General features: G+C 60.5%; 51 protein-coding genes and 1 pseudogene (1 of these 52 running past the window's edge). 30 read left to right on the plus strand and 22 right to left on the minus strand.

Features of this window, described 5'->3' with window-relative positions:
• Nucleotides 1-241: 241 nt before the first annotated feature.
• The 3 genes from WAW39_RS20505 (at nt 242) to WAW39_RS20515 (ending at nt 2,550) form a co-directional block, all read left to right on the plus strand.
• Nucleotides 242-1,063, plus strand: a complete 822-nt coding sequence (locus tag WAW39_RS20505; RefSeq protein WP_422321028.1) for a TIGR00282 family metallophosphoesterase — start codon at nt 242-244, stop codon at nt 1,061-1,063.
• 4 nt (nt 1,064-1,067) lie between these two features.
• A complete protein-coding gene (locus WAW39_RS20510; protein ID WP_422321029.1) occupies nt 1,068-1,208 on the plus strand; it encodes a hypothetical protein in 141 nt (46 codons plus the stop codon).
• Between the two features lie 67 nt (nt 1,209-1,275).
• Nucleotides 1,276-2,550: an MFS transporter gene (locus WAW39_RS20515; RefSeq protein WP_422321030.1), complete on the plus strand. Its 1,275-nt coding sequence runs from the start codon at nt 1,276-1,278 to the stop codon at nt 2,548-2,550.
• A 6-nt stretch (nt 2,551-2,556) separates the two neighbouring features.
• Here WAW39_RS20515 and WAW39_RS20520 read toward each other — a convergent pair whose 3' ends face one another.
• The 4 genes from WAW39_RS20520 to WAW39_RS20535 are packed head-to-tail and all read right to left on the minus strand — an operon-like array spanning nt 2,557 to nt 6,832.
• Nucleotides 2,557-4,392: a tetratricopeptide repeat protein gene (locus WAW39_RS20520; RefSeq protein WP_422321031.1), complete on the minus strand. Its 1,836-nt coding sequence runs from the start codon at nt 4,390-4,392 to the stop codon at nt 2,557-2,559.
• A 17-nt stretch (nt 4,393-4,409) separates the two neighbouring features.
• Nucleotides 4,410-4,514 carry an AURKAIP1/COX24 domain-containing protein gene (locus WAW39_RS20525; RefSeq protein ID WP_133796641.1) on the minus strand — a complete coding sequence of 35 codons (105 nt, stop codon included), beginning with the start codon at nt 4,512-4,514 and terminating at the stop codon, nt 4,410-4,412.
• 31 nt (nt 4,515-4,545) lie between these two features.
• Nucleotides 4,546-5,430 carry an ATP phosphoribosyltransferase gene (hisG, locus tag WAW39_RS20530; RefSeq protein ID WP_397380217.1) on the minus strand — a complete coding sequence of 295 codons (885 nt, stop codon included), beginning with the start codon at nt 5,428-5,430 and terminating at the stop codon, nt 4,546-4,548.
• A 58-nt stretch (nt 5,431-5,488) separates the two neighbouring features.
• Nucleotides 5,489-6,832: a sulfatase-like hydrolase/transferase gene (locus WAW39_RS20535; RefSeq protein ID WP_422321032.1), complete on the minus strand. Its 1,344-nt coding sequence runs from the start codon at nt 6,830-6,832 to the stop codon at nt 5,489-5,491.
• Between the two features lie 294 nt (nt 6,833-7,126).
• On the opposite strand from WAW39_RS20535, the gene metK reads away from it, so the two are divergent.
• Together metK and galT are read left to right on the plus strand one after the other, a co-directional pair.
• Entirely contained in the window at nt 7,127-8,347 is a 1,221-nt protein-coding gene (gene metK, locus WAW39_RS20540; RefSeq protein ID WP_422321033.1) for a methionine adenosyltransferase, read from the plus strand.
• A 124-nt stretch (nt 8,348-8,471) separates the two neighbouring features.
• On the plus strand, nt 8,472-9,467 hold the full coding sequence (gene galT, locus WAW39_RS20545) for a galactose-1-phosphate uridylyltransferase (RefSeq protein WP_422321034.1): 996 nt from the start codon (nt 8,472-8,474) through the stop codon (nt 9,465-9,467).
• On the opposite strand, the gene WAW39_RS20550 is transcribed toward galT, so the two are convergent.
• Nucleotides 9,464-12,496 (minus strand): protein kinase domain-containing protein, encoded by a 3,033-nt coding sequence (locus WAW39_RS20550; RefSeq protein ID WP_422321035.1) that lies wholly within the window; start codon nt 12,494-12,496, stop codon nt 9,464-9,466. The genes galT and WAW39_RS20550 overlap by 4 nt on opposite strands.
• A gap of 63 nt (nt 12,497-12,559) precedes the next feature.
• Nucleotides 12,560-13,285, minus strand: coding sequence for an RNA polymerase sigma factor (locus WAW39_RS20555; protein WP_422321036.1), 726 nt, complete (start codon nt 13,283-13,285; stop codon nt 12,560-12,562).
• 282 nt (nt 13,286-13,567) lie between these two features.
• Between WAW39_RS20555 and WAW39_RS20560 the strand changes: the two genes are divergently transcribed.
• The 9 genes from WAW39_RS20560 (at nt 13,568) to WAW39_RS20600 (ending at nt 20,665) form a co-directional block, all read left to right on the plus strand.
• Nucleotides 13,568-14,746, plus strand: coding sequence for a hypothetical protein (locus tag WAW39_RS20560; RefSeq protein ID WP_422321037.1), 1,179 nt, complete (start codon nt 13,568-13,570; stop codon nt 14,744-14,746).
• A 90-nt stretch (nt 14,747-14,836) separates the two neighbouring features.
• Nucleotides 14,837-15,040 (plus strand): hypothetical protein, encoded by a 204-nt coding sequence (locus WAW39_RS20565; RefSeq protein WP_422321038.1) that lies wholly within the window; start codon nt 14,837-14,839, stop codon nt 15,038-15,040.
• Nucleotides 15,041-15,150: 110 nt separating this feature from the next.
• Nucleotides 15,151-15,951, plus strand: a complete 801-nt coding sequence (locus tag WAW39_RS20570) for a DUF1365 domain-containing protein (protein WP_422321039.1) — start codon at nt 15,151-15,153, stop codon at nt 15,949-15,951.
• Nucleotides 15,948-17,228 (plus strand): class I SAM-dependent methyltransferase, encoded by a 1,281-nt coding sequence (locus tag WAW39_RS20575; RefSeq protein WP_422321040.1) that lies wholly within the window; start codon nt 15,948-15,950, stop codon nt 17,226-17,228. The genes WAW39_RS20570 and WAW39_RS20575 overlap by 4 nt, the downstream gene beginning before the upstream one ends.
• A gap of 5 nt (nt 17,229-17,233) precedes the next feature.
• Nucleotides 17,234-17,566, plus strand: a complete 333-nt coding sequence (locus WAW39_RS20580; protein WP_422321041.1) for a DUF1475 domain-containing protein — start codon at nt 17,234-17,236, stop codon at nt 17,564-17,566.
• On the plus strand, nt 17,563-18,063 hold the full coding sequence (locus WAW39_RS20585; protein WP_422321042.1) for a DUF2062 domain-containing protein: 501 nt from the start codon (nt 17,563-17,565) through the stop codon (nt 18,061-18,063). Before WAW39_RS20580 ends, WAW39_RS20585 begins: the two co-directional genes overlap by 4 nt.
• Nucleotides 18,053-18,844: a DUF1295 domain-containing protein gene (locus tag WAW39_RS20590; protein WP_422321043.1), complete on the plus strand. Its 792-nt coding sequence runs from the start codon at nt 18,053-18,055 to the stop codon at nt 18,842-18,844. Before WAW39_RS20585 ends, WAW39_RS20590 begins: the two co-directional genes overlap by 11 nt.
• A 40-nt stretch (nt 18,845-18,884) precedes the next feature.
• Nucleotides 18,885-19,922, plus strand: coding sequence for an SAM-dependent methyltransferase (locus WAW39_RS20595; protein WP_422321044.1), 1,038 nt, complete (start codon nt 18,885-18,887; stop codon nt 19,920-19,922).
• A complete protein-coding gene (locus WAW39_RS20600; RefSeq protein ID WP_422321045.1) occupies nt 19,919-20,665 on the plus strand; it encodes a tetratricopeptide repeat protein in 747 nt (248 codons plus the stop codon). Before WAW39_RS20595 ends, WAW39_RS20600 begins: the two co-directional genes overlap by 4 nt.
• Nucleotides 20,666-20,679: 14 nt before the next feature.
• Here WAW39_RS20600 and WAW39_RS20605 read toward each other — a convergent pair whose 3' ends face one another.
• From WAW39_RS20605 to tkt, 3 genes are all read right to left on the minus strand, one after another.
• Nucleotides 20,680-21,930 (minus strand): MFS transporter, encoded by a 1,251-nt coding sequence (locus tag WAW39_RS20605; protein ID WP_422321046.1) that lies wholly within the window; start codon nt 21,928-21,930, stop codon nt 20,680-20,682.
• Between the two features lie 66 nt (nt 21,931-21,996).
• Nucleotides 21,997-22,896 carry an AraC family transcriptional regulator gene (locus WAW39_RS20610; protein WP_422321047.1) on the minus strand — a complete coding sequence of 300 codons (900 nt, stop codon included), beginning with the start codon at nt 22,894-22,896 and terminating at the stop codon, nt 21,997-21,999.
• A 115-nt stretch (nt 22,897-23,011) separates the two neighbouring features.
• Nucleotides 23,012-24,988: a transketolase gene (tkt, locus tag WAW39_RS20615; RefSeq protein ID WP_422321048.1), complete on the minus strand. Its 1,977-nt coding sequence runs from the start codon at nt 24,986-24,988 to the stop codon at nt 23,012-23,014.
• A gap of 163 nt (nt 24,989-25,151) precedes the next feature.
• Between tkt and WAW39_RS20620 the strand changes: the two genes are divergently transcribed.
• From WAW39_RS20620 to WAW39_RS20630, 3 genes are all read left to right on the plus strand, one after another.
• Nucleotides 25,152-25,550 carry a thioredoxin family protein gene (locus WAW39_RS20620; protein ID WP_422321049.1) on the plus strand — a complete coding sequence of 133 codons (399 nt, stop codon included), beginning with the start codon at nt 25,152-25,154 and terminating at the stop codon, nt 25,548-25,550.
• A 107-nt stretch (nt 25,551-25,657) separates the two neighbouring features.
• Complete coding sequence (locus tag WAW39_RS20625) at nt 25,658-26,044, plus strand: BlaI/MecI/CopY family transcriptional regulator (RefSeq protein ID WP_422321050.1); 387 nt, start codon at nt 25,658-25,660, stop codon at nt 26,042-26,044.
• Nucleotides 26,041-28,212, plus strand: coding sequence for a M56 family metallopeptidase (locus WAW39_RS20630; RefSeq protein WP_422321051.1), 2,172 nt, complete (start codon nt 26,041-26,043; stop codon nt 28,210-28,212). Before WAW39_RS20625 ends, WAW39_RS20630 begins: the two co-directional genes overlap by 4 nt.
• Nucleotides 28,213-28,290: 78 nt before the next feature.
• On the opposite strand, the gene WAW39_RS20635 is transcribed toward WAW39_RS20630, so the two are convergent.
• Nucleotides 28,291-30,198 (minus strand): sulfatase, encoded by a 1,908-nt coding sequence (locus WAW39_RS20635; RefSeq protein ID WP_422321052.1) that lies wholly within the window; start codon nt 30,196-30,198, stop codon nt 28,291-28,293.
• Between the two features lie 110 nt (nt 30,199-30,308).
• Here WAW39_RS20635 and WAW39_RS20640 point away from each other — a divergent pair, with 110 nt between their 5' ends.
• Together WAW39_RS20640 and WAW39_RS20645 are read left to right on the plus strand one after the other, a co-directional pair.
• Complete coding sequence (locus tag WAW39_RS20640) at nt 30,309-31,295, plus strand: hypothetical protein (RefSeq protein WP_422321053.1); 987 nt, start codon at nt 30,309-30,311, stop codon at nt 31,293-31,295.
• Nucleotides 31,296-31,399: 104 nt separating this feature from the next.
• Nucleotides 31,400-32,827, plus strand: a complete 1,428-nt coding sequence (locus tag WAW39_RS20645; RefSeq protein ID WP_422321054.1) for a DUF1501 domain-containing protein — start codon at nt 31,400-31,402, stop codon at nt 32,825-32,827.
• A 42-nt stretch (nt 32,828-32,869) separates the two neighbouring features.
• Here the strand turns inward: WAW39_RS20645 and WAW39_RS20650 are convergent, their stop codons facing one another.
• A complete protein-coding gene (locus tag WAW39_RS20650) occupies nt 32,870-34,210 on the minus strand; it encodes a Gfo/Idh/MocA family protein (RefSeq protein ID WP_422321055.1) in 1,341 nt (446 codons plus the stop codon).
• A gap of 67 nt (nt 34,211-34,277) precedes the next feature.
• Between WAW39_RS20650 and WAW39_RS20655 the strand changes: the two genes are divergently transcribed.
• Nucleotides 34,278-34,910, plus strand: a complete 633-nt coding sequence (locus tag WAW39_RS20655; RefSeq protein WP_422321056.1) for a cyclase family protein — start codon at nt 34,278-34,280, stop codon at nt 34,908-34,910.
• 9 nt (nt 34,911-34,919) lie between these two features.
• On the opposite strand, the gene WAW39_RS20660 is transcribed toward WAW39_RS20655, so the two are convergent.
• Genes WAW39_RS20660 through WAW39_RS20670 form a run of 3 tightly spaced genes read right to left on the minus strand, consistent with a single transcriptional unit; the run spans nt 34,920 to nt 37,880 of the window.
• Complete coding sequence (locus tag WAW39_RS20660) at nt 34,920-35,753, minus strand: phosphodiester glycosidase family protein (RefSeq protein ID WP_422321057.1); 834 nt, start codon at nt 35,751-35,753, stop codon at nt 34,920-34,922.
• 12 nt (nt 35,754-35,765) lie between these two features.
• On the minus strand, nt 35,766-36,569 hold the full coding sequence (locus tag WAW39_RS20665) for a rhomboid family intramembrane serine protease (protein ID WP_422321058.1): 804 nt from the start codon (nt 36,567-36,569) through the stop codon (nt 35,766-35,768).
• Between the two features lie 12 nt (nt 36,570-36,581).
• On the minus strand, nt 36,582-37,880 hold the full coding sequence (locus tag WAW39_RS20670; protein ID WP_422321059.1) for an ABC transporter permease: 1,299 nt from the start codon (nt 37,878-37,880) through the stop codon (nt 36,582-36,584).
• A 98-nt stretch (nt 37,881-37,978) separates the two neighbouring features.
• On the opposite strand from WAW39_RS20670, the gene WAW39_RS20675 reads away from it, so the two are divergent.
• A complete protein-coding gene (locus WAW39_RS20675; protein WP_422321060.1) occupies nt 37,979-38,623 on the plus strand; it encodes a DUF4412 domain-containing protein in 645 nt (214 codons plus the stop codon).
• Between the two features lies 1 nt (nt 38,624).
• Here WAW39_RS20675 and WAW39_RS20680 read toward each other — a convergent pair whose 3' ends face one another.
• Both WAW39_RS20680 and WAW39_RS20685 read right to left on the minus strand, forming a co-directional pair.
• On the minus strand, nt 38,625-39,650 hold the full coding sequence (locus WAW39_RS20680; protein WP_422321061.1) for a hypothetical protein: 1,026 nt from the start codon (nt 39,648-39,650) through the stop codon (nt 38,625-38,627).
• A complete protein-coding gene (locus tag WAW39_RS20685; protein WP_422321062.1) occupies nt 39,647-40,870 on the minus strand; it encodes a beta-ketoacyl-[acyl-carrier-protein] synthase family protein in 1,224 nt (407 codons plus the stop codon). Before WAW39_RS20685 ends, WAW39_RS20680 begins: the two co-directional genes overlap by 4 nt.
• Before the next feature lie 111 nt (nt 40,871-40,981).
• Between WAW39_RS20685 and WAW39_RS20690 the strand changes: the two genes are divergently transcribed.
• Both WAW39_RS20690 and WAW39_RS20695 read left to right on the plus strand, forming a co-directional pair.
• The gene (locus WAW39_RS20690) at nt 40,982-42,169 is read left to right on the plus strand and encodes an AMP-binding protein (protein ID WP_422321063.1); all 1,188 of its coding nucleotides are present in this window, start codon (nt 40,982-40,984) and stop codon (nt 42,167-42,169) included.
• Nucleotides 42,166-42,831: a class I SAM-dependent methyltransferase gene (locus WAW39_RS20695; RefSeq protein WP_422321064.1), complete on the plus strand. Its 666-nt coding sequence runs from the start codon at nt 42,166-42,168 to the stop codon at nt 42,829-42,831. Before WAW39_RS20690 ends, WAW39_RS20695 begins: the two co-directional genes overlap by 4 nt.
• Here WAW39_RS20695 and WAW39_RS20700 read toward each other — a convergent pair.
• Nucleotides 42,778-43,602, minus strand: coding sequence for a polysaccharide deacetylase family protein (locus tag WAW39_RS20700; RefSeq protein WP_422321065.1), 825 nt, complete (start codon nt 43,600-43,602; stop codon nt 42,778-42,780). The genes WAW39_RS20695 and WAW39_RS20700 overlap by 54 nt on opposite strands.
• A complete protein-coding gene (locus tag WAW39_RS20705; protein WP_422321066.1) occupies nt 43,599-44,477 on the minus strand; it encodes a hypothetical protein in 879 nt (292 codons plus the stop codon). The genes WAW39_RS20700 and WAW39_RS20705 overlap by 4 nt, the downstream gene beginning before the upstream one ends.
• Nucleotides 44,478-44,623: 146 nt before the next feature.
• Between WAW39_RS20705 and WAW39_RS20710 the strand changes: the two genes are divergently transcribed.
• The gene (locus tag WAW39_RS20710) at nt 44,624-46,177 is read left to right on the plus strand and encodes an NAD(P)/FAD-dependent oxidoreductase (RefSeq protein WP_422321067.1); all 1,554 of its coding nucleotides are present in this window, start codon (nt 44,624-44,626) and stop codon (nt 46,175-46,177) included.
• A gap of 3 nt (nt 46,178-46,180) precedes the next feature.
• On the opposite strand, the gene WAW39_RS20715 is transcribed toward WAW39_RS20710, so the two are convergent.
• Nucleotides 46,181-46,936, minus strand: a complete 756-nt coding sequence (locus WAW39_RS20715; protein ID WP_422321068.1) for a phosphodiester glycosidase family protein — start codon at nt 46,934-46,936, stop codon at nt 46,181-46,183.
• A gap of 111 nt (nt 46,937-47,047) precedes the next feature.
• On the opposite strand from WAW39_RS20715, the gene aroC reads away from it, so the two are divergent.
• A complete protein-coding gene (gene aroC / locus WAW39_RS20720) occupies nt 47,048-48,133 on the plus strand; it encodes a chorismate synthase (RefSeq protein WP_422321069.1) in 1,086 nt (361 codons plus the stop codon).
• 4 nt (nt 48,134-48,137) lie between these two features.
• Nucleotides 48,138-48,836, plus strand: coding sequence for a hypothetical protein (locus tag WAW39_RS20725; RefSeq protein ID WP_422321070.1), 699 nt, complete (start codon nt 48,138-48,140; stop codon nt 48,834-48,836).
• A gap of 129 nt (nt 48,837-48,965) precedes the next feature.
• Here WAW39_RS20725 and WAW39_RS20730 read toward each other — a convergent pair whose 3' ends face one another.
• Nucleotides 48,966-50,300 carry a glucose-1-phosphate adenylyltransferase gene (locus WAW39_RS20730; RefSeq protein WP_422321071.1) on the minus strand — a complete coding sequence of 445 codons (1,335 nt, stop codon included), beginning with the start codon at nt 50,298-50,300 and terminating at the stop codon, nt 48,966-48,968.
• Nucleotides 50,301-50,424: 124 nt separating this feature from the next.
• Between WAW39_RS20730 and WAW39_RS20735 the strand changes: the two genes are divergently transcribed.
• The 4 genes and pseudogenes from WAW39_RS20735 to WAW39_RS20750 all read left to right on the plus strand — a co-directional run bounded on the left by WAW39_RS20735 (nt 50,425) and on the right by WAW39_RS20750 (nt 55,113).
• On the plus strand, nt 50,425-51,390 hold the full coding sequence (locus WAW39_RS20735; RefSeq protein WP_422321072.1) for a c-type cytochrome domain-containing protein: 966 nt from the start codon (nt 50,425-50,427) through the stop codon (nt 51,388-51,390).
• Nucleotides 51,391-51,412: 22 nt separating this feature from the next.
• Complete coding sequence (locus tag WAW39_RS20740) at nt 51,413-51,943, plus strand: peroxiredoxin (protein ID WP_422321073.1); 531 nt, start codon at nt 51,413-51,415, stop codon at nt 51,941-51,943.
• A 120-nt stretch (nt 51,944-52,063) separates the two neighbouring features.
• Nucleotides 52,064-53,632, plus strand: a complete 1,569-nt coding sequence (locus tag WAW39_RS20745; RefSeq protein ID WP_422321074.1) for a hypothetical protein — start codon at nt 52,064-52,066, stop codon at nt 53,630-53,632.
• A gap of 54 nt (nt 53,633-53,686) precedes the next feature.
• Nucleotides 53,687-55,113, plus strand: a pseudogene (locus WAW39_RS20750) (class II fumarate hydratase).
• A 25-nt stretch (nt 55,114-55,138) separates the two neighbouring features.
• Here the strand turns inward: WAW39_RS20750 and WAW39_RS20755 are convergent.
• Complete coding sequence (locus WAW39_RS20755; protein ID WP_422321075.1) at nt 55,139-55,648, minus strand: universal stress protein; 510 nt, start codon at nt 55,646-55,648, stop codon at nt 55,139-55,141.
• A gap of 106 nt (nt 55,649-55,754) precedes the next feature.
• Nucleotides 55,755-55,844: the end of a hypothetical protein gene (locus tag WAW39_RS20760; protein WP_422321076.1), read on the minus strand. The gene runs 363 nt beyond the window's last position; 90 of the gene's 453 nt are visible here — the last part of the coding sequence; its start codon lies off the right edge, out of view; the stop codon is at nt 55,755-55,757.

The raw sequence follows: 55,844 nt of genomic DNA on the forward strand, positions 1-55,844 counted from the left end.
GTGTGGCTGGACTCGAGGAGGCAGGGGGAGGCGCTGCTGGCGCGGGGCCGGGTGTCACCTGAGTGGGCGTCAAAGGGGCCGCCGGGGTGGGTGCGGGCACAATCGTCTGGGCCCTGCCCGGCGTCACCATTACGGACGCGAGCATGACCGGCAGCGCGCAGCCACACAGCATTCGTTTCATCATCATAAAGTGCATCCTAGACTTGATCCCCGGCTTCATCATCTACTAAGTAGCGCCACGATGAATGACAACACGGCTGACGGTGCGGATGGACTCTTTCGCCTTCTCTTTTTGGGCGATGTGGTGGGTGAACCGGGGCGCAAGGCGGTCGGGCTGCTGCTGCCTGTGCTCAAGGAGGAGCTGAAGCTCGACTTCATCGTGGTGAATGGTGAAAACTCAGCGGGGGGGCGGGGCATCACGCCGAAGATCGCCATCAGCCTCATGCGAGCCGGGGCCGCCGTGGTGACCAGCGGAGATCACATCTGGGACCAGCGGGAGATCGTGCCGTATCTGGCCGATGAGCCGCGCATGCTGCGGCCGATGAACTACCCGGAAGGCACACCTGGCAGCGGCTTTGTGGTGCTGGAATCGAAGAAGTGCAAAGTAGCCGTGGTGAACCTGCAGGGGCGGACCTTCATGAACCAGCAGCTCGACAATCCTTTCCCGGCCATCGCCGCTCTTGTGGAAAAGCTGCGCGAAGAAACGCCGGTGATCTTTGTGGACTTCCATGCCGAGGCCACGAGCGAGAAAGTGGCGATGGGCTGGCATTTGGATGGCAAAGTTTCAGCCGTTGTCGGCACGCACACCCATGTGCCGACGGCTGACGAGCGTGTGCTGCCGAAGGGCACCGCCTTTCAAAGCGATGCCGGCATGTGCGGCCCGATGGACAGCGTGATCGGCAGCCAGATCGAGCCGGTGCTGGAACGCTTCCACACGATGATGCCCACGCGCTTTGGCGTGGGAAGCGGCGCTGTGCGGGTGAATGGGGTGCTGATCACGATTGATCCTGCCACGGGGAAGGCGCTCAGTATTGAGCGGGTGGCGCGGACGTGGCATGAGTGAAGCCATGTCGGGATTGGAGCAGGCGCGATACAAAGGCATGACTCATGAGCTGGTGCCCAGCGGCAAGCAGCGGAGGGAAGTGCTGACGCGGGCGGTGAAGGCGAGCGCGATTGTGGTGGAGAATCCTACCGTGGGAGAGCCGTGATGGAATGTTTGAGGAGTTGACGTTGAGTCAGGCCGCGTGGCAGCATGCGCGCTTTCCCAACCCGTCCATGGAATCGACCCTTCGTCCCACCCGCACGCGCTATGGCGTGATCGTTTTCGCCGTGATGCTCGGCATCATTCATTACATCGACCGGGTGTGCATTTCGAAGGCGCGGCCGTTCATCCAGCAGGATCTGGGATTTGATGACACGCAGATGGGCTATGTGTTCTCTGCATTCACACTGGCGTATGCGCTCTTTGAGATCCCAGGTGGATGGCTGGGTGACAAATGGGGACCGCGGCGGGTGCTGCTGCGAGTGGTGATGTTCTGGAGCGTGTTCACGGCGGCGACGGGTTACGCGTGGAATCTGGCGTCGATGATTGTGTGCCGGTTTTTGTTTGGCGCTGGTGAGGCGGGCGGGTTTCCGAACATCGCGAAGATGTTCAGTGTGTGGCTGCCGCAGCGTGAGCACGGCGTGGCGCAAGGCATCACATGGATGGCGGCGCGCTGGGGTGGTGCCTTCACGCCGCTGCTGGTGGTGTGGGTGCTGGGCTATATCAGCTGGCGAAATACGTTTGTGCTCTTTGCCGGTCTGGGCGTGGTCTGGGCGATCTGTTTTTATGTGTGGTTCAGGGACAACCCGAAGGACCACAAGGGAGTGAATGCGGCGGAATGTGAACTGCTGGAGGAAGCGCAAAAAAATCTGAGCGGCGGGCACGCATCGATTCCTTGGGAAAGGTTGTTCACGACCAAGTCGGTGCTGCTGCTGTGGGTGTATTACTTCTGCATCAGCTATGTGTGGTACTTCTACATTACCTGGCTGCCGAAGTTCATGGAGAAGGAGCTGAAGATGGACATGCAGGATACGTGGACTTCGATCTTGAATGGTCTGCCGCTGTTTCTGGGCGGCATCGGCTGCTTCATCGGCGGTGTGGTGGCGCGTAGGATGTCGGCCAAGTCAGACAGTTTGAGCCGGGCGCGGCGCACGATCGGCGTGATGGGCATGCTGGCGGCGGGCGGGATGATCATCCTGGCCACGACCCTGAACAATCCCACGTATGCGATGCTGGCGCTGGGCTTCTCGGGCTTCTTCAATGATCTGTCCATGCCAGGGGCCTGGGGCGCGTGCATGGAGGTGGGCGGGAAGCTTGCAGGATCGGTCTCAGGCAGCATGAACATGATCGGCAATCTCGGCGGCGCGCTCGGTGGCGTGGCGGTGCCGTGGCTGATGAACCTGACGAACCAAAGCTGGGACAAGGTGATGTATGTCGCTGCAGCCACCTACCTACTTGCGGCACTGTGCTGGATGTTCATCGACAGTGATGAGCGGCTGGAGGAGTAGCGGGCGCTACTTCTTTTCGGTGTCCGATTTGCCGCCTTTGATTTTCAGCAGCTCGTTTTCGATGCGCTTGCGGGCTTTTAAATCGGGGGTCTTGAGGGACTCGGCGCGTTCGAGGTAGCTGAGGGCTTTGGTTTTGTCTCCGAGGGCCTGATGGGTGAGGCCGATGTGTTCGAGGATCTCGGCATCTTCCGGGGTGACGGGCTGCATGAGGGCTTCGGCGCGCTGAAATTCCTTGAGAGCGCCGGGGTAGTTGCCCTTCTTGTAGTGGAACCAGCCGAGGCTGTCGATGTATGCGGGCTGGTCGGGCAGCAGTTCGTTGGCCTTGGTGATGAGTTCGCCCGCTTTGTCGAGATGTGTGCCGACATCCAGCCACATGTAGCCGAGGAAGTTCATGGTGTTGGCGGCGGCCTTGGCTTCTTCGCGCGGAGTCAGCGTGATGGATTTTTCCAGCATGCGTGAGGCGTCCTCGTAGCGAGCGAGGCGTTCGAGTGTGATGCCGTACTGATAGTAGAACAGGTGGTCCAGCAGTTCGTTCTGAGTGGAGCTGGCGAACTGCTCGGCTTCGGCGAAGTGCTGCACCGACGGGCCCCATTCTTCACGGGCGCGATGGGCGATCGCGAGCTGGTAGTGCACGAGGGGATGATCGGGAAACAGGCGCACGCTGCGCTGGCCGACACGCACCATGTCATCGAACTTCTGTGTCTGGTAGAGCTCCCAGCCGAGTTTGACGTAGTCGCCGATCTCGCCGCCGCCGTTTTGAATGGCGGCTTGAAGGTGGGCGATGGCCTTTTCAGGTTGCTTGAGTTTGTCGTACTCACTGGCCAGGAGGCGCTGCATTTCGGCGTCCTCCGGTGCTTGTTTGACGACTTGCTCCAGAGTGGTGAGCGCCTTTTCTTTTTGTTCGGAGGCAACGTAGAGACGGTAGAGCAGTTTGCGGGCGTCGAGATTGTTGTATTCGGCCGCCAGTTTTTCACAGAGCTGCCGGGCACGCTCGGGATCGTTGGTCAGGAGATACTGACGGGCGACTTCGAGGGTGACCTGCTCGGCTTCGGCTTTGGTGGCCGTTTTGAGGGCGTTCTCAAAAAACGGGGCGACGCGCTGGCGGTACTCCGTGGCGAACTCGGCCTGACCGAGCGGCCAGACGCGTTCGGCGGTGTGTCCGGTGGCCAGCCAGTACTGTGGATCGCGGCTGTTCTGATTGGCGGCCTGAGTCATGACGGCGATGGCCTTGTCACGCTCGTTGTGGGTGAGGTGCAGCATGACGGCCGTCTCGTAGACCTCGGCGTGAGCGGGAAACTTGGCCAGGGCTTCGGCCACGGCCTTGGATGGGACGTCGTCTTTGACGAACAGGTCCTCCGGCGGGTAGGTGCTGGCGAAGCGCGCGAGATTGAGCAGCGGCGCGGGAGTGCGAGGGCTGGCACGCACGGCATCCTCGAGGATTTTGATGGCAGCATCGCGGCCTTGGAACTGCATGGCAATCCCGGCGGTATGCGCTGCCAGATCCGAGTTGCCGGGGTCAGCTTTGAAAACGGCCAGATAATGATCCAGCGCCTGCCTCAGTTTCCCGGAGGCTTCGAACTGGAGAGCGGCAGTGTAATGCGCCAAGACATCTGCCCTGGAGGCAGATGCTGGAGATAGTTGCAGGTCTGATGTGTCTGCCGCTCTGGCTCCCAAGGACAGGTCCGCTGGTGTTGCAGCGTAACCTGAGAGGAGGGAGCCAAAGAAGGCGGCAAGACCCATCGTGAGACAGGGCCGCAGAGCCCTGCCAACCGAGCCGTACCCGGGCATGACAAAGCTTCCTGCGTCTCGATGAAATCGAATCGCACTGCGGAGAGGAGCCATGCCGGGAAGGCTAGCGGTTACGACTTGTAGCGCAAACGCTTCTTGTGACGGTTCGCGCGCATGCGCTTCTTGCGCTTGTGCTTGTTGATCTTCGTTTTTCTCCGCTTTTTGAGCGATCCCATGTTCGTGTTCTCCTGTTGTGTTGGCGTTGATCTAGTGGACGACTTTATTTAGAGGGTATTCCACAATACCCTCGGCCCCCAGCGACTTCAGCCGTGGGATGATGACCCGCACGGTGGCTTCGTCGATGACCGTTTCCACGGCCACCCAATCCTGGCTGGCGAGCGTTGAAACGGTGGGCGAGCGCTGAGACGGCAGGCATGCGACCACCTCCTGCAGCTGTTTCGCGGGCACGTTCATTTTGAGACCGACCTTGTGGCGGGCCTCGAGCGCACCTTTGAGCAGCAGCACGAGAGTCTCCATCTTCTGCCGTTTCCATTCATCACGGGCGGCAGGTTTGCTGGAGACAAATTGGGGGTAGCTTTCCATCAGCGTGTCCACGATGCGCAGCTTGTTCGCGCGCAGGGACGAGCCGGTTTCGGTGATGTCCACGATGGCATCCACCATTTCGGGCACCTTCACTTCGGTGGCGCCCCAGCTAAATTCGACCTCGGCTTCGACACCGTGTTTGGCGAGGTATTTCTTGGTCATCTCGACCGCTTCGGTGGCGATGCGCTTGCCCTGGAGGTCCTTGACGGACTGAACGGGGGAGTCATCCGGCACGACGAGCACCCAGCGGGTGGGCCAGGAAGTGGCCTTGCTGTAGCGCAAGTCGGTGATGACTTCGACATCCGCGTTGTTTTCCACGATCCAGTCGCGGCCGGTGATGCCGCAGTCCAGGAAGCCGTGATCGACATAGCGGCCGATCTCCTGGGCGCGCAGCAGGCGGAGCTCCAGCTCGGAGTCATCCACCGAAGGGCGGTAGGAGCGGGAGGAGACGACAATGTTGAACCCAGCGCGCTTGAATAATTCAAGCGTCGGCTCCTGCAGGCTGCCTTTGGGCAGTCCCAGGCGGAGGATATTCTTGGGTTCGGACATGGTCGGGGGAAGGGGGCGCGCATCCTAGTGGCATTTTTTCGGCTGGCGAGGGGAAATTTCACGGCAACGCCTTCCGCCAGTCCAAAGCGGCCTTTTTCAGGCGTTCGGCGGTGTCTTTTTCTATCTCGACGAGGTTTGTAGTTTCGTTGGGATCTTTGCCGAGGTGGTAGAGTTCGGTTTGGGTGCCGTCTGCGTTGACGAGGAGCTTCCATTCTCCGTCGCGGATGGCGACGTTGGGAGATTTGGAATCTGGCTCTTTGGGGTAGGGGAAGCCGGTTTTGACTTTGCCTGCCTCGCCGGGTTTGCGACCGTATTCCCAGAGGAGAGGCTTGGGGCGCACGATTTTTTCCCCGCGCAGGGCGGTATTCATGTCTTCGCCATCTTGATCGGCTGCGGGAGCTTTGATCTGAGCCAAGGCGCAGAGGGTGGGCATGAAATCGACGCTGCTGAGGACCGTGGTGTCATTCACTGCGCCTGCCGGCACGGTGCCGGGCCAGCGCACGATGAGCGGGGTGCGGATGCCGCCTTCGTAGAGGCTCCATTTCATGCCACGCAGGCCCTTGGTGCGGGTGTGCTCCAGCGTGGGCTCGGGGCCGTTGTCACCGCAGAGGAGGATGAGGGTGTTCGAGGGCAGTGAGTCAATGAGACGGCCAATCTGGCGATCTGTTTCGACGAGCACGTCGCGGTATTTCGCCGGGAGAGGGCGATCATCCTTTCCCTCGCTAGGGCGGTAGGGGGTGTGGACGTCATCGAGCCACAGATTCACGAAGCACGGCTGGGTTGAGTGCTGCTGCATGAACTTCAGCGTTTCGTCCACCATCCAGCGGGTGCGTTCGTGCCGCGGCACCTGCTGGGGTTCGCGCTTGGTTTCCCAGGGAGTTGTTTTCAAGCCGAGTGCTGCGGCGGGCTCCGGGCTTTCATAGGTTCCGAGGCCCACATCGTAGCCATAGGCGGCGAATTTGGGGGCGTCGGTCACATCGCGGCCACCGCCAAGGTGCCATTTGCCGATGTGGGCGGTGGCGTAGCCGAATTTTTGGAAGACGCGTGGCAGGGAAGGCGCCTGCGGATCGAGAAAATCCGCCTGCTCACATTCACGGTTGCCCGCCTTGGTTTGCAGGTAGCTCGTGATCCGCCACCGCGCAGGATACTGCCCCGTGATCATACCGCAGCGCGATGCGGAGCAGATGGGGGACGCCACATAGAACTGCCGGAACTGCATTCCTTCCTTGGCCAGCCGGTCCATGTTCGGCGTTGGAACCTGTCCGCCATAGCAGGAGACATCGCCCCAGCCCATGTCATCCACGACAATGAGCAGGATGTTGGGATTCTCGAAGGGAATGGCGGGACCCGGGAGAGCGGCGCTGAGGAAACAGGGAAACAAAGCGAGCAAGAGGAGGCGCATAGGGGCCAAAACGTTTGGGCGGATGGGCCCTTATCTGGTCATTCACTCCTGACACTACTCAAAATGCACTACCGCAGTACATGCCGCCATGGGCAGCAGGGTGTGCCGTCTCTCTCCAACACGATAGAAATCGGACAGCTGTGTGCTGCGCATGGATTTGTCTGACTCCATTGCTGTGAGCCGTTGAGGCTATAAATCCACATTGACGCCCACGTTTTGGGGAATACTCTCCCGGCTTCCACAGGACGCATCATCAAATCATGATTCGTCCATATAACCCATACGACCACCATCATGTCCCGTAGCTACATCTTCTCGTCCGAGTCCGTCGGCGAAGGCCATCCTGACAAAGTTTGCGACACCATTTCTGACGCCATCCTCGACGCATGCCTTGCGATCGACCCGAAGAGCCGCGTCGCCTGCGAGACCTTTGCCAAGAGCAACGTGGTCGTCGTCGGTGGTGAGATCACCATCCCGAAGCTGCAGAACAAGAAGAACGGCACCACCAAGCCGATCGACGAAGTCATCAACGTCGGCAAAGTCATCCGTGACGCCGTGCGCGGCATTGGCTACACCAATGACGATGACGTGTTCCACGCCGACAAGCTTTTCATCAACAACTACCTCACCATCCAGAGCCCGGACATCGCGCAGGGTGTGGACGCCGCTGAAGCCGAAGGCAAGAAGCACGGCGAGCAGGGCGCTGGCGACCAGGGCATCATGTTTGGTTTTGCCTGTGACGACACGCCAGAGCTGATGCCTGCGCCGATCATGTATGCTCACCGCCTTGGCCGTGAGCTGACACGCATCCGCAAGGCTGGCAAGCTGGCCAAGTGGCTGCGCCCTGACGCGAAGAGCCAGGTGTCCGTCGAATACGTGGATGGCAAGCCAACGCGCATCGTGAACGTCGTGATCTCCACGCAGCACGCTGCGGATGTGAGCCACGCCGAGATCGAGAAGTTCTGCATCGAGCAGGTCATCAAGAAGGTGCTGCCGAAGGACATGCTCACGAAGGAAACTGAGTATCTCATCAATCCGACCGGCAAATTCGTCGTCGGTGGCCCTCAGGGCGACAGCGGCCTGACCGGACGCAAGATCATTGTGGACAGCTACGGCGGCATGGGCCGTCACGGCGGTGGTGCCTTCTCCGGCAAAGACCCGTCCAAAGTGGACCGCAGCGCCGCCTACATGGGCCGCTGGGTTGCCAAGAACGTGGTGGCCTCCGGTCTCGCCTCCAAGTGCGAAGTTCAGTTCGCCTACGCCATCGGCCATCCGGAGCCTGTGAGCGTGCACATCGACACCTTTGGCACCGGCACCATCGGTGACGAGAAGATCCTTGCTGCAGTGCTGAAGGTCTTCTCCTTCAAGCCAGCCGACATCGTGAAGCAGCTCAACCTGCTGCGTCCGATCTATTCGAAGAGCACCAACTACGGTCACTTCGGCAAGATCGACGATCCAGATCTTACCTGGGAACTGACCAACAAGGCCGACGCTCTCAAGAAGGCAGCGAAGTAAGCTGACATCAGGCCTTTGCCCAAGCATCAATAAAGACAAAGCCGCGCAGGGAAACTTGCGCGGCTTTTTTCTGCCAGCTAAGTGGAGGCTGCTCGTTAGAGCAAATCCAACCTCTCCCTTGCCCATGTCTGAAATGCGTTTCAATCCCATCACGCTTGACTGGGTTGTCATGGCTCCGGAGCGGGCGCTGAGGCCGGATGATTTTCATCCGCAGGCAGCGTCGCATCTCACGCGGCCGCCGCACCGTGACGACTGCCCTTTCTGCACCGGCAATGAAGCGCAGACTCCTGCGGAAATCGCCCGCGTGGCAGCCCCGGATGGTTCCTGGCTGGTGCGTGTGGTGCCCAATAAATATTCTGTCTTTGATGCCAAGCTGGATGTGCAGCGGAAGAAGCATGGGACGTTTCGCTCCATGTCCGCCTCCGGGGTGCATGAGGTGGTGGTGGAGCATCCACGGCATGATCTTGACCTCGGAGAGATGGATGCGGCGCATTTGGTGATGGTGCTGCGCATGTATCGGGAACGCTATCAGGCGCTGCGCAGCCGTCCGATGGTGGAGAGCATCGTTATTTTCAAAAACCAGGGGCAGCGCGCGGGCAGCTCCCTGGAGCATTCGCATTCGCAGATCACGGCGGCACCGGTGCTGTCCTCGCAGGTGTGCATGCGGTTGCAGGAGGCGAGGCGTTTTCACGAACTGGAGGGCGGGTGCTTGTATTGCACGGTGCTGCACGAGGAGCTGCTGGCGGAGGAGCGCATCATCGAGGCCGGTGAGGCGTTTGTGGCCTTCATGCCCTATGCGGCACTGTCGCCCTATCACACGTGGGTTTTTCCGCGCATGCATCAGGCGGCGTTTGATGAGATCAGCGATGCGGACATCGAGGAACTGGCGGGACTGCTGAGCCGCCTGCTGCGCCGACTCAAGGCAGCTGCAGGTGCGCCGGACTATAACTTTACGATTCGTTCCGCGCCCGTGGGAGAAGTGTCCGGCTGCTTTCACTGGTACATCTCCATCGTTGCACGCATCTCCCAGCTTGCGGGCTTTGAACTCGGCAGCGGCACCTACATCAACAGCATGAGGCCCGAGCGCTGCGCCGAGCGTGTGCGCGGCATCGTGCTCTAGCGGGGCACCAGCCAGGTGTGTGCAAGACGGTCATGCAAACCGCGGCCACGTGTGGCGATGGCGGCGAGGACGAGAGCCAGGGACAGAACGGCCATGGCGATCAAGCCAATGATTCGGATCACGTCTTGATCACCGGCCATCTGCATCAGTGGAGCGTCGAACATGATCACCACTGGCAGCAGCAGGATGGGTGACCAGGCGATGAGGCTGCGCCACAGCATGCGCAGGCGGGTGGCATCAGTGCCGTCATCTCTGACCACTGCGATGCTGAGGATGCGCATCATCAGGCCGCCGCGAAAAGCGAATGCGCAGAACAGGCTCAAAATGGCGGTGACAAGAAGGTACACACCGAGCACGGAAGCGGTGACGAAGTCCATCGTTTGGTGTTTGCCAGCAAAGCCCAGTTCCTTTGTTCGCTCTGCGACATGGGTGTCCAGCAAAGGTTGCAACAGGGCTTTGGCCTTTTGAAGATCCTCTGGTGTGGGCGGTGGGTGGCCATGAACGATTTTTTCCACACTGGCGCGCACTGGAGGAGGCAGGATGCTGCGTCCGATGGGGGAATCCCACTGCTGCGGATCACGCACGATGGGGCCGTAAGTGCCGGCAATGTAGGTTTCCATGGCGGCTCTGGCCACGGGCACCGGAATGTTTTCCAGTCCTGGCTGCTGCTTGTTTTTGAGCATGTCCTCGTAGGACATCATGCAGCCACGTATCGCGGAGAAGGCTGGGTTTTTGGCGGCCCATCCTTTGTAGAATGACATGCCGAGCGCCATGAAGACCGTCAGGAACAACGATGGAGCGACCGTGCCAATGAGAAGCGCGAAACGCCGCCAGCGCGAAACTTCCGCAGGCAGCTGCGTCAATGCGCGAAGCTGCACAACGCTGCCGTGAAGATCCGTGGTGCTCTTCAGGCTGAGCAGCGTCTGGCGGGCCTGGATGGGCAGTGGCACCGGCATGTTGAGTGCCGTGGCTTCCTGCAAAGCCACCATGCGCCCTTGAAGAGCGGCGATGGCGACTTGGTTCAGAAAGATCTGTGGGGTCACTGCACCTTCGCTGGCAACGATGACGCTGCCGGGGGCGGGAAAGTCGAGAAGCTTTGCCCGGCCCTCCGAGGTGATCCAGACACGATCCAGCGTGAGCGTATCTGGCCGTGATGCTGTATGCAGGGCGGCGCACAGTTCAGCCGCGAGATCGTGGAGCCAGTGCCGCACGACACGCCAGGGCTGGCGTTGAGCGACAATGCTCGTCAAGGGGGTGCCGCTTGCGGCTTCGTAGGCGTCCCAGGATTCACTTTCGCCGCGCTCGCCTTGAAGCCAGCGAAGGCGGCCCGGGCGGGCGATGTTGCGCTGCACCTGTGACACTGGTGGTGAGCCGGAAGGCGTCTGGCGAATCCAGACCTTGCGCAGCAAACGGGTGTCATAGCCGAGCAGCACCTCTTCAGTGCCGGTAGCAGACAGAGTGGCGATGACATGAAACGGGCCGATCTTCCGCATGCCGTCCGTTGCTGGGACAGTGTCCTCGGTTTGCGCCATGGCGACACGCGGCTGATACGCCGACTTCTGAATCACCCGTGTGCCGGTCCATAGATCGTGGAGTCCAGCGAAGCCGTTTTGACGACGAGCTGTGACGAAGAACAGAAGGAAAAACAGGATCTGAATGACGATCCACGCATAACTCCAAGCCGTGATCTGAGTGACATCCATCGTGCTGTAGCGGAAGATTTCCACAATGACGAGGGCCTGCAGCAAAACGGAGCGTATGAGCGCGCGCGGAATGCCGGGTGCGCTGCGGTTCAGCCTGGCCACACGCAGGCCCACAAGCGCCTTGCCGATGGATGCGCCCCAGACGCCTTCGCTGATGCCGAAATACAAATGCCGCGCCACGAACATGCCCAGAGTGAGCCAGAAGAAGCCCCAGGAGCGGATGATCTTGGGGTTGAGCACATCCATCGGTGAATCCACAAAGAACAGCGGGACGACAAAACTTGCCGCGCTCAGGATGAAATGATCGATAGCTGCTGCGGCAAAGCGCAGCCCCAGCGTGGCCGGTGTGGGGGCGATGGAGGCATAGGGCAGCAGTGCCTGCTGCAATTCTTGGTAGCTGCCAAAGCGCTCGGTGGCCTGCTTGTTCAAGCAGCGCAACACGATGCGAGCGAGCCCCTGGGGCATGTCCGGCCGGTATTGCAGCGGGGACGGCGCGGCTTTTTCCAGTGAGTTGGCCAGTTGCTGCACCATGTTTCTGCCTTCGAAGGGTGTGCGTCCGGTGAGGAGGTAGAACAAAGTCACGCCTACCGAATACATGTCTGAGCGCACGTTCAGCTCCTCGCCGCGCAGTTGCTCCGGCGAGCAAAACGCCGGGGTGCCGAGAAAGGTGCCGTCCATCGTTTGCATGGAATCGCCCCGGCCTGCGGTGGAGATCGAGAGGCCGAAGTCGCCGATCTTCACGGTGCCGTCCATGTCCTCGAAGCAGTTCGCTGGTTTGATGTCGCGGTGCAGGATGCCGACGGAATGCGCGGCCTCCAGACCTGCGATGATCTGCAGCACGGCGTCCACGGCGGCACCGACGGGCAGGGGGCCATAGCGCTGAATGCGATCCTGCAAGGTGCCGCCCGCGATGAGCTCCATGGCAATGACCGGCGTGTCATCGATCTCCTCCGTGCCGAAGACATAGACGCTGTTGGGGTGATTGATCGAAGCGGCGAGGCGTCCTTCGCGCAGGAAGCGAGCGCGAGCGTCTGGTGAATCGAGCTGATGGCTCAGGACTTTCAAGGCCACGCGGCGTCCGCTGGACAACTGCTCTGCGGCATAGACCGCGCCCATGCCACCGCGACCAAGCTCACGCTCGATGCGGTAGCCGCCAAAGACTTCGCCAATCTGAGGCAGTGCATGCGGCTTCGGCTGGGCGATGAGCATGGTCGCTCCTGGATCTGTGGGCAATGCGCTGCTGAGCAGGCACGCAGGGCAGAGGGATGCGGGGGCATCGGCAGGCATGGAGGCGCCGCATTGAGGGCAGGTTTGGGCAGGAGTCATGGTGGGGGAATGGCGGGTTCACTGACTTCCTGAAAGCTTGGGGCCGGGGAGTTACAAAAAACTTCAACTCCGCAGCACCGCCACCAGATGCCGCATCTCGGCATCGACCTCCTCAGGTGAATCCACCGTCTCTGCGATTTCTGCGCGCAGCACCTCACGATAGCTTTGGCGCAGGCGATGAATGGCGACCTTCAGCGCGCCTTCGCTCATGCCGAGCTGTTGCGCGATCTGCTCGCGATCCGGACCTGCGCCGCTGAGTGTGCCTTTGAGCACCTCAAAGGTTTCGGCTTCACCCTTGGCGGCAAATTCGGCGCGAAGTTTTTCCACCGCGCGAGCCAGCAGCTCCATAGCCCAGCGGCGGTCGTAGAGCGTCTCGGCATCGGACTGCTCCGCAGGCTCCAAGGCGTAGCGGGCCTCGGCATCCAGAGCGTCCCATTCCACCAGCCGTTGTCCGCCGCCACGCTTCTGCGTCTGTCCGCGATGCCAGTCATTGGCGAGGAAGTTTTTCAAGGCGCCGAGGAGGTAGGAGCGAAATTTTCCGCGTGCCGGATCGGCGGCGGCATGTGTTTCCAGGAGCGAAAGGAAAAAGGCCTGGGTCAGGTCCTGGGCATCATGCGGTGCATGGCCGCGCCTGCGTACAAAGGCATACAGCGGGTACCAGTAGTCCTGGCAGAGGGCGGACATAGCCCGGTGCATCTGCGTGTCATCCCCACCCTGCTGGGCGGCGAGTACGAGGCTCCAGCGGGTGGTGTGAAACTCACGTGCGCCGGGAGCGATGGAGTCGTTCATGCTGATTCATACCACGCCGGACACGGGCAGCACAAGCCGTTCACTGACCATTCGTCATTTTTTGAATTGCTGCTGACCTTGAAAGGCAGCGTCTTGTGGAACTGTCACATAGGGTCGGTGGCTAGTGGCGGCATCGGCATGACCATGTATTCTCAAATACCGCCAGCTTGCAGCGTGGGTCATTACAGCGCGAATCATTTGTTTCGAAAATGGGATTAGTAAATAGTCAGGGACGAATCGAAGATTCATCTGAGCGTTGACACGCACAGAGACTCCAAGATAATGTCCTGCCAACTCCAAGCGGGCACCTTCAGAAGGCTTAAAAACATGAATGATGAACAATTGCGGCGACAAATTGCCAGCAACCTTCCCAAAAGCTTTGATCCTCTATTGGGGCTCATTACTGTTCGATTAAAAAGAGGCCCAACCAGCATCATGCTTCTTTTCATAGTGCTATGGGCGGTTTTAATCAGCACCAGTCCGCTCGTTTTGGGATTTACCAGCTACGTGGGGGTGATGAAAAGTCTGGCTCAGTATTCTACGTTGTTAATTGGGTATCCGCTTTTCATAATCAATGTCGGGATCGCCACTTATTATTACAAAGGAATGCCGGATGCGATCAGTGATATGTTATCTTCGAGGTTTATTCAAATTGTCGATAAGAAGCAGTTTGCCTCGACTATCGATCGCTATTTTGGCTTGTTAAAGCGAATCCGCTTATGGAAAAATATTGCGATCTATGCTGTGGCATTGGCACTCGTGGGGAGTTTTCATGTCAGCTATTCATTGGATCAAAATGAATCGTTTTTCCGAGCGGCAGGTGGCAATCGGCTTTCCACCTGCGGTTATCTGAATTCCATTTACATGACGCTGATTATTTCAATAGCGCTTCAGTTTATATGTAATCACGGATTTATTTCGCTGCTATTGTCACGCTTGCGTGAATTGTCTCGGCACGGACATATCCGAGCAACTGTTTGCAGATCTCGGTTTCATAGCTCGATCACTCCATTGATTGGCCTGTCATGGTGGGCTTGTGCGACAGTTGTGCCGCTGTTCATTTTTAGTGGGCTACAAGTCTTGGTGACACATGCTGTTGTACAGCCATTCATCGTGTATGTCCAAATGGCGGTTTTTTTCCCCGCAGTCTATGTCATCATCGCTCCAAGGGTTTTAATCGGACATTTTGTTCCAATCATGGGGATGTTAAATGATAGTAAAAGCGCGTTGATCGATGCTGTGATCAAAGATGACATAGATATAATTTTGGCAACATTGAAGCCTGCTTTGACCAGTGAAACCACCGTTAAAGAAGGTGATCCTGTGGCTGTCCGTGAAAAAGTTTTGACGAAAATAAATGAGATTAAAGTTTCACCGATTGGTTTCAAAATGTCATTCATCGTTCCTCTTCCGCTTGTGCTTGATATAGCAGTCAAGACGCTTTTGCTCCCTCCCAAGTGAGTCGGAATGGGTGTCATGAGATGAGGTGTCGTATTTGTGCTATCACGGCGGTAAGGAATGGGTCGTCTCCCATCACCGATTCATCAAACCATGGAAACGACACTGACAATGGCACCTGCCATGATCATGGTGGGAAATGCATTTGGAGACTTCAGGGAACTCGTGAAACAGGGCAATATGTATGATACTAAGATCAAATTGGGAGCGTGGCTGCTGGCGGATCTGCCTGACAAGGCCAATCAGCTCAAGTCGGGGCGAGCCGCGCTTACGTTGATTCACTTCTGGCACAATTAAGGATTTCTCGGTCTGAACACGCAGCATCCCTGGCATATGGTGATAGATGGTGATGCCTTTGGCTCGGCGGTGGCGTTGTGCCGTGACCTTCTCGGAAAGGAGCCATGGTGATGCCAACCGAATCCGCCATCTATGAATGTGCGGTGATGCACCACCGGCTGCAGCCGAAGGTGCATCGGTTTAACTACAACGTCTTTTACCTGTGGCTGGATCTTGATGCCATCGACGATCTCGCTTCGAAGCTGCGCTGGTTCAGCCGCAACCGCTTCAACCTGTTTTCCTTTTATGACCGTGATCATCTTGATCTTGGTGCGGGGGATGTGAAGGCGAACATCCTGAAGTATCTGGCGGACAACGAGGTGAATACGGCGCGCATCGCCAGCATTCGTCTGCTCACTTTTCCACGTGTGCTGGGGTATATCTTCAACCCTGTCTGCTTTTATTATGCCTTTGATGCCACCGGAGAGCCGGTGTGCGCGGTGGCGGAGGTGACGAACACTTTTCATGAGCAGAAGCCTTATCTTCTGAAGGAGTGTGATCGTGCGCAGCGCTTCCGCCTCATCACGCCCAAGCATTTCTATGTGTCGCCGTTCTTTGCGCTGGATCTGAGCTTTGACTTCAAGCTGCAGGTGCCGGGCGAGAAGCTGGAGATTCACATCGACGACCGGAAGGAGGATGACCGCATGCTGCTCACCTCGCTGACCGGCAGGCAACGACCGCTGACGGATGCAGCGCTGCTGCTCTGTGCGGTGAAGTATCCGCTGCTCACGCTGCGCGTCATTTTTCTCATCCACTGGCATGCGCTGCGGCTGTGGCTGAAGCGCATTCCCTGGCACCGCAAATCAGCCGATGCCGGGCTGCAACTCGGAGTCCTGCGTCCCCACGAATCCATCGCCCCAAACAAACCATGAACGACACCATCACCTGCGACACCGACATCTCCGTCTCCACACCTGAGGCGGCGAAGCCTGGATTTTATGAGCGGCTTTTCATGCTGTCGCTCAAGCCCTTCGTTCACGGGGGGCTTCGAATGGTGCACCCCGATGGTCGTGCGCATGTGCTGGGGGAGCATGGCGCCCCGGTCACGGCCGAGATGCGCATTCGCAGCCGCGATTTTTTCAAGCGCTGCGCCTTGTTCGGCAATGTGGGTTTTGGCGAGGCTTACGTCGATGGTGAGTGGGAGACTGACGACATCGCGGCGGTGATCGAGTGGTTCATTTTGAATCTTTCCAAGACCCAGGGATCGCGCAGTTCCTCCGGGAAGGTGGCGTTTGTGAACCTGCTGAACTTTGTCAACCGTGTGCAACATCTGCTGCGGCCCAACAGTGTGAGCACCAGCCGGCGCAACATCGCCGAGCACTATGATCTGGGGAATGAGTTCTACTCGCTCTGGCTTGATGAGACGATGACTTACTCGGCCGCGCGTTTCGAGCATCCTGGGCAGCCGCTGGCAGATGCGCAGTATTCGAAATATGAAGCGCTGTGTCAGAAACTGCAGCTCAAGCCGGGAGACCATGTGCTGGAAATCGGCTGCGGCTGGGGAGGATTCTCATGTCATGCGGCAAAGCATCATGGGTGTCGTGTGACAGCCGTCACGATTTCGCAGGAGCAGCTCAAGTATGCTACCGAGCGCGTGGCGCGTGAAGGGCTGGCCGATCAGGTGGAAATCCGCCTGCAGGACTACCGCCACATCACCGGACAGTTCGACAAGATCGCCTCCATCGAGATGCTGGAGGCCGTGGGTGACAAGTATCTGGAAACCTACTTTGCGAAGTGCGCTGAAGTATTGAAGCCCGAGGGGCTGCTGGCCTTCCAGATGATCACCGTGGCGGACTGTCAGCACAAAGATCTGCGCAAGGGGGTGGACTGGATTCAGAAGCACATTTTCCCGGGATCGCTGCTGCTCAGCGTGGGGCGTGTCAACGAAGCCATCAACCGCACCAGCGAGCTCTTCATGCACGGTTTGGAAGATCTCGGCGCTTCGTATGCCAAGACACTGCGGGTGTGGTTTGAGCGATTCAATGCCAAACTCACTGACGTGAAGGCGCTCGGCTTTGACGACCGCTTTGTCCGCAAATGGAACTTCTACCTGCAATACTGCGAGGCCGCTTTTGCCTCGCGGAACATCAGTGTCGTGCAGGCCGTGTACACCCGCCCGAACAACGCAGCGCTGCATCGCACTTTCTGAAAATCATGATCTGGTTTCTTCGAATCTTTTTTGTCGTAGTGCTGGTGTCCATGTTTGGCGTCACGAGCTGGGCTTCGCAGCAGTGTGCGCTGTGGGCCATCCCGGGTTCGGTGGGCGGGCATCCGTGGTTCATCGCCACGCTGTTTGACACCTACTGGGCCTTTCTCACCTTCTACTGCTGGGTCGCTTACAAGGAGCGCTCGTGGATCGGCCGCATCGGCTGGCTGCTGGGCATTCTGCTGCTCGGCAACATCGCGATGGCGGTGTACATGCTCATCCTGCTTTTCCGTGTGCCATCGAATGCGCGCATGGAAGACATCCTGCTTCGAAAGGCATGACGGAACCCATCCAGCGAGAATCTTTGTGGCGCCGCTGGGTGGTGAAGCCGGTCGTTGCGCAGCTTGCGCAAGGGACGACGCCTGCAAAAATCGCGCAGGCCATCGCCTTTGGTGTCACGACGGGAGTCTTCCCGCTGCTGGGCACCACGACTGTGCTGGCGCTGGGGGTGGGCGTTGTTTTGAAGCTGAACCAGCCGGTGCTGCAGGTATTTCGTGAGCTGACGTATCCGCTGCATCTGGCAAGCATTCTCCTCTTCATGCGCGCCGGTGAGTCGCTCTTCGGCGCCGAGCATGTGCCGCTTTCGATTCCCATGATGATGGAGCGGTTCTTTGCCAGCCCGGGTCAGTTCATGGCTGATTTCGGCATGATCGGACTCTACGGTGTGGTCGTGTGGCTGCTGCTCGCGCCGCTGCTCATTGGCGTGGTCTTTTTCGTCAGCAAACCCCTCGTCGAGAAACTCGCCAAACACCTCAACTTCTCAAGACATGATGCATGATTTCTGGTTCCTGATGGGCATGGGCACAGTGGTGGCATTCCTGCTGTTTGCACTTACCTGGCTGCTTAGTTTGAGGCTGAACAACTTCAGCTTTGTCGATGTGACTTGGTCTTATGCGCTCGCTGTGATGGCGCCGCTTTATGCGTGGCTGGGGGGAGGATTCACAGAGCGCAAAATCATTGCGGTGACGATGGGAGTCTTGTGGAGTGCAAGGCTTGGGACGTATCTCTTAATCCGAGTCAAAGGGCACCATCCTCATGAGGACGTGCGCTACGCTGTGCTGCGTGAGAAATGGAAGGACGGACTGGCGAAGAACTTCTTCTTTTTCTTTCAGGCGCAGGCTTTGCTGATCGTGCTGCTGGCAGTTCCTCTGCTGCTTGCTTGTTTGAATTCTGCTCCGGAGTTGAACCTCATCGAAATGGCAGGGGCCATTGTGTGGCTGATCGGTCTGAGTGGCGAGGCTTTGAGCGATGCTCAGATGAAGAAGTTCAAGGCTGATCCTGCGAGCAAAGGCAAGGTGTGTCAGATTGGGCTCTGGCGCTACTCACGGCATCCGAACTACTTCTTTGAGTCCGTTGTGTGGTGGGGGTTCTGGCTGTTTGCCTGCGGTTCACCGTGGGGCTGGGTCACCGTGTATGCCCCGGCATTGATCCTGTATTTTCTGCTGCGTGTCACCGGCATCCCGCTCACGGAGGAATGCGCCGTGAAGAGCAAGGGAGACGCCTACCGCGAGTATCAGCGCACCACGAGCGCCTTTGTGCCGTGGCCGCCGAAAAGTTGAATCCAGCCTGTTTCCAAGATCGCACAACTCCCCAAACCGCATGAGCACCATCAACGCCATCCTCGCCAAGAACATTCTCCCGGACAGCATGATCCGGATCGGCATCCGCCAGCGGCTGGCCGAGACGCTGAAGGAGAACAAGCAGCCCACTGCCGAAGCCCAGCGCGCCGCCCTGATGCGCTATGTGCAGGATCTCAAGCAGATGCCCGTGGCCATCGCGACCGATGAGGCCAATGAGCAGCACTATGAGGTGCCCACGCGCTTCTATCAGCTCGTGCTCGGCAAACACTTGAAGTACAGTTCGGGTTACTGGCCGGATGAGAAAACCACCTTCGATGAATCCGAAGCAGCGATGCTGCAGCTGACCTGTGAGCGTGCGGAGCTACAGGATGGCCAGCGCATTCTTGAGCTGGGCTGCGGCTGGGGTTCGCTGTCACTCTGGATGGCGGCACATTATCCGAATGCGCAGATCACCAGCGTTTCCAATTCACGCACGCAGAAGCTGTTCATTGATGCTGAGGCGGCAAAGCGAGGATTGAAGAATCTGACGATCATCACCGCAAACATGATTCACTTCGAAGGTGTTGGCGCGGGCATCTTCGACCGCTGTGTCTCGGTGGAGATGTTCGAGCACATGAAGAACTACCAGGAGCTTCTGCGCCGTGTCTCCACCTGGCTGAAGCCGCGCGGCAAGCTCTTCGTGCACATCTTCACCCATCGCGAATATGCCTACCACTACGAGGTGCGCAGCGATGACGACTGGATGGCGAAATACTTCTTCACCGGCGGGCAGATGCCAAGCGATGACCTCCTGCTCTACTTCCAGGATGATTTAAAAATCGAAGACCACTGGTGCGTGAGTGGTCAGCATTATTCCAAGACGAGCGAGGCTTGGCTGGCGAACATGGATGCGCACAAGGCGGAGATCCTGCCGCTGTTTGCCGAGACGTATGGCAAAGACCAGGTGACCAAGTGGTGGGTCTGGTGGCGCTTGTTCTTCCTCGCCTGCGCCGAACTGTGGGGATACTGCGGCGGTGAGGAATGGATCGTTTCACACTACCGCTTTATCAAACCATGAAAACGACACTGACAATCGCGGCTGCCATGCTGATGGCAGGGCATGCATTCGGAGACTTCACGGAACTCGTGAAACAGGGCGATGGGTATGATGCCCAGTTCAAACCGGAGGCGGCGCTGCAGTACTACCTGCCAGCTGAAAAGTTGAATGCCAACGACGCATCGCTGCTGGTGAAAATCGCGCGGCAGTATGTTTACCGAATGGCGGATCTGTCTGGCAAAGCGGATCAACTGAAGTCGGGGCGCACCGCCCTGGCCTACGCCGAACGTGCGGTGAAGCTGGCCCCCAAGGAGTCTGATCCGCATCTCGCAGTCGCCATTTGTCTTGGCAAACTCTCACCGCTGCTGGGCAACAAGGAAAGCATCGAGGCGTCGCACAAGATCAAGGCGGAGGCGGAGACTGCGGCGAAGCTCAATCCCAAAGATGACTTTGCCTGGCATCTGCTTGGGCGCTGGAATCAGGAACTGGCGCAGATCGGCGGCATGACCCGTGCCGTGGCCATGATCGTTTATGGGGCCTTGCCAAGTGCGTCTTATGACGAGGCGGTGAAGTGCTTTCAAAAGGCCATCGCGCTCAATCCGAACCGCCTCATCCACTACGTCGAACTTGGGCGCACTTACGCGCTCATGGGACGCAAAACGGAAGCGAAGCAGTTCATCGAAAAAGGGCTCGCGATGACGAACCGTGATCAGGATGATCCGGGGACGAAGGAGCGTGGGCGCAAGACGATGCAAAGCCTCTGATAGCGCTGACTCCGTCACTTGCCTGCTTTCGCGGGTGCCGCCTGGCCATCTCCTTCCACGTCAGGAAGGAACATGGTCAGCAGGCCCAGCAGGGGCAGGAAGGCGCAGAAGTGGAAGACGAAGTTGATGCCCTGATGGTCCGCCAGTTTCCCGAGCACGGCGGCACCGATGCCCGCAATGCCAAAGGCCAGGCCAAAGAACAGGCCCGCAATCATGCCGACTTTTCCTGGCATGAGTTCCTGAGCATACACCAGGATGGCTGAGAAGGCGGAGGCGAGAATCAAGCCGATGATGACTGTCAGCACCGCTGTGAGGGCCAGCCCGGCATGCGGCAGCCACAGGGAGAAAGGGGCGGCGCCCAGAATGGAAAACCAGATGACGCGCTTGCGGCCGATGCGATCTCCCACGGGACCACCCACGATGGTGCCAACGGCCACGGCGAAGAGGAAGAGGAACAGGTAGTACTGCGAGGTCTGCACCGAGACATGGAAGCGCTCCATGAGGTAGAAGGTGTAGTAGTTGCTCAGGCTGACGAGGTAAACGTACTTGGAGAAGATCAGCATGACGAGGATAGCCATGGCAAAGGCAATCTTTCCGGATGTCGGGCGGGCTTGAGCGGTGGCTGAGCGCGCTTGTTTGCGCTGAATGCGATGCAGATTTCGCGCCTGCCAGTGGCCGATTTGCCACAGAACGAAGACGCCCAGCATCGCGATGATGGAGAACCACGACAGGGCAGCCTGACCATGGGGAACGATGAACCAGGCCGCCAGCAAAGGGCCGATGGAAGACCCTGCATTCCCACCCACCTGAAACAGGGACTGCGCCAGACCGCGCCGCCTGCCTGCTGCCATGTGAGCGATGCGCGATGCCTCGGGATGGAAGATGGCGGAGCCCGAACCCACGAGCCCTGAGGCGATGAGGATGGCCGGGTAGCTGTGGGCTCTGGATAGAGCCAGCAGTCCGATCAGAGTCAGACCCATGCCGACCGGCAGCGAGTAGGGCAGCGGCCGCTTGTCCGTGATGTAGCCCACCAGTGGTTGCAGCAGGGAAGCCGTGACTTGGAAGGTCAGCGTGATGTATCCGAGCTGTGCAAAGCTTAGTCCGTACGTTTCCTTGAGCACCGGATAGATCGCAGGCAGCAGGGCCTGGATGGTGTCATTCAGCATGTGGGAAAAGCTGATGGCGAAGAGCAGCGCGAAGACGGTCTCTTTTGCGTCCGGCGCTGCGGTGGGGCAGATCGCGTGAGGTGGTTGGTCCTCGATCATCGTGTCATTCATAAGGACCGCGACCTTTCGCCTGAAGGCTGGCGGGCACAATCTGGCAGGCTGGTGCTAGGCGGCCTCTGGCTGGTATTTTTCTCGGATTGCATCACGGAACTCGCCCGGTGTCTGTCCGGCATGACGGCGGAAAAAACGGGTGAAGTAGGAGGGGTCCTGGAAGCCCGTCTGGTAGCCGATTTCGGAGACGCTGAGGTCGGAGTGCAGCAGCAGGCGCTTGGCATTCAGCAGGCGGCGCTGGCGGATGAGCTCCCCGGCGGCATGACCGGTCTCCTGATGGATGACGTCGTTGAGATGATTGACGGTGATGCCCAGCTCCCTGGCATACGGTGCCAGAGTCTGCCATTCCCGGAAATGGTGCTCCAGTGACAGATGGAACTGGCGGGTCAGGAGCGCGGCGCGCGAGGTCTCCTTGACCGAATGCTCCTGCGCATAGAGACGACCGGCCTGGATGAAGAGGATGCGCAGTGTGGCGCGCAGCACCTCCTGAACGCCGGATTGAGCGGAGTCGTATTCCTGCTGCAGTTCGGCAAACAGCGCGGTGATGCGTGCGGCTTCCTTCGCGCTCACTGTCAGCCATGGCGTGACGCCCGAGCTGAAGAAGAAGGGCAGATCAAAGAGCATGCTGGGCGGCGGTGCGTGATGATCAAAGAACTCCTGCGTGAAGGAAGCCACCGTGCCCTGCGTCTGCGGTGCGGGGCGGATGGTGTGCACCTGCCCGGGGCTGAGGAAAAACAGCGTCAAGCCGGTGACGTCGTGATCTCGGAAATCGTGCATGAGCCTGCCTGCTCCGGTGATCAGGAAGATCTGGAAGAAATCATGGAAATGCGGGATCAGCCGCTGGGGCTCCTGCCTCATGGAAAACTCCAGCGGCATGACCACAAAGCCCTCTGAGCGCAGGCGGTCCTGACCGTACACGCTCATCTGCAGAGAGGGGATGGTGCGGCGGTTCATGGGGGGAATTTTTTGTTACGCTGGCTGATGAACGGGAGACTGTGCGGAGACAAAAAAAGAGAGGCTGTTGCCAGCCTCTCTTCGTGAGTTTTCAGACTAGATCGTGGGGGTCAGATCATGCGAGCGCCTTGGCGACGGCTTCGGCGGTGATGCCGAGCTGCTTGAAGACAGTGTTGCCGGGGGCGCTGAGGCCGAAGCGGTCGATGCCGATGATCTGGCCCTGGGTGCCAACGTATTTCCACCAGAGGCCGGAGACGCCGGCTTCGATGGCGATGCGCTTTGTGCAGGCGGCCGGAAGGACGGACTCGCGGTAGGCGGCGTCCTGACGGTCAAAACGCTCAAAGCATGGCAGGCTGACGACGCGGACGCCGGGCTTGCCCTTGGCGCCTTCGACGGCCCACTGGACTTCAGAGCCGGTGGCGATGACGATGGCTTCGAGAGGGGCGGTTTCCTTCACCAGGACGTAGCCGCCTTTGAGGGTGCCTTCACGGCGGGTGGCTGCGCTGGCGATGCCCTGATGCGGCAGATCCTGACGGCTGAGCGCGAGGAGGGTGGGGCCGTCGGCGCGGCTGAAGGCGGCGGCGAAAGCACCGGCGGTTTCTTCGGCATCGCCGGGGCGGATGACGTCGAGATTTGGGATCACGCGCAGACCGCTGACGGTTTCCACCGGCTGATGGGTCGGGCCGTCTTCACCGACACCAACGGAATCGTGGGTGAAGATGTAGGTGACGGGCAGGCGGGAAAGCGCGGCGAGGCGGATGCTCGGGCGGCAGTAGTCGGCGAAGACGAGGAAGGTCGCGCCGCTGGGGAGGAAGAGACCGTCGTAGGCGATGCCGTTGCAGATGGCACCCATGGCGTGCTCGCGGATGCCGAACCAGATGTTGCGACCGGTTGGGTTTGCGGGGCTGAAGTCGCCCATGCCCGTGAGGTAGTTCTTGGTGGAGCCGAAGAGGTCGGCGCTGCCGGTGACGATGTGAGGCACGGCTTTGGCGATGTGATTGAAGATCTCGCCGCCGCTGTTGCGGGTGGCGGCCTTGCCTTCTGCTGGATACTCAGGGACGAGCTTGAGGAGGTCTTCCGCCTTCAGCTTGCCATGGCGTGCGGTGTCGAGCTGCTTGGCGAGTTCTGGATTCGCGGCAGTCCAGGCGAGGAAGACTTTGTTCCATTCGCCGTGGATCGCTGCGCGCTTGTTCTTCAGGTCGGCGAAGTAGGCCTTCACCTCGTCGCTGACGTAGAAATGCGTGCCTTCTGGCAGGCCGAGGCCCTTCTTGGCGGCATCGATAAACTTGGCACCGCCTTCGCCGTGGCCTTTGGACGTGCCGGCGACTTCGGGGATGCCTTTGCCGATGACGGTCTTGGCGATGATGATGGTGGGCTTGCCGTTGTCGCTTTTCTTGGCGGTTTCGATGGCGCTCTTCACGGCATCGAGGTCATGGCCGTCGATGGTCACTGCGTCCCAGCCGAGCGCGATGTAGAGAGCCTGGGTGTCCTCGTCCTGTGTGACCTTGGCCATGGCATCCAGCGTCACATCGTTGGAGTCATAGATGAGGATGAGGTTGTCGAGATGGTTGTGAGCGGCGAAGGCCACGGCTTCGCGGGCCACGCCTTCCTGCAGACAGCCGTCGCCAGCGAGGGCGATGATGTGATTGTCGATGATCTTGTGGTCGGCGGTGTTGTACTTGGCCGCAGCCATCTTGCCACTGAGGGCAAAGCCGACTGCATTGCCAATGCCCTGGCCGAGGGGGCCGGTGGTGCACTCGACACCGACGGTTTCAAAGGACTCCGGATGGCCGGGGGTGTGGCTGCCCAGAACGCGGAACTTGGAGACTTCATCGATGGAAAGGTCATAGCCGCTCAGATGCAGCCAGGAGTAGATGAACATGGAGCCGTGGCCGGCGCTGAGGATGAAGCGGTCGCGGTTGAGCCACTTGGGATCGGCGGGATCACACTGGAGGGTTTCGCCGAAGAGGACGGCGCCGATTTCGGCGCAACCGAGGGGGAGGCCGAGGTGGCCGGAGGAGCACTTGTGCACGGCGTCCATGGCGAGACCACGGGCTTCGTTGGCGGCTTGAGCGAGGAGGGTTTTATTCATGTAGAGAGGTTCAGGGTCAATGAGGGTCAGAAACAGCGCCAGATGCGGCCAAGCGCGGGACGCCTTCCTTACTGGCGCAGGGGTCGGTTTCAAGGTCGAAAACTGGGGGGAATCGGTCATCATCGCCCCTTGCCAGAATGAAATTTGCCCCGGATGGTACCGCGTGAACAAAGGCAACCTCCCTTTCTGGCTCGCCGGAGCCGTCCTGCTGTACATCGGCTGGATCGCGTTCGACATGCTGCGTCCGGTTTCGGGCGGGGGGACTGGGTCCACCACTTCCATCAGCGCTGTGCGCCTTTCGAAGCTGCCTGTCCTGGTGGAATTTTACGCTGACTGGTGCGGCCCCTGCAAAGTTGTGGGTCCGATGGTGGAGGAACTGGCGCAGGAACTGAAGGGCAAGGCGGTGGTGATTCGCATCAATGTCGACGAAGACCCTACGCTGGCGCGTGATCATGGAGTGGGGCCCATCCCCACCTTCATCGCATTCAAATCCGGGCGCGAAATTGGGCGGGAAATCGGAGGCATTCCGAAGGAGCGCATGCGGCAGCTGCTGGGTCTGTGAGCGGCGTGGTTTGCGGCAGGCCCGCGTCCATGCACGAATTGCAATCCTGCTGAAATTTCAACATGCGCACTTGACGAAAGCCTGATGGTGTTGAAAAATCAACACCCATGTGGGACGACAAACATTCCAATGAGTTCAGCCGCCGCGAGCGGCAGGTGATCGAGATCGTGATGAAGCATGGGCGGCTCTCCGCTCGTGAGATTGAGGAAAAGCTTCCGGATGCCCCGACCTATTCGGCGGTGCGCTCCATCCTGCGCCTGCTGGTTGAGCGCGGGCTTCTCGTTAAAACACAGGCGGATGGTCGCGACTGGTTCTCGCTGCCGGTCTCGCCGAAGAAAGCGCGGGTGAGCGCCCTGCAAAGTTTTGTGAGCCGGTTTTTCGAAAACTCCGCCGGTGAGGCCGCACTCGCGCTGCTGGGACAGAAAAACGTGAAGCTCTCCAAGGAAGAGGCGAAAAAACTTATTCAGCTCATCGAGGAGGCGCGTGAATCATGAATGACTTGATGGAAGACCTGCTGCGCTTTCTCACGTGGAATCCCAATCTGGGCCTGCTGGCATCCGCTTTTCTCACCAGCACGGCAGTGGTGTTGGTGGCCTGGGCCGTCACTTTGCAGCTACAGCGCCGCTCCGCGCGTGCCCGCAGTCTGGTGTGGAGGATCGCCGTGGCGGCGCTGCTGGTGGTCGGGGCCTGGCGTCTGATGCCGGAAGCTGCACCTCCGGTGGCCGTGATGGAGTGGCGTGTGCAGCTGCACGCAGAGCCTAGTATGGAGGGGCCTGCCTCTGGAGAAGTGCCGGTACTCATCCTGCCGGAAAAAAGCGCATGGCAGAGGGCGCTGTCCTGGCTGGAACGTGAGGGCATCTGGCTTTGGCTCGGAGCCGCTGCAGTGCTGCTTGGCTGGCGTCTGTGCACCGCCTTTGCCGGTATGATCTGGCTGCGGAAGCACAGCGAGCCAGCGCCGGAGCCGGTGCTTCGGCTGCTGCAGGAGCTGAATGCTTCCGCGCGGCTGGGCTGCCGCGTGGCGCAGCGCTTGCAGTCACCCATGCTGTCCGGCTGGTGGCGGCCCGTGATCTGGCTGCCGCCGGAAGTGTCTGCATGGGATGACAAACGCCTGCTCGCAGTGCTGCGCCATGAGCTGGCGCACATGCAGCGCGGGGATGTGGCCTGGCATTGGCTGGCGCAGCTGACCGTCTGCCTCTGGTGGTGGCAGCCGCTGGTATGGCGTGCGTGGCGTGGCCTGCGCGCTGAGACCGAGCAATCGGCCGATGACACCGCGGTTCTTGCCGGAGGGAATACGCATGAGTATGCGCGGACACTGGTGGAGATTGCCGCCGGTCTGCCCTCCCGCCTCAGCCAGATGCCGGGCGTGACGATGTTTGGCGGCGAGTCCGTGCAGCGGCGTGTGCGCGAGCTGATGAAGGCCAGCCAATGGCGCGGCCGCATTGGCATGGGCGCGATGAGCTTGATCGCCGTCGTGGCGGTGATCCTGGCGGTGCTGGCGGCGACGAAGGTGGAGTTCAAACCGAAGACGCCGGTATTTCAGAGCGAGGCAAAACTGGTGGCTGCGATGCCCACCCAAGCGACCGGGGCAAACTTGCAGGCCTGGCGCGCGGATTTTTACGGCACGATCACTGAAACCCTTGAGTCTGGTGAAATGAAGCGACGCGCCTTGGAGCGGGTCAGGGCCTTGTATCCAAATCTGGAAGAGAAGGACGTGGAGATCCATGCGGCACAGATCCAAGACTCCACCAGGTTTCGAGTGGAGGCGTTCAGTGAAAGCGGCAAATACGCCAAGGTCTTCCTGGATGCGTTGCTGGATGAGTTCCTTGCTTTCAGGCAATCGGTCCGTGAACGGTCTGGCGGCAAAGATCTGCAAAAGCTCAGCGAGGAAACGGTGAAAGCGCAAAAGCTCATGGAGGACCGAGTTGCAGAGCTGGCTGAATTCAAGCATTCCAATAACATCATCGTGCTGACCAATGGCAACAACGAGGGGGCGCAATTTCTGGCCAAGATGCAGTCCCAATTGGAAGAGCTGCAGACGCAGCTTTCAGCGCAGGCACTAGCCCTGCGCGATATTCCCTCTGCGATGACGATTGCCCAAACCCGAGTCAGCGAGGCACGACCTCTCACGATGACCGAGAAGGATTATGTCCAAACTCAAAGTGAACTCCGTCGCTATGAGAACGAATTGAAGTATCTGCTCGAAACCCACAAGCCCAACCATCCTCAGGTAACCGATACACAGGAGAAGGCGACCAAAGCTCGCTTTCTGCTCAACGCTCTCATTGATCCTCTCCGGGAGGAGATGAATCAAAGGACGGAAGACATTCGCCGCAGAATGACAGTGCTCAAAACGCAACTAGCTGAGAAGCAGAAGGAGGTGCTTTATCTTGGCCAGAAGATTGCACAGCATGACAAACTCGAAAGACAGACCAAGGCAGCCAAAGAAGCTTATGAAAAGTTGTATGAGCAGGTGAAAATCAATGAGAGGCTGGACCAAAATTTTGTGGCGATCCAGGAGCGCGCCCAGCCTGCCAAAGAAGTCATGCAAAGCGGACTGGTTCCTGTCTGGAAGCTCTGGAGGAGTGAACTGAAACAGCCCGCTGAAGAAGGCACGACGAAGCCAGCATCCAAGAAAAAGGAACCGGCCAAGGCTGCGGGCTGATGCGCAGAGCGGCTCTGTTGTGTGGATATGGCGGGCGTCCTTGTCTCGGCCGACGCCGGGCTCGTGGTCGAAGGAGTTTTACTTCCTTTTGTTCTTCTTCGCCTTCTTGGCCGGCGGCTCGCCCGCATCTTCGATGGCAGGCTGGCTGCCGGTCAGATCAGCGAGCAGACGCGCGACGTAGCCGTTAAAGCGGGGATCGGGGGATTCGCCTTTGGCGGGGAGTTCTTTGAGCTGGGCTGCGATGGGGGCGGCTTTGTCGCCAAGATCGCCGATGGCATTGAGGGCGCTCAAGCTGGTGAAGACATCGTGCTGGCTCCTGTTGGCGAGGCTCACAAGGGCAGGCAGTGCGGCGGCGCGCTCGGCAGCGCTGCCGTATTTGGCCAAGGACCAATTGGCGACGACCTGCACGTAGGTGGAGGTGTCCTTGGCGGCCTGGGAGATTTCATCGTGGGCGGCGCTCACGCCATCGCCGCCGCGCATGAGGATGCCCATGGCGGACCAGTAGCGGATGGCGCTGTCTTTGTCGGCAAATCCGGCTTTGAGATCTGACATGGCGTCAGGCTTCAGAGAGGAGGCTGTGCCCGCGGCTTTGAGGATGCGGGCGAGGGGATACAGGGAGTCATCATGCGCCATGTCGTAGGGTGTGGTGCCTTCAGCGCGGTGGTGCATCTCGCCTTCTGCGACCATGCCGGCATCGCGGATTTTCAGCGCGAGGTTTTCCTGCGCGGCGCGCATCTTGGCGAGCGTTGCGGCATGTTCAGGCTGGGTGGCGAGGTTGTGCACTTCATCGGGGTCGCTTTGCAGGTCGTAGAGTTCTTCGGGGTCCTTGGGTGTCTTCCAGAAGATGGACTGCTCGGGGGTGAGCTTGCCTGCATCATAGAGCTGCCGCCACACGCGGGTGCTGGGTGTTTCAAACTGGTAGTTCACATGCTGGCCCTGGGAGAGGTGGGGCATGTAATTGCGCAGATAGACGAAGCGGCCATCCGTGATGCTGCGGACGCAGTCGTAGCGCTCGTCCATGCGGCCACGGAAGCCGTAGACGAAGGGCTGCGGCTCGGTCTGGAACTTGCCCGCGAAGGCGTGGCCTTGCATCCATTCCGGAGGCTGCACGCCGATGAGGCTGAGCAGCGTAGGGGCGAGATCGACAAAACTGACGAGGCGGTCTGACTTCACCCCGGCGCCGTATTCTTTGGGGGCGAGGTGTTGCCAGTTGGGCGGGAAATAGACGACCATGGGCACCTGCAGGCCGGAGTTGCAGGGCCAGCGCTTGTTGCGCGGCATGCCGCTGCCGTGGTCGGCGTAGTAGAAGACGATCGTGTCTGCCGCGAGGCCTGCGGCTTCGAGTTCTTTTAAACGCCTGCCTGCGGAGGCATCGGCGAGAGTGACTTGATCATAATACTGCGCCCAGTCCTGGCGCACTTCGGGGGTGTCGGGATGGTAGGCGGGGACGCGGACTTTGGCGGGATCATGAATGGCGACGTGAGGGCGTTTGCGGAGCTGGCTTTCGTGGCTGCACTGCTCGTTGAAAATGGCGAAGAAGGGCTGGCCTTCCTTGCGGTTGGTCCAGTGCGCCTTGCCGTTAGACTCATCCCACACGCCTTCGGGCTTTTGCAGGTTGTAGTCCTCCTTGCTGTTGTTGGTGCAGTAGTAGCCGGCTTCGCGGAGGAACTGCGGATACATCTTGGTGCCCTTCGGCATGGCCACCATGCTGCGCATGTGCTCGCCGCCGGTGGATGGGGAGTACATGCCTGCGATGATGGTGGTGCGTGCTGCGGCGCAGACAGGAGCGCACGACCATGCGTGCTTGAAGAGCATGCCCTTCGCGGCCAGCGCATCCACATTTGGGGTGTCGGCATAGGTGTCGCCGTAGCAGCCCATGTGCGGGCCGTGGTCCTCGCTGGTGAGCCAGAGAATGTTGGGTTTGTCGGCAGCGAATGCCGAGATCGCAAAGATGAATGATGAAAGGATGATGCTCAGCTGCTTCATGGGGCGGGTGGAACGAAAGAGGGCACGGTGATCCTTCATGGAAAGATGCAGCTGAGCATGGAATGAGATCGACATCGCAGTCGGGCATGTTGGATAACTTGAGAGGATTCATGAAATTTCGTTCTCACATTTCCTTTTACTTGATGATGCTGGCGGTTGAAGCGCAGCCAGTTTTGAATGGCGAAGAAGCGCCCAAATGGAGAATTGAAACTCGTACTCTGGCGCATGCGCCCGATGGCAGTCCAGATACACGCTGGGATTGGGGATTCGGCGAATGGGTGGAGCTTACTGTTGTTCCTGATTCCGCCAAAAGTGTGGAGTGGGAAACCAAAGGGCAGGCCAGGGTTAGCAACCGCTTTGGCAATCCCACTCTTCTGATGGTGGGGTTTGGCAAAGGCGAGGGAGCTATCTCGATCGGAGCCTATGTGAATGAGCCGCGGCATCCCGCCCCACCTGTTCCAGAGGTGCCAGCGGACAAAAAAGCAGAAGCTGAGACCAGGCGGAAAAATCAGCGAACGGAACTCGCCAGCCTGAGCACGCTGGTCGGCAAGCCTGAGGAGTTTAGCGCTGTGTATGACAGGATCTACCAGGAGATCTTTCTTTTTGAAGAGCTGGATGAGACTCAGCCATCAGACCTGCCCTACTACATCAAGACCCTTCCCGAGCTGGACCGGCTGGAGGTCAAGTCAGCCCAAATCCAGCGTGCTTTTGCGGAAGCCGCTGCTCTGCGGCTCGCGGCATGCCTGGACCGTGCCGAGGATAAGATGCGGCTGGAGAAAGATTTCTGGGATCTTTTCCACGTATTGGTCGCCAATCTGCAAAGCCTCTACCGGCAGTATGAAGATGCGGGTGGCGCGGCCAACAGCACGGCCTCCCTGGGGGAGATAGGTCCGATGACGGTTGAGCGGCAAAACAGGGCGATTGCCAATGCACTGCACTCTTTTCTTCCCCGGCAACGCTATCTGCTTTTTGTGCAGGCGCTCAATGCCTTCCCTGGTGTGCCGGTGGAGAAGGTGAAGGAAGGTCTGCTGAAGCAGGGCTTCACGGAAGCTGAGGCCGACTTCCTGCTGGATGTGCCCGTGACCCGCACCCGGTGATTCCGTGCCTGCCATGGACAAAGCCGCCCCTTGGATTGTGCTGCGCCGCCCACGCGGATAGACATGATCGCCAGCGGGCGATTTCTATGCGTCAATCACCCGCCATGACTCTCCGCCACGAACTTCAGGCCGAATACGCCCGCTACCGCACCCGCCGCTGGTTTTTCAAAGACTGCGGCGTAGGCTTGGCGAGCATTGCGGCGATGGATCTGATGTCGCGCACGGCCAGTGCGGCCGCGCCCGTGAGTCCGCTGGCGCTGAAGAAGCCGCATTATCCTGCGAAGGCGAAGCGGGTGATCTATCTTTTCATGGGTGGTGCGCCGAGCCATCTGGAGCTGTTTGACAACAAGCCGGAGCTTTCCAAATGGGACGGGAAGCTGCCGCCGCCGGATCTGCTGAAAGGCTACCGCGCCGCGTTCATCAATCCCAACAGCAAGCTGCTGGGGCCGAAGTTCAAATTCGCGCGGCATGGGCAGAGCGGCGCGGAACTGAGCGAGCTGCTGCCGCACACGGCCAAGATGGCGGATGATCTCACGATTGTACGTTCGATGAAAACGGACGCCTTCAATCATGCACCGGGACAGATTTTGATGAGCACGGGCTCGCAGATTTTCGGGCGGCCGAGCTTTGGGGCGTGGACGCTGTACGGTCTCGGCACGGAGAATCAGGATCTGCCGGGCTATGTGGTGATGCAGAGCGGGCAGAAAGGGCCCAGCGGCGGCATGAGCAACTTCGGCTGCGGCTTTCTGCCCACGGTGTATCAAGGCGTGCCGTTCCGCAGCAGCGGGGAGCCTGTTTTGTTTTTGAGCAATCCGGCGGGCGTCAATGACGCGACACAGCGGGACACGCTGGATGTGCTGAAGCAGCTCAATGAAGAGCGGCTCAACGTGGTGGGTGATCCTGAGATCGCGAGCCGCATCAACAGCTTTGAACTGGCCTATCGCATGCAGCAGACGGCACCTGAATTGATGGACATCAGCAAGGAGCCCAAGCACATCCTCGACATGTATGGTGCGAAACCGGGCGAGGCGTCCTTTGCCAACAACTGCCTGCTGGCGCGTCGGCTGGTGGAAAGCGGTGTGCGTTTTGTGCAGCTCTTCCATGAGGCGTGGGATCATCATGGTGGTCTGGTGAATGGTTTGAAGACCCAGTGCGGCCTCACGGATCAGCCTTGCGCCGCTTTGCTGCGGGATTTGAAGCAGCGCGGGCTGCTGGAGGACACGCTTGTGATCTGGGGCGGCGAGTTTGGCCGTACGCCGATGGTGCAGGGTGGCAATGACGGGCGCGATCACCATCCGAACTGCTTCAGCATGTGGTTTGCCGGCGGCGGCATGAAGCCCGGCCTCACGCTTGGTCAGAGCGATGAGTTTGGGTTCAATGTCACTGAAGACCCGGTGCATGTGCATGACCTGCATGCCACGCTGCTGCACGTGCTGGGCTTTGATCACACGAAGCTCAATCAGCGATTCCAGGGCCTGGATATGAGGCTGACGGGAGTGGCTGGGGAGTTGGTGACGAAGATGCTGGCGTAGTCGCTTTTCCAAAGCTCACACAACCGGGACGGTTGTGCTACTTCAGATGCCGTAACCGGCGCGATAGGCTTTGTGGATGATGGCGTCGGCTTCCGGTGTGTTGGGGGATTTCATCGCCTTGGTGTCCCATTCGACGCGTTTGCCGAAGCGAACGGCGAGGAGGCCGACGAGGAGGGATTCGGTGAAGGGGGCGGAATACCAGAATCCGGACTTGGCATCCTGCGGGTTGCCGGTTTTGCAGGCTTCGAGGAATTCTTTGCGGTGGCCGCTGAGGCAGCGGGGGATCGTTTTCGCGGGGATGACGAACTGCTGCATCTTGGTCTCGGGAACGATGCGCGGGGTGCCGGACCAGCCGCCGGCGAGGATGCAGCCTTTGTCGCCGACGAAGTAGATGCCGTTGTCGCCGAGGTTACGTGTTTCTTCGAGACCTTCCGGGCGGGGTGGCAGCTTGCCGCCGTCATACCAGACCATTTTCACGGCAGGGCGGTTGCCTTTGGCGGGGAAGTGGTAGGTGATGACGCTCCAGGTCGGGTAGGACTGGTTGTTGTTCGGGCCGTTCTCCGCCTCGACCCAGTCGGGGGCATCTAGATCCAGCGCGTAGAAGGCGGGGTCGGCGTTGTGCACGGCCATGTCGCCAAGGGCACCGCAGCCGAAGTCCCACCAGCCGCGCCACTTGCGCGGGCAGAAGTCGGGATGATAGGCGCGTGCCTTGGCCGGGCCGAGCCAGAGGTCCCAGTCGAGATTCTTGGGCACGGGCGGTGTGTCGGTGGGGTAGGCCTTGCCTTGGGAATCCCAGAATTTGCCGGGGCGGTCGGACCACACATGCACCTCGGAGACTTTGCCGATGGCACCGGCTTGAATCCACTCGCGGGTCAGGCGGATGCCTTCGCTGGCGTGGCCTTGGTTGCCCATTTGGGTGACGCGTTTGGTCTCTGCGGCCACATCGCGCATGGCGCGCGCTTCGGCGATGGTGTGGGCGAGCGGCTTTTCCACATAGACGTGGCGTCCGGCGCGCATGGCCATGATGCTCGCAGGCGCATGCACATGGTCAGGGGTGGCCACGAGCACGGCGTCGATGTCCTTCTGCTTCTCGATCAGCTCGCGGTAGTCGCGGTACAGCTTGGCATTCGGGTATTTTTTGATCGTGACGGCAGAGTGGTCGAGATCCACGTCACAGAGCGCCACGATGTTGGCGAGGCCTGAATCATCCAGATCCCTGATGTCCCCACCGCCCTGCCCCCCGATGCCGATGCAGCCGAGATTAATTTTTTCACTTGGTGGAGTAAAACCGGTACCGCCAATGACGTGCCGAGGCACGATTTGAAAGCCGAAGACTGCGGCTGCGGTGGATTTAATGAACTGACGACGAGGAAGCTGGGACATTTTTAGAAAACGCAAAATAAAAACAAGGTCTTGCGTAGAGACCGCTGTCAGGCTCGTATTAGTCCTTATGAAACGACCTTGGAAAGACATCTCCGTCCCCCTGCGTGACGGCATGATACACTGGCCCGGTGACCCCGAGTGCCACATCAAACGTGTGGTCAGCATGGACGATGGCGCCGTGTGTAATCTGACACACCTCAGCATGAGCGCCCACACGGGAACGCACATGGATGCGCCGCGACATTTCATCGCCGACGGTTTGACGATGGAGCAGATGCCGCTGGAGCCCGTGATCGGCCGCTGCCGTGTTTTTGAACTGCTCGACTGCGAGGATCAAATCACGGTGGATGATCTGAAGAAGCTCAAAATAGCTCCGCGTCAGCGTGTGCTCTTCAAGACACGCAACTCGACTCGAAGCTGGGCCATGAACGAGTTCGACAAGGACTTCGTTTCCATCCGTGCGGACGCCGCGCAGTACCTCGTTGATCAAGGTGTGGTGACCGTGGGCGTCGATTATCTCAGCATCGGCGGATTCAACAAGGATGGCGTGGAAACCCATCAGATCATGCTCGGTGCTGGTATCTGGGTGATCGAAGGCCTCAATCTGGCCGAGATCAAATCCGGCTACTACGAGCTGATCTGCCTGCCGCTCAAACTGGAAGGCGCCGACGGTGCGCCGTGCCGTGTGGTGCTGCGCTAGTGCAGGATCTCAGGGTGCCTGGACTCCGATCACGTGAGGCAGCAGCCAGAATTTCTGGCTGCCGTGGGTCTCGTTGAATCCCGACTCAAAGCTGCCCGTGCTGCGGATAACCACGCCACCGCAGTTCAGATAGAATGACGCGGGCGGGCCACCGTCCAGATGCTGGGCGCTCACAAGGCTGATTGGCAGCTTCAGCAGGTGCTCATTGAAGTCATGCATCGTGGAGGGCGTGCGGCAGAAGATGAACAGGGCGTTGCCGTCCTTGTCCTCTGCCAGCGCCGCCTCACTCCACATTTTTGGCTGCTGCTTCCAGCGGTTCTCACCGGGATGCTTGATGAGGCGGAGGTTTTGCACCGCGACAGCATATTGGGAGAGAATGTTTTTCTCAATGCTGGCATCGTCGGTATCGAGCAGTCGAAAGGGCGCGGCTCCTTTGGCGAAAGGCGAGAAGACACAGATGGATGAGTAATCGCTTCGAAATACTGCGGGCCCAATGAGGGCATGGTTTTTGAGATAGCCGCAGTGGGCGCTGCCATCCTTGTCATACATGCCTGCGTTGATCACCAGGCAGAGCTTTTGCTTGGCCGCCCACTCCTCCACGCTGAGCATGGGCTGGGTGGCAGAGGAGGAGCAAAGGCGCAGCGGATGGCTGCGTGCATCGACGCGTACGATCTGCATCTGCCCCTGGCCGTCGGGCGCGGGGAACAGGCCAAGCTCAATGCCCGGAACAAGCTTGCGCCAGCTGGTGCCGGGAGATGGCGGAGCAGCAGACTGTGCATTTGCCGATGCAGCTGCCAGCGAGAGCATGGCCAGCGTGATTGCAAGAACAGCGCAGTGCGTCATGACACGTCAGCTTCAACGTTTGCGCTTCATCTGATCGCTCGCCTGGTCGAGGATGCGGCGTTCCTCGGGGGTGAGGCTTTGCATGCCTTGATGGCTGATCTTGTCGAGGATGTCATCGACGGTGGGAGTGCTGCTTTTTTTCGCGGGCTTCCGGGTCTGCGGTGGTGAACGTTTGGGCAGGGAGGGAAGCTTCAGCGCGCCTGTTTCGTAGCGGATGAAGGCGTAGGCGGTGCCGACGTTGGCGGCGAGGAGGAGGAGCGAGGACCAGTCGCGCGCTCCGAGGCTGCCGAGGGCATTAAGGCCCACGAAGACGGCGGCGAGGATCCAGGCATCGATGGTGAGAATGATGACGCTAAGCTTCGCGTGGGGGTAGAGGGTGGCGAAGGCGATAAAGACGCCAAACTCAAGCTGCATCATCCCCATGCAGGCGAAGCCCCGACTGCCGAAGAGGCTGATCAAGGTGATGGCCAACGGAGAGATCAGCAGCAGAAGCAAAAGCAGCCGGACAAAGGCGCGACGGCCCAGGTGACGCTCCACCGCTTCGCCGAAATTCCAGAGCAGGAGGCAGCCGATGAGCGTCCAGAGACTGGGAGGATTGACGAAGATGTACGTCAGAGGCGTCCAGAGATGGAGCTGACGAAAGGCGCTGTCGTAGGTGAAGACAAAATGCCCCATCAAGTCGTAACCGAGCACCGCGGTGATGATCATGCTCGCAGCTCCGGCGAGTGCGATGATGGCGGCGAGATAGACGGGGTGCGTTTTCCACCACGTCAGCGGGAGTCGATCTTGAGATTCAGGGAGCCAGGAGTTGAACATGAGTTTTGATTTCTACTTACGCACACGATCGACGAGAACGGCGCAGAGGATGACGAGGCCGAGGACGATTTTCTGCGTGTTGCTTTCGACGTTGGTGAGGTTCATGCCGTTTTGGATGACGGCGATGATGAAGGCGCCGATCAGGGTGCCGGGCATGGTGCCTTTGCCACCGCTGAGGCTGGTGCCGCCCACCACGACGGCGGCGATGACGTAGAGCTCATACATCTGGCCGTAGGTGGGGGAACCGCTTTTGAGCAGGGAGGCGGTGACGACACCGCCGAGGCCGGCGAGCAGTCCGCACAGGACGTAGGCGATGAGGATGACACGCTGGACGGGCACGCCGGAAAGGTGCGCGGCTTCCACATTGCCACCGACGGCGTAGAGGTTTCTGCCGAGGCGGGTCTGCGTCATCACGATGTGAGCGGCGGCGTAGAGCAGCAGCATGAGGACCACGGCGTTGGGCAGGCCCAGGAGATCGGAGCCACGTCCCAGCCGGGCAAAGGAATCCGGCACCTGATAGACGGATTGATTTTCAGCGAGCCGGTAGGCAAGGCCGCTGACCACGAGCATCATCGCCAGCGTGACGATGAAAGGCGGCATGCGCAGGCGGGTGATGAAGGCGCCGGAGAGCAGGCCACATGCACCGCACAAAGCGATGCCACCGAGCCCGGCGGCGAACATGCCAACGGCTCCGGCATGCACACCGCCGCAGAAATCACGCACGATGATCGTGGTGATGACGGCGGAGAGGGCGATCAGGCTGCCCACGCTCAGATCGATGCCGGCGGTGATGATGACCAATGTCATGCCAATGGCGAGGATGGCGATGACGGCGATCTGATTGGCGATGTTGAGCAGGTTGTCGGTCTTGAGGAAGACGGGCCAGGCATGGGGCCGTGGGCGCACCACGCGTGCGTTTTTGAGCGCGGGGAAGTCGGCAGGAAGATCGCTGAACACGAGCCAGGATGCGGTGGCTTGATTGCAGGCGATCACATCGATGCCACCCGATGCGGCAGCACGCAGCAGCGCGGCGCGTGCGTCCTTGGGTTCGCCTTGGACGATTTCAGCGCGGGAGCCGAGTTCTGCCTGGAGAGCTTTGGCGAAGACGGTGTCTGCGGTGGTCGGGCGCACGACGATGAGGACTTTCGCGTTCGGGTTGATCTGGGAGACGACGTCTTTGGCTGCGGCAGCATTCTGCGGGTATTGCCGGGTCCAGGTGGCGATGCTGAAGAAGACGCACAGCAGCAGCAGTGCGATGAGCATGCCGGAGCCGGCGAGGTGGTGGCGGATGAAGGCAGGAAGACGGCTCATGCGGAAAGAACGATCATGAGGGGCGGAACAATGCAGTTCAAGGCCAGAGACGTTCATGATTGACCCCAGGCTGCGTTTCAGAGTAACCTGCGGCACTTATGAAAACGCGCTTTTTTTCTTTGATTGTCCTGCTGCTGGCCGCCACCCATGCCCGCGCCGACTGGGTGCTGGTGCAGAAGACTGACGCGGAGGGCAAGGAGACCGTGGTCACCACGAAGATCAAGGGAGAGCAGGCCCGAGTGGACATGGGAGACAAGATGTCCGCCATCCTGGGGGCTGAGGGCATGGTCATGATGATGCATGCACAGAAAATGATGATGAAGATGGATCTGGCGACGCTGAAGGCGTCCTTGGAAAAGACGGGAAAGGGCCCAGGCGGCCAGCCGGCAGCCAAGCCCGTGGCGACGGGGCAGAAGGAGAAAGTCGGCGAGTGGAACGCGGAGATTTACACCTGGGAAGGGACGCTGGGCAAAGGCCGCTTCTGGGTGGCCAAGGATTTCCCGAAACACGCTGAGATCAGCGCCATCAGCGACAAACTCGGCAAGGTGATGGGCGGCGCGGTGTCCGGCATTTCCCCGCAGGCTTCGGATTTCGACGGCATGGTGGTGAAATCTGAGATGACGATGATGGGCAAGAGCGTGGTCTCACACTTGGTCTCTGCCAAAGAAGAGACGGTGGCTGCAGAGGAGTTTGTGCCCCCTGCCGGCTACAACGAAATGAAAATGCCCGGAGCGCCGAAATGAGTTACGGCGTCAGCACACACGCGTAGGCGGCAGTGTTGGAACCGGGCATGGAGATAACCACGGGCTGCTGCGTCTGCCGCACGGCCAGAGTTCCAAGGACAAGCTGCAGGGCGCTGCTGGCCCCCATGCTTTCACCGAGGACGTACTTCGGGCTGAGCACGGCGTCCCATGGCCGTCCGGACCAGGCAGCGATTTCTGTGTGGTCCAGTTTCGAGATCCCGGTGCGGTCATTGATGAGCGTGGCCGGGCCTTGGCAATGCACCAGCGTTTGCGCAGCAAGTTCCGGCAGCAGGTCGCAGCGCTCCTGCCAGGAAAGGTAGCCCAGCGGGCCAATGATTTCGCTGACGCGGGGGCCGCCGCCGCTGGCGGAGAGCAGGAGTGCTCCGGCACCTTCGGAGCCGATGAGCTTGGGGTGATAGTAGGTGAGCGCCTCAGCACTGAGCCAGTCGCATTCTTCCGCGGCGATGAGCAGGCAGTCCTCCACGATGCCGCTGCCGATCCAGAACGCGGCGGTGTCGAGTGCTTCCATGATGGAGTTTGGGCTCCCCAACAGGGTGCTGACCGCGCCGTCCACTCCGAGGAAGGAGGCGACATGCGAGGCGGGTGCATTGAACACGGTTTCAGGAAAGATCAGCGGGCTGGCCTGCGCGGGGTTTTGCAGCACCTCGTCGTAAAAGCGGCCGGTGTAGTTCACGCAGCCGTTCATCATCACGAACAGAATGCCCAGACCGGGAGGCGGCGCGGAGGGGTCGTGCCCGGCATCTGCCAGGGCCTCCAGGGCCGCAGCCACGGAGTAGCGGGTGATTGCGCTGGAGCGGCGCAGGCGCGGATGGCGAGCGACTTTTTCTGGCGGGGCAGGGGGTGCAAAACGCGATTCGCAGGGCCAGTTTCGAACATCGCCGGGACGGTCACAGGATCGGGAGGGCAGCGGTGTTCCCGCCAGCACGGCTGCGTGCATGGCGGCGGCGTTCCAGCCAGCAGAGCTTACGGCGCCGACACCACGGATGCGGATATTGCGCGCGTTCATGCGGACCTCCTTTGCAGCACGAGGGTTGCGTTGGTGCCGCCGAAACCGAAGGAATTCGTCAGCGCATAATCAAGCGAGGCGCGCCGGAACTGGCGCACCAGATCAAAGTGAACGGCGGGATCGATCTCGCGCACGTTCAGGCTCCCGGGCAGCCACTGCCCCTGCAGAGCCATCAGGCAGATCACGGCTTCGACGGCGCCAGCGCCGCCGAGCAGATGACCCATGGAGGACTTGGTGGAGCTGACGGGAATCTTGGACACGGCATCACCCGCCCAGGCGGCGATGGCCGAGGCTTCGGCCACATCGTTGAACGGCGTGCCGGTGCCGTGGGAGTTGATGTAGCCGATTTGAGCGGGAGAAACACCGGCCTGGGCGCAGGCGGTGGTCATGGTGCGGATGGCGGCTTTGCCGGCGGGATCTGGCTGCGTGAGGTGATGCAGGTCGGTGGCGGTGGCATAGCCGGAGACATTTCCCAGAGCCGCGCTTTGGCGAACCTCCTCGGCTTCCAGCAGCATGACGGCGGCACCTTCACCGAGCGCGAGTCCATCCCGGTTCGCATCAAAGGGGCGGGGAATGCCGCTGGGTGCGAGGGCGTGCAGGGTGTCGAACCCGGCAAAGACGAGCTTCGCGATCGCATCGTAGCCGCCTGCGAGCACGCGTTTGGCGCGGCCGGAGCGGATCATGTCCGCCGCCCAGCCGATGGCGTTGGCACCGGAGGCGCAGGCATTGGAAACGATGATGACCGGGCCGCGCCAGTCAAATTCGGCGGCGATGCTGCTCATCTGGCGCTGCGGCTGGTAATATTCGGCACGCGAAAGCTGGGCCGGGACGCGGGCGGCATCCTGATGCGCGTGTTCGAAATAGGCCTCTCCCAAAGGCATGGCCCCGGCGGAGGTGCCGATGACCATGGCGTCGATGCCCTCCATGTTCTCCCGGCCAGACTGCGCGAGCGCCTCGCGGATGGCCATGAGCAGCATGCGCGTGCCGCGATCGAAGTAGGTCTGTTTGTGGGCGGGGATGCGGTGGAAGAGGTTTTCTGCGGGCAGATCCACCACCCCGGCGGTTTTGGCGATGAACTCGCGGGTGTCGAAGAGTTCGACCGGCTTGAAGGCGGTGCGGTCCGCTGCCAGCGCCGCTTCATTCGCCTGCCAGCCCATGCCCAAAGGCGAAACGATCCCCGCTCCGGTGATGGCGATGTTCTTACTTAGAGGTGAAGGCACTAGGGAGGACAGGATGAGATTCGTTGTGTGGAGGGTTGAACTGCTAACGCAAGTGTTCATATCTACCGCACGGCGCGGCCTATGGTTTACGCTTCGCCGCAAGGACTGCAAATGTTTGGTGAACGCTGGGATCGTATTGTGGCTGAGCGCGGCGCGCAGGCGGCTTTGTATCTTGCTGACGGACGTGCCACCACGTTCCGCGAGCTGGATGCCGAGGCGCGTGCAGCAAAGCCGACCGGTGATTACGTGCTGGTGCAGGGTGAGGTGCCACAAATTTTGCGCCTGCTGCTGGTCGGGTTTTTGCACGGCCTGCCTGTGCAACTGGTGGAAAAAGACCGCTCCCGCCGCATTCCCGCCAGCCCGCCGCCTGCGAGGACGGCCCTGATCAAGCAGGCCGTGGGTGGTTCGGGGGTGCGGCGCTGCCAGTTTTTCACGTTTGATCAAATCGCCGCGGATGTGGACCGGCTGCATGCGGCGCTGGATCTCGGCTCACGCGGCACAGGGGTGGCGGCGATTTCCTGCGCGCATTCCTTTGGTCTGACGACAACGGTGCTGCAAACGCTGCTCAACGGAGTGCCCACGTGCTTTGCACCGCAGCCGTTTGCGCAGCCTTTGACGGAGGCGATGAAGCACCACCGGCGGGTGTTTCTGCCGGGGGTTCCAGCCCTGTGGAAGGCCTGGCTCAGGGGCGATGTCTGCTTTGACAACATCGGTCTGGCGATCTCCGCCGGATCTCCGCTTACGCTCGATCTGGAGCGCATGGCGCTGGAGCAGCATGGACTGAAGATTCACAATCTCTACGGGACGAGCGAGTGCGGTGCGGTGTCCTGGGACGAGACGCTCGATTTGCGTGAGGATGGGCGCGATATAGGCACCCTCCTGCCGGGCGTGCAGACACAGACCGATGCTGAGGGCCGTCTGGTGGTGACCAGCAGCTCTGTGGGGCTGGGGTATGATGACCAGCTGCCGCAGGAGAACTATGGTGCCGGGGTTTTCACCACCAGCGATCTGGTGGAGCAGGAGGGAGCCCGCCTGCGGTTTCAGCAATGCACGGGTGCAGGCATCAATGTGGCGGGTCGGAAGCTCAGCCCCCTCGAAATTGCTGAAAAAATCATGCGGGCATCGAAGCTGGAGCAGGTGAAAATTTATGGTGCACGGAGCCGCGATCCCGAGCGCTGTCAGGACATCGTGGCGGAAGTCGGCCTGCCCCAGGCGGAAATTGATCCCGCTTTTAAAATCACAGCTTGTTCATTGCTCGCACCTTGGGAAGTCCCGCGTAAATGGATCGGCAGACCATGAACACCCGTTTGCCATCCAGTGCCCTAAGGCGCATCACCCGGCTTTGCGCCAGGCGCCACGAGCGTTTCTACTCGGTGGTGAAGCTGCGTTCTGATCCCGTTTACGCCGCCGTCACCCAAGAGCTGCTGGGCTCCCCGCTGCCGGTGCTCGACATCGGCTGCGGCATCGGTCTGCTGGCGTTTTATCTGCGTGAGTCAGGCTTTGCGCCTGCCATCGCCGGATTTGATTACGATGCGGAAAAAATCTCCTGTGCGCATGACATGGTCTCGCTCAGCGACTGCGAAGGGCTCAGCTTCATGACGGGGGATGCACGCACCGGACTTCCGGAATGCAGCGGGCATGTGGTGATCCTGGACATCCTGCAGTTTTTCACGCGGCAGGAGCAGGAGGCGCTGCTCAAAGCGGCGGCATCCCGCGTGGCTCAGGGGGGGAAGCTGATCATTCGCACCTGCCTGCAGAACGACTCCCTGCGCTTTCGCGTCACGGTGGCGGGAGACTGGCTGGCCAAGCTGACGTTTTGGATGAAGGACGCACCGGTGTGCTACCCGGACCGTGCGTTATTTGAGTCCGTGCTGGGCGCTGCAGGACTGCAGGTGCGGGTGCAGCCGCTATGGGGCGGCACGCCGTTCAACAACCATCTCGTCGTCGCGGAACGCGAGTGAGGCCGGCGGAATGCATGGAAGGCCGCTCGCAGCCATCATGGAGGCGATGGCCTCCGCCACCTCGACGGCCACGGGGGTCCCTTCATGGATCAGAACGATGGCGCCTGCTTTTAAGCGGTGGGCGATGCGCCGGGTGATGGTGGGCACGTCTGTCAGCACGCCGTCAAATCCCCGCGCGTTCCACAGCATCATGCGCAGGCCCAGGGACTGGGCGATCAGTGCGGTGAAAAGGTTGTGATGGCCTGCCGGCGGGCGGAAAAAGCGCGGCGGCTGACCCGGGCAGAGGGCGGCCAGCGTCTCCTGGCAGCCTGCGATCTCGCGCCACAACCTGGCGGGGCGGAGCATCCAAAAGGTGGTGGCCGGATGCGTTTGCGTGTGATTGCCGATTTCGTGGCCGCGCGCGAGGATTTCGCGCACCAGCTGCGGATGTTCTGCGGCACGTTCGCCGACGAGAAAGAACAGCGCCTTGATGCGGTGACGGTCGAGGATGTCGAGAATCGCCGGGGTGTGGTCGGGGTGCGGACCGTCATCGATGGTGAGCAGCACCTGATTTCCTGCGGGAGGCAGTTGTTTGCTCATGCGGCCGAACAAGGCGCAGCGTGGCACCAGGGTGCCGATCATCATGGTGGTCAGGACGGTGCAAAACAGCAGGGCAGCCGCCAGGGGCTGCCCGCGAGCTGCCAGCCAGATCACCACCGGCACCGGTCCGAGGGCCAGGGCGAAGCGAAAGTACGCACGCCGCAGGCAGCTGGCACGAACGACCGCATTCATGCCGGATCGCGGGTGACGAGCGGTTCAAAGACAAACCATTGGTCCCAGTGCTGGAGAAGAAACTTATGCATCACCGGGAGCCAGGCGGCGCTGATCTCGGCGGCCTTGGCCTTGCGCCCGCCCTCGAAGAAAGGTTTGCCAATCTCAATGCGGTAGGCGAGCCGGCCTCTGCGGTTGAGGAACACCGGGTAGCAGGGCACGCCGGTCACCTCCGCGAGGACCAGCGGCCCGCGCGGGATCTTATAAGTCACGCCGTCAATGTGGGCCAGCGTGGGTGTCACCTCACCCAGCACGCGGTCGCCCTGCACGCAGACGACTTCACCTGCGAGGAGCAGGCGGCACAGCTCCATGCCGAGATGGCCGCCGGGTTCGTTGTAATGAACGTGGAGATTCGGCTCGCGGCCTTCTTCGTCACACAGCTCCTTCCTGCGCAGCTTTTTCAGCGAGTCCGAGGCCTCGGGCATGCGGACGGTATGTACGGGCCGGGTGAATTTGCGTGCGAAGAGGCTGGCGCCGATGTCGTAGTTACCGGAATGCACGGTGAAGATCAGCGCGCCTCCCGGGTGTTTTTCCAGATCCTCGAAGTCGCCTTCGCCGATGATCTCCCAGTCGATCTTGCGCTGAAAATGCAGATACCAAAGGCGGTCAAGATAGGTCAGCGAAAACTGGAGGAAGACCTGAAAGCCTGCCAGACAGCTGGAGCCTTTGCCGGGAATGAGGGCGCTGAGATTGGCACGTATGGCCTCACGCGGCTTCACCGCCAGGATGTAAGCGATCAAGGAGATGGGATAGGCGAACAGCGTGAAGACCGGTGCAGGCACCCAGCGCATGAGAGACAAGATCGCCTGGGTCCAGCATGCATCATGCAGACCCATGCGCGGGGGAGGGGCGGGCGCGGTCGGCTCGTGAGTTGCAGATTCGGCGGATGGCATTATTTAGAGGCGTACCATGGATAGGATGAAACGTTCTGTTTCGACTGTCACACCCCCTCCGACAACTGACTTTTTCAGCACTTGCACGCATGAATTCATCCAACACCGATTACGACGTGGTCATCATGGGCGGTGCTTTTTCCGGCGCGTCGGCGGGAATGATGCTCAAACGCGAGCATCCGGACATGCGCATTCTCATCGTGGAGCGCACGCTGCAGTTTGACCGCAAGGTGGGGGAAAGCACTTCCGAAGTGGCAGGCTGCTTCCTCACACGCGTGCTGCATCAGGGGCACCATCTGAGTGCGCATCACTATCAAAAGCACGGCCTGCGCATGTGGTTTTGCAAGACGCCTGAGGATGATGTGGGCTGCCTCACCGAGGTCGGGCCGCGCTACCAGTCACGGCTGCCGACCTTCCAGCTGGACCGTGCCATCCTCGACGAGCACCTGCTGAAGGAGGCCTGTGATTTCGGCTGCGAGCTGCTGCGCCCGGCAACGATCAAAACCATCACACTCTCCGAAGACGAGGCACCGCACACGCTGGAAATCATGCCGCAGGAAGGGCAGATGCGCACGGTGACTGCGCGCTGGCTGATCGATGCCTCCGGCAAGGCTGCTGTGCTTTCCAGGAAACTCGGGCTGCATCAATCCTTGGAGAGCGAGCACCCGACATCCTCCATCTGGTGCCGTTTTCGCAATGTGAACGGGCTCGACAGCTTCAAGAGCCGGAAGATGCATCCGTCGCTGATGAAGGGTGTCAGCCAGCTCCGCACCACGGCCACGAATCATCTCATGGGGCATGGTTGGTGGTGCTGGATCATCCCGCTGTCCGATGGCAGCTTCAGCGCCGGTGTGACGTGGGACCGGAGGTTTTTCACGCTGCCAGAGGGGCCTTCGCTGCTGGCACGCCTGCAGGCGCATCTGATGACGCACCCGATTGGCCGGCTCATGTTTGAAAACGCGGTGCCGGATGCCGATGACACCTTTTACTACAAGAACCTCGCGTACCGTTCCGAACGCATCGCGGGAAATCGCTGGGTGATGGTGGGTGATGCGGCCGGGTTCATGGACCCGCTGTACAGTCATGGGCTCGACTTCTGCGGCCACACGGTGTCTGCGGCGGTGGATCTGGTGCAAAAGAATCTGGCGGGTGAAAACACGCAGGCGATCACCGACTACCTGAACACGGCCTACCCGCGCAGCTACCGCATGTGGTTCAACTCGCTCTACAAGGACAAGTACTCCTACATGGGCGACGCGGAGCTGATCAATGCGACGTTTCTGCTGGACCTCTCCGCGTATTTCCTCGGCCCGGTGAGGGGGGTGTATGACAATCCGGATGATGAATGGATTCACATGCCGTACGAAGGGAAGGCGGGTGCATTTTTTGCCGGCTTCATGGCATTCTACAACCGCCGCTTCGTGCACCTCGGGCAGGAGCGGCGCCGCAAGGGCATCTATGGCAGCACCAACAACGGGCACGTCTGGATGCCGTTCATGAGCCTGTCGCCAGACCACACCGCAGCGCGATTGCTGTGGGCGGGGATCAAGGTGTGGATCAAGGCGGAGATCACCACCTGGCTGGCACCCACTGCGGCCAGAGAGCCGGTGGTGGTGATGGAGAAGAAGCCGGTGGAGGCGTGACCCTCACTCCGCCACGAAAAACATTCCCGCGAAGGTGTTGGGGGTGAGCTTGGCGTCTGGTTTGGGATCCACGAGCATGTTGGAGATGTCGCCGTCGAGATAGAGGGCGTTTTCGCAGCCGAGGTGCTGGAAGAAGCGGGTGAACTGGTGAAACGTCACGCGGCCTTTCACGGCGTCTTCGCGATCACTTATCACGAAGAGGATCTGGCCATCTTTCTTGCGCACGCCCACGGCATTGCGCAGGCGTTTGTTGGGGGAGTTCACCTGGAAGGCGGGGTGGATCACGCCCTGGCGCAGCATGAGCGGGCCGGACTGCGTGGCGAGGCGCGGCTTGAGGCCGCTTTTGGCAAATTCCGCTGCTTCCATCACGCCGGGGCCGGCCTGGTCGTCGAGGTAGAATATGCCGTTGGGCTTGAAGAAGAAGTTGCCCTCGCCTGCGCTCAGATTCAGCGGCACCAGTTCCTTGCTGGCGCAAATGGTCAGGCCGCAGGGTTTTGGGCCGCGCTCGTAGATGCCGGCGTTGGTGGCGAAGATGATCTGTTTGCCGCGCGCGGCGAGCTGCCGGCGCAGGCCGTTGAAATCTCCCAGCGGCTGGCCGTTGTCACCCAGCCAGGCGAGCTGAAGGCGCGGCCAGTCGGCCTTGTCCACGCGGTAAAGGTGATAGCGCCCGCCTTCGTAATCCACCGTCTCCGCGCCGTGCAGGTGCGAGGTGATCGTGGCACAGCCGAAAAGCGTGAGGAGCCAGCGGGGAAAGGTCATGCGACAGGATGCTGAATTCACGTCATCCCACAACCCCAGAACCGGCTAAAGCCGGTACTACAAAACGAAGAGCCTTGAACCCGGAACGGATTGCCCCATGATGACCCTCACATGTCCAGCAGTCTAGGCACCCTTTTCCACATCAGCACCTGGGGCGAATCCCATGGCATCGGCGTCGGCGTCGTCATCGACGGCTGTCCGCCACGCATCCCCCTGACCGTGGAGGACATTCAGGCTGAACTCGACCGCCGCCGGCCCGGCCAGAGCAAGATCGTCACGCCGCGCAAAGAGGACGACAAGGCGGAGATCCTTTCCGGCGTGCTGGATGGCCTCACGCTCGGCACGCCCATCGGCATTCTGGTGCGCAACACGGATCAGCGCCCTTCGGCCTACACGGAGATGCAGCAGGCCTACCGCCCCAGCCACGCGGATTACACCTACGACGCCAAGTACGGCATCCGCGCCGTCTCCGGCGGCGGACGTTCCAGCGCACGCGAGACGATCGGCCGTGTGGCTGCCGGTGCCATCGCGCGCAAGGTGCTGCAGCATTCGCTCACGGGTTACGAATGCCTGGCTTACGTGAAAACGGTGCAGCACATCGAGGCGAAAGTGCCCGTGGGCGCGGAGCTCAATTCGTCGGTGATCGAATCCAACATCGTCCGCACCTGCGATCCCGTGGCGGCGGAGCAGATGATCGATCTCATTGAGAAGATCCGCAGCGAAGGCAACAGCGTGGGCGGCATCATTGAGTGCGTCGTGCGCGGCGTGCCGACGGGGCTTGGAGAGCCGGTGTTCGACAAGCTGGAGGCGGATCTCGCCAAGGCGATGATGAGTCTGCCTGCGACCAAGGGATTTGAAATCGGCAGCGGCTTTGGCGGCACGACGATGACGGGCCTGGAGCACAACGACGAATTCTACATGGACGGTGACAAGGTGCGCACCCGCACGAACCGCAGCGGCGGCATTCAGGGCGGCATCAGCAATGGCGAGGAGATCGTCTTCCGTGTGGCCTTCAAGCCTACGGCCACCGTGCTGCGCGAGCAAAAGACCGTGACCAACACTGGCGAGGACACCACCCTTTCCGCACGCGGCCGCCACGATGCCTGCGTGCTGCCACGCGCTGTGCCGATGGTGGAGGCCATGGTGCATCTGGTGCTGGCCGATCATTTCCTGCGCCAGCGCGCGATGAGGGGGTGATGGGATGCGGTGGCTTGCCTGGCTCCTCACTGGCACGACCTGCCTGGCTGGCTATGGCGGGCCGTTGCCAGAAATCGCGGTGGGAACCGGCGGGCGGGAGCTGGTGATCCAGAGTGCGCCGAGGCTCCCTGCGAATGGAGCTGCCCAGGCGTTTCTGCTCGGCACGGTCACGGAGGTGGCGGCTGAAGAAGACCGCCAGCCGCAGCAGACCCGGCTCTCAGAGTCATGCACGCTGCGCGTGGATTCCGCTTATGGGTATCTGGACCAAATCGCGGGCGTTCAAACGGCGGTGCTCCAGGCCAGCTATGAGCAATCACCTTACGTTCCAATTGATGAAGACTGGGGCAGGCTGTGGCACTTCAAGAAAGGGCAGAGGTTGATTGTGATTCTTCACCGGAGTGAAGGGGCGCCGTGCTTTGATGTGGAGGAACTGATGGTTCTCGATGACCGCACGGCTACGCTGCCGGAGATCCTGCGGCGGACTGCGCTGTTGCCGGAGGAGTTTACGGATGATGATCTGGAGGTGCTCAAGGTGGCTTCGCCCTCTTTGCATCGGCGGGTTTTTGCTGAGAGCGCCGGAGCGCGTGCGATTCGCGCCGAAGGGGCGAGGCGGTGGCGTGAGGGGATGATGGCAGCCGCAGGCATTTGTGCTCTGCTGGTGCTGGGCGTATGGGGCATTTGCAAGAGGCGGCATGTCATATGATCTGAGAGGCCGGAAGCCCAGAGGGCGGATACAACCCGTCCTGGCGATGTCGGTTTGCCTGCAAACCGTGAGCTGGCACCCACGGTGAACGTGCCGGTCCTCCGGTGTTGCGTGGGGTCTTGGCGTGGCTCAGATCCACGTCCCGGACGGGATGATGGCGTCTTTCGGAATGCAGATGATGCCGTCGCGAATGTAGAAGTTTTCGCCGTCCATGTTGTCCGGCTTGCCTTCGGGAGTGATGACCACGTTGTCGCCGATGTGGACGTTCTTGTCGATGATGGCGCGCTCGATGCGGCAGTTGCGGCCGATGCCGGGAGGCGGGCGGTTCGGATCGGTGCCGACGGCACCGGCGTAGTAATCTGCACCCATGATGATGCAGTCACGGATGGTGGTGCCGGGCTCGATCTTGGCGCGCAGGCCGATGACGGCGGTTTCGATGTGGGCGTCGGTGAGCACGCTGCCGTCGGCGATCAGCGCACCGCGGATGGTGGCACCATTGATCTTGGTGGCAGGCAGGAAGCGGGCATGGGTGAAGATGGGCGCGGAGCTTTCGAAGAAGTCGAACTGCGGCACCAGGCGGCAGAGGTCGAGGTTGGCGTCGAAGAAATTGCGGATGGTGCCGATGTCCTCCCAGTAGCCCTGGAAGTTGAAGTTGAAGACGCGCTTGTTCTTGATCGCGGTGGGGATGATGTGCTTGCCGAAGTCGTTGAGCGTGTTGTCGAGACACTCGATGAGCACATCGCGGTGGAAGAGGTAGATGCCCATGGAGGCCTGGAAGCGCGACTCCACAGGATCAATGCCCATGGTCTTCAAAGTGGAAGGCGGGATGCGCAGCTTTTCGAGGACTTCAGGATCCTTGGGCTTTTCCACAAACTCATAGATCCGGCCGTCTTCATCGGAATGCATGATGCCAAACGACGTTGCGGCCTCGGCATCGACAGGAATCGTGGCGATGGTGATGTCCGCATTGGTGGCGACGTGCTGGCGCATCAGCATGCGGTAGTCCATGCGGTAGAGCTGGTCCCCGCTGAGGATGAGGAAGTAGTCGTAGTCGCCTTCGAGGAAGTAGCGCAGGTTCTGCCGCACGGCGTCGGCGGTGCCCTGGTACCAGCGCTCACCATCGGGAGTCTGCTGCGCTGCGAGCACCTCCACAAAGCCGCGGGTGAACTGATCAAAGCGGTAGGTGCGGGCGAGATGGCGGTTGAGCGAGGCGCTGTTGTACTGGGTGAGCACGTACACCTGGCGCAGCCCGGAATTGATGCAGTTGCTGATCGGGATATCGACGATGCGATACTTGCCGGCGAGGGGCACGGCGGGTTTGGCGCGGTTTTCAGTCAGAGGGAAAAGACGCGTGCCTGCCCCACCACCCATGACGATGGCCAGAGTATTGCGGCGTAAGAGAGTGTCTGCTTCGATCTGGACTTTGGATGACGAGGGGGCCGTGGCGTTTGGAGGTGTGCTCATTGTCCTAAGTTGGTTGTCATTAATTCTCTGCAACAAGGAGAACAAGCAAGCGTTATCCCTGTCCAAATCTTGCGAGCTGACGCGCCTCGCGAGCGATTCAGCTCTATCACCTTCCTCCAACCTCATGTCCACCCCGACGTTTCGTTTCCCCTGCATGATCAGCGTTTGCCTGATTGCGTCCTCAGCCTATTCAGCGGTCAGCTTTGAAAAAGACCTGCTGCCCGTCATTACTAAGAAATGCGTTGATTGTCACAAGGCTCCGCATGTGGAAAACGGCCAGAAGAAGGAACCCAAGGCCGGACTGCGGCTGGATGCTTCCTGGGCCATCCTGAAAGGCAGTGAAAACGGGCCCGTGCTCACGCCCGGCGCCCCGGACAAGAGCGGCATCTATGAGTCCGTCACGCTGCCGAAGGATGACGACGGCCACATGCCCTCCAAGGGCGAAGATTTGACGAAGGAAGAAATCGCCCTGCTCAAGAAGTGGATCGAGGAAGGTGCGGACTTCGGCGGCTGGGTCGGCAGTGTGGAAGGCATGCCCGCAGGCGCGATGACGGAATCCGCGAAGCCTTACAAGCCGCGTCCGCACGATCTGTTTTATGCCGCTCTTGAAAAAGAGGTGAAGCCCCTCTCTGACGGCGTGCTGGCCAAGGCGAAGGCCGCCGGTGCCCAGGTCTCTCCGGTGAAGGTGGACAGCCCGCTGGTGCGGGTGGATTTCCTCACGGGAGTCTCGAAGTGCGATGACGCCAAGGTGGCCGAAATTCTGCCGCTCAAGGAAAACATCGTGCAGCTGGATCTGGGGCGCACTATCATCACCGACGGTGCCTTGAAGACGATCGGCCAGCTGCCGCGCTTGGTATCGCTCGATTTACGCCAGACCAAAATCACTGATGCCGGCCTCGAATCCCTCATCGGGCTGAAAAAACTCGAGACCCTGAATCTCTACGGCACCGAGATCACGGACGCCGGATTGAAGCACCTGTCTAAGATCAAAAGCCTCAAGAATGTCCATCTCTGGCAGTCCAAGGCCACCAAGCCCGGCGTAAAAGAACTCAGCGCCGCCATCCCCGGCATCAAAGTCAGCATCGAATAATCCATCCCAACCGTAGCCCCTCATGAAAACGCGTCTCTTCCTTCTTATCACCATGTCCATGCTCAGCGCACTCTTTGGAACCGCCAACGCTGGCGAAGGCGAAAAAGTCAGCTACCCCGCTCCGGTGGTCTCTGGCATCAACCAGGACGGTGCCACGGTGAACTTCGCCGATGTGTACAAGAAGGGGCCGACGGTGGTCTTCTTCTACCCGAAGGCCGACACCCCCGGCTGCACCAAGCAGGCCTGCTCTTTGCGGGACGCCTTTGCGGATCTCTCCAAAGAAGGCGTGCAGGTGCTGGGTGTCAGCTTTGACAAGGCGGAGTCGCAGAAGGCGTTCAAGGACAAGTTCACGCTTCCGTATGACCTCATCGCCGATCCAGAAGGCAAGATCGTCGAAGCCTTCAAGGTGAAGAAGATGCTCAAAGGCCTGCTCTCACTCGCCTCACGCAGCTGCTTCCTCATCAAGGATGGCAAAGTGGTCTGGCAGGACTACTCGGCCGCCACCGACCAGCAGGCCGCTGACATCAAGCGCGTGCTGGCCGAGGTGAAGTAACTCGCCCAGCTCTGAAAGTAGCAAAGTTGTTTCAATCAAAAGACCGCCGGTGTGCAACTGGCGGTCTTTTTTGCTTTTTAGATTAACGCCAGCGCCTCAGTGCTGTCTTTAACACACCGCGTGATCATTCCCCCAGTTCTCCAAACTTTCCCATTCTCACGCCTCTGCGTGGTTGCTGTGCTGCTGCTGGCGGCGCAGGTGGGAGTGCGTGCGGACTGGCGGGATGACATTGGCTACACTCAGCTGGCCGCCGAGCTGGGCGCTGCGGTGCCGACTGGCGCGGGCATCGTGTTGATGCAGTCCGAAGCCAATGATCAGACCTCGCCGCCCAACTACCTGCCGCAGGACGGCGGCCCCGGCTCGTTTGCCGGTGCCGGCTCATACACCGGCAAAACGTTTTTCGCCGAGTCCGGTGCAGGGGTGGTGCTGAGCCATGCGCAGTCCGTGGCCTCCTTTTATTATGCCAATGGCACCGGCATCGCTCAGGGAGCCACGGAAATCCACAACTACACCGCGCTCGACTTCATCAACCGGATTTACACCGGCTCCGGCCCGGAAGTCCTGCCGGGCAGGGTGCAGAATCACAGTTGGAAAGGCACTACGGACGCCACCACGGACCCGCAGTTGCTGCGGAGTCTGGACTTTCTCATCAATCGAGATGGTCGCATCGTCACCGTGCCATTGGACAACAACACCGGGGCGCTGCCAGCATTGCTGGGGAACAATTACCATGCCCTCACCGCCGGCCTCCGCTCCGGCGTCCACAGCCTGGGCGGCACCAACACGGATGGCTCCGGACGCATGAAGCCCGATCTCGTGGTCAATGTCGGGGAGACCAGCTATGCCGCACCGGCCATCGCAGGCACAGGAGCGGCGCTGCTGCAGTCTGCCGTGGCCATGGGCAACACCAACGCGGAAAAGCCCCAGGTCATCAAGGCGCAGATGCTGGCAGGAGCATCGAAACAAAATCTGCCGCAATGGGTGCGCCAGTCCGATGCCACACCGTATGACGCCGTCTTCGGCGCTGGCGAGCTGAACATCCGCAACGCTTACTACATCCAGCAGGCGGGCCAGCATGCTTTTTCGACCAGCACTGAATCCCCCTCACGCGGTTGGGATTTTTCCACCAGCACCACCAACTCTTCGGGCCGGCGTTATTTCTTCAGCATCCCCGCCGGGCGCTACGCCACCACGTTCTCCGCGGCCGTCACCTGGCACCGCACGGTCGATGGTTTTCCCGGCTCGTACACCAGCACTCTGTCAGACCTCAATCTGAAGCTCTACGCCTCCACCAGCTTCACGCCCGGCTCCACCGCGCTTTATTCCTCGACCAGCAGCGTGGACAATGTGGAGCACCTCTTTTGCTACAATCTCCCGCCCGGCCAGTACGTCCTCGTCGTCACCGCAAATTCGAGCAGCCGCTCATACGGACTGGCCTGGGATGCCCAGCTTGGCAGCGGGCCCGCGCTGACCGCCACCCTCACCGGCGCTCAGTTGCAGCTCAGCGCATCCAGTCTCGATCCCCGCGTCAGTTACACCATCGAAAGCTCCCCCAATCTGGTCGATCCCTGGACCACTGAGCAGACCTTCCGCACCGCGGACACCATCCCGTCCTTCACCCACACGTTCCAGCCCACCCAGACCGCCGGAAGTTATTTCTACCGCCTGCGCTGGACACCGGTAAGGTGAGGAAGGGGGGTGAATGCCATCTCCCCTCCGCTCATGACGTGCGTATCCTCTGCCATGAACACGCGCACCGAGACAGACAGCATGGGGGCGATGGCCGTGCCGGCGGAGGCGCTCTATGGCGCGAGCACGCAGCGGGCGGTGCTCAATTTCCCCGTCAGCGGGCGCTGTGTGCCGCTGCCGGTCATTCACGCCTATGGGCTTATCAAATGGGCGGTGGCGCGTGTGCATGAGGAGCTGGGACTGCTGCAGCAGCACAATGCGGCGCTCATTGAGCAGGCGGCCTTGGAGGTGGCGGAGGGCAGGCACGATGCGCATTTCGTCATCGACATCTATCAGACCGGCTCCGGCACGAGCACGAACATGAATGTGAACGAGGTGGTCGCAAACCGCGCCTGCCAGATCGTCGGCAGGCCCCTCGGAGCGAAGGACCCCGTGCATCCGAATGACCATGTGAACATGGGGCAGTCCAGCAACGACACCTTTCCCACGGCGGTGCACATCGCCGTGGCGCAGGAGTTGAACCGGAGGCTTCTTCTGGCGCTGGAAACGCTGCAGCATTCGCTGGCGGCGAAGGCGGAGGAGTTCTGGGAGGTGCTCAAAATCGGCCGCACGCATTTGATGGATGCCACGCCGGTGCGCCTGGGGCAGGAGTTCAGGGGTTACGCACGGCAGGCGGAGCTGGCGGTGAGTCGCGTGCACAAGGCGCTGAACGCCCTCATGGAGCTGCCGCTTGGGGGCACGGCGGTGGGGACAGGACTGAACAGCCACCCGGAGATGCCCGCGCGCGCCATCCCGCTGCTAGCTGAAAAGACCGGCCTGCCTTTCCGCGAGGCGCAGGATCACTTCGAGGCGCAGTCCGCGAAGGACGCCCTCGTGGAGGCAAGCGGCCAGCTCAAGACCGTGGCCACCAGCCTTTTCAAGATCGCCAATGACACTTGCGCTGGCTCAGCTCCGGCCCGCAGTGTGCGATCGGTGAGATCATGCTTCCTGCCACTCAGCCCGGGAGCTCCATCATGCCCGGCAAGGTGAACCCCGTGATGTGCGAAAGCCTCATGCAGGTCTGCGCCCGGGTCATGGGCAACGACACCACTGTCACCTGGTGCGCCGCCAACGGGAATCTGGAACTGAACGTCATGATGCCCGCACTCGCGGCGGCGCTGCTGGAAAGCATCGAGCTACTGACCAATGTCACCGCGCTCTTCGCCTCACGTTGTGTGAGAGGCATCGTGGCGAACGGGGAGCGCTGCACGAATTTCATCGAGCACAGCCTCGCGATGGTGACCGGCTTGAATTCCAAAATCGGCTACGACAAGGCCGCTGAAATCGCGAAGCAGAGCGCCAAAACGGGGACGCCCGTGCGAGAGCTCTGCCTACAACAGCTTGCACAGCTGGGCATCACAGAGGCGGAGCTGAACGAGGCGCTGGATCCTGCCCGGATGACCACGCCGGATGCAGGCATGGTGGGCGGCGGCGGGGGATAAGCAAAACTTCCTCTTCGTCCTGCAATCAAATCGGCGCGGGAACTCCGCCCAGCGGGCCCACTCGTGCGAGCTGGGCTTTCTTGGCGGCCATTTTCACCAGATGGGTTTCTGGGGCGGGCACGCTCGGGATGACCAGCACGGGGCGACTGGCCTGCTGGATGACGCCGGTGGTAACGCTGCCGGCGAACAGGTGGTATAGCGCGCCATGTCCATGAGAGCCCATGAGGATGATGTCGGGGGCGATGTTTGCGATCTGGTCCAGTACGGTCTCCAGCAGCAGGCCGCCAAACACTTGCGCCGTGGCCTGCACTCCGTGATCGATCAAGGTGTCGCGCATGAGGAACAACTGCTGCTGGCGTGATTTAAACACGTCCGGCGGGACAGCAGGCGGCTCAAAATCCACCACCAGCGGTTCCGGCGGCACGACGTGGACGAGAACCACATTCCCCCCGAACGCCCTCGCTTGCTCTTCCGCTTGCTCGAGGACTTGAGGGCTGACATCGGAAAAATCGATGAGTGCGAGAATGGTTTTCATGGCTTGAGGGGGGTGGTTGGTGCGCGTTGCGCGTCCCAGTATGGATACGAATCCCGCTCCGCATCCGGGCGGGGCGATCAGCAGCGGATGGAGGCTGCCGCAGGTGTCACGTCAGCCACCAGGCCAGCGCCGTCTGCTGCGGCTTGAGCGCAGCGAGGGTCTGGAAAGGCGGGCTGGCGCGGACAGATTTTTCAAA

Source organism: Prosthecobacter sp. (assembly GCF_049294395.1).
Lineage (GTDB): Bacteria > Verrucomicrobiota > Verrucomicrobiia > Verrucomicrobiales > Verrucomicrobiaceae > Prosthecobacter.

Bases quoted from the DNA above. Each gene is read 5' to 3' on its own strand.
- WAW39_RS20505 (WP_422321028.1), top strand. From the start codon at position 242: ATGAATGACAACACGGCTGACGGTGCGGATGGACTCTTTCGCCTTCTC.
- WAW39_RS20510 (WP_422321029.1), top strand. From the start codon at position 1,068: ATGTCGGGATTGGAGCAGGCGCGATACAAAGGCATGACTCATGAGCTG.
- WAW39_RS20515 (WP_422321030.1), top strand. From the start codon at position 1,276: ATGGAATCGACCCTTCGTCCCACCCGCACGCGCTATGGCGTGATCGTT.
- WAW39_RS20520 (WP_422321031.1), bottom strand. From the start codon at position 4,392: ATGGCTCCTCTCCGCAGTGCGATTCGATTTCATCGAGACGCAGGAAGC.
- WAW39_RS20525 (WP_133796641.1), bottom strand. From the start codon at position 4,514: ATGGGATCGCTCAAAAAGCGGAGAAAAACGAAGATCAACAAGCACAAG.
- hisG (WP_397380217.1), bottom strand. From the start codon at position 5,430: ATGTCCGAACCCAAGAATATCCTCCGCCTGGGACTGCCCAAAGGCAGC.
- WAW39_RS20535 (WP_422321032.1), bottom strand. From the start codon at position 6,832: ATGCGCCTCCTCTTGCTCGCTTTGTTTCCCTGTTTCCTCAGCGCCGCT.
- metK (WP_422321033.1), top strand. From the start codon at position 7,127: ATGTCCCGTAGCTACATCTTCTCGTCCGAGTCCGTCGGCGAAGGCCAT.
- galT (WP_422321034.1), top strand. From the start codon at position 8,472: ATGTCTGAAATGCGTTTCAATCCCATCACGCTTGACTGGGTTGTCATG.
- WAW39_RS20550 (WP_422321035.1), bottom strand. From the start codon at position 12,496: ATGACTCCTGCCCAAACCTGCCCTCAATGCGGCGCCTCCATGCCTGCC.
- WAW39_RS20555 (WP_422321036.1), bottom strand. From the start codon at position 13,285: ATGAACGACTCCATCGCTCCCGGCGCACGTGAGTTTCACACCACCCGC.
- WAW39_RS20560 (WP_422321037.1), top strand. From the start codon at position 13,568: ATGTCCTGCCAACTCCAAGCGGGCACCTTCAGAAGGCTTAAAAACATG.
- WAW39_RS20565 (WP_422321038.1), top strand. From the start codon at position 14,837: ATGGAAACGACACTGACAATGGCACCTGCCATGATCATGGTGGGAAAT.
- WAW39_RS20570 (WP_422321039.1), top strand. From the start codon at position 15,151: ATGCCAACCGAATCCGCCATCTATGAATGTGCGGTGATGCACCACCGG.
- WAW39_RS20575 (WP_422321040.1), top strand. From the start codon at position 15,948: ATGAACGACACCATCACCTGCGACACCGACATCTCCGTCTCCACACCT.
- WAW39_RS20580 (WP_422321041.1), top strand. From the start codon at position 17,234: ATGATCTGGTTTCTTCGAATCTTTTTTGTCGTAGTGCTGGTGTCCATG.
- WAW39_RS20585 (WP_422321042.1), top strand. From the start codon at position 17,563: ATGACGGAACCCATCCAGCGAGAATCTTTGTGGCGCCGCTGGGTGGTG.
- WAW39_RS20590 (WP_422321043.1), top strand. From the start codon at position 18,053: ATGATGCATGATTTCTGGTTCCTGATGGGCATGGGCACAGTGGTGGCA.
- WAW39_RS20595 (WP_422321044.1), top strand. From the start codon at position 18,885: ATGAGCACCATCAACGCCATCCTCGCCAAGAACATTCTCCCGGACAGC.
- WAW39_RS20600 (WP_422321045.1), top strand. From the start codon at position 19,919: ATGAAAACGACACTGACAATCGCGGCTGCCATGCTGATGGCAGGGCAT.
- WAW39_RS20605 (WP_422321046.1), bottom strand. From the start codon at position 21,930: ATGATCGAGGACCAACCACCTCACGCGATCTGCCCCACCGCAGCGCCG.
- WAW39_RS20610 (WP_422321047.1), bottom strand. From the start codon at position 22,896: ATGAACCGCCGCACCATCCCCTCTCTGCAGATGAGCGTGTACGGTCAG.
- tkt (WP_422321048.1), bottom strand. From the start codon at position 24,988: ATGAATAAAACCCTCCTCGCTCAAGCCGCCAACGAAGCCCGTGGTCTC.
- WAW39_RS20625 (WP_422321050.1), top strand. From the start codon at position 25,658: ATGTGGGACGACAAACATTCCAATGAGTTCAGCCGCCGCGAGCGGCAG.
- WAW39_RS20630 (WP_422321051.1), top strand. From the start codon at position 26,041: ATGAATGACTTGATGGAAGACCTGCTGCGCTTTCTCACGTGGAATCCC.
- WAW39_RS20635 (WP_422321052.1), bottom strand. From the start codon at position 30,198: ATGAAGCAGCTGAGCATCATCCTTTCATCATTCATCTTTGCGATCTCG.
- WAW39_RS20640 (WP_422321053.1), top strand. From the start codon at position 30,309: ATGAAATTTCGTTCTCACATTTCCTTTTACTTGATGATGCTGGCGGTT.
- WAW39_RS20645 (WP_422321054.1), top strand. From the start codon at position 31,400: ATGACTCTCCGCCACGAACTTCAGGCCGAATACGCCCGCTACCGCACC.
- WAW39_RS20650 (WP_422321055.1), bottom strand. From the start codon at position 34,210: ATGTCCCAGCTTCCTCGTCGTCAGTTCATTAAATCCACCGCAGCCGCA.
- WAW39_RS20655 (WP_422321056.1), top strand. From the start codon at position 34,278: ATGAAACGACCTTGGAAAGACATCTCCGTCCCCCTGCGTGACGGCATG.
- WAW39_RS20660 (WP_422321057.1), bottom strand. From the start codon at position 35,753: ATGACGCACTGCGCTGTTCTTGCAATCACGCTGGCCATGCTCTCGCTG.
- WAW39_RS20665 (WP_422321058.1), bottom strand. From the start codon at position 36,569: ATGTTCAACTCCTGGCTCCCTGAATCTCAAGATCGACTCCCGCTGACG.
- WAW39_RS20670 (WP_422321059.1), bottom strand. From the start codon at position 37,880: ATGAGCCGTCTTCCTGCCTTCATCCGCCACCACCTCGCCGGCTCCGGC.
- WAW39_RS20675 (WP_422321060.1), top strand. From the start codon at position 37,979: ATGAAAACGCGCTTTTTTTCTTTGATTGTCCTGCTGCTGGCCGCCACC.
- WAW39_RS20680 (WP_422321061.1), bottom strand. From the start codon at position 39,650: ATGAACGCGCGCAATATCCGCATCCGTGGTGTCGGCGCCGTAAGCTCT.
- WAW39_RS20690 (WP_422321063.1), top strand. From the start codon at position 40,982: ATGTTTGGTGAACGCTGGGATCGTATTGTGGCTGAGCGCGGCGCGCAG.
- WAW39_RS20695 (WP_422321064.1), top strand. From the start codon at position 42,166: ATGAACACCCGTTTGCCATCCAGTGCCCTAAGGCGCATCACCCGGCTT.
- WAW39_RS20700 (WP_422321065.1), bottom strand. From the start codon at position 43,602: ATGAATGCGGTCGTTCGTGCCAGCTGCCTGCGGCGTGCGTACTTTCGC.
- WAW39_RS20705 (WP_422321066.1), bottom strand. From the start codon at position 44,477: ATGGGTCTGCATGATGCATGCTGGACCCAGGCGATCTTGTCTCTCATG.
- WAW39_RS20710 (WP_422321067.1), top strand. From the start codon at position 44,624: ATGAATTCATCCAACACCGATTACGACGTGGTCATCATGGGCGGTGCT.
- WAW39_RS20715 (WP_422321068.1), bottom strand. From the start codon at position 46,936: ATGACCTTTCCCCGCTGGCTCCTCACGCTTTTCGGCTGTGCCACGATC.
- aroC (WP_422321069.1), top strand. From the start codon at position 47,048: ATGTCCAGCAGTCTAGGCACCCTTTTCCACATCAGCACCTGGGGCGAA.
- WAW39_RS20725 (WP_422321070.1), top strand. From the start codon at position 48,138: ATGCGGTGGCTTGCCTGGCTCCTCACTGGCACGACCTGCCTGGCTGGC.
- WAW39_RS20730 (WP_422321071.1), bottom strand. From the start codon at position 50,300: ATGAGCACACCTCCAAACGCCACGGCCCCCTCGTCATCCAAAGTCCAG.
- WAW39_RS20735 (WP_422321072.1), top strand. From the start codon at position 50,425: ATGTCCACCCCGACGTTTCGTTTCCCCTGCATGATCAGCGTTTGCCTG.
- WAW39_RS20740 (WP_422321073.1), top strand. From the start codon at position 51,413: ATGAAAACGCGTCTCTTCCTTCTTATCACCATGTCCATGCTCAGCGCA.
- WAW39_RS20755 (WP_422321075.1), bottom strand. From the start codon at position 55,648: ATGAAAACCATTCTCGCACTCATCGATTTTTCCGATGTCAGCCCTCAA.